This is a genomic window from Victivallis lenta (assembly GCF_009695545.1).
Taxonomy (GTDB): domain Bacteria; phylum Verrucomicrobiota; class Lentisphaeria; order Victivallales; family Victivallaceae; genus Victivallis; species Victivallis lenta.
Window position 1 is genome coordinate 57,672 of sequence record NZ_VUNS01000013.1, and the last position, 57,671, is coordinate 115,342.

General features: G+C 63.4%; 43 protein-coding genes (2 of these 43 cut by a window edge). 18 read left to right on the forward strand and 25 right to left on the reverse strand.

Annotated features, from left to right (window positions below):
• The 5 genes from FYJ85_RS12560 to FYJ85_RS12580 all read left to right on the forward strand — a co-directional run.
• Positions 1-306, forward strand: partial view of a class II glutamine amidotransferase gene (locus FYJ85_RS12560; RefSeq protein ID WP_154418958.1) — the end only. The gene continues 1,464 nt to the left of window position 1, outside the view; the window shows 306 of its 1,770 coding nt (coding positions 1,465-1,770); its start codon lies beyond the left edge, outside the window; it ends in the stop codon at positions 304-306.
• A gap of 41 nt (positions 307-347) precedes the next feature.
• Positions 348-1,448: a glutamine-hydrolyzing carbamoyl-phosphate synthase small subunit gene (carA, locus tag FYJ85_RS12565; RefSeq protein WP_106055340.1), complete on the forward strand. Its 1,101-nt coding sequence runs from the start codon at positions 348-350 to the stop codon at positions 1,446-1,448.
• Between the two features lie 3 nt (positions 1,449-1,451).
• Positions 1,452-3,062 carry a CTP synthase gene (locus tag FYJ85_RS12570; protein ID WP_154418960.1) on the forward strand — a complete coding sequence of 537 codons (1,611 nt, stop codon included), beginning with the start codon at positions 1,452-1,454 and terminating at the stop codon, positions 3,060-3,062.
• Between the two features lies 1 nt (position 3,063).
• The gene (gene carB, locus FYJ85_RS12575; RefSeq protein WP_154418962.1) at positions 3,064-6,315 is read left to right on the forward strand and encodes a carbamoyl-phosphate synthase large subunit; all 3,252 of its coding nucleotides are present in this window, start codon (positions 3,064-3,066) and stop codon (positions 6,313-6,315) included.
• 203 nt (positions 6,316-6,518) lie between these two features.
• Positions 6,519-7,529: a hypothetical protein gene (locus FYJ85_RS12580; protein WP_154418964.1), complete on the forward strand. Its 1,011-nt coding sequence runs from the start codon at positions 6,519-6,521 to the stop codon at positions 7,527-7,529.
• A gap of 23 nt (positions 7,530-7,552) precedes the next feature.
• Here FYJ85_RS12580 and FYJ85_RS12585 read toward each other — a convergent pair whose 3' ends face one another.
• The 8 genes from FYJ85_RS12585 to FYJ85_RS23150 are packed head-to-tail and all read right to left on the reverse strand — an operon-like array spanning position 7,553 to position 16,715.
• On the reverse strand, positions 7,553-7,939 hold the full coding sequence (locus FYJ85_RS12585; RefSeq protein WP_154418966.1) for a hypothetical protein: 387 nt from the start codon (positions 7,937-7,939) through the stop codon (positions 7,553-7,555).
• Positions 7,926-9,320, reverse strand: a complete 1,395-nt coding sequence (locus FYJ85_RS12590) for a class I SAM-dependent methyltransferase (RefSeq protein WP_154418968.1) — start codon at positions 9,318-9,320, stop codon at positions 7,926-7,928. Before FYJ85_RS12590 ends, FYJ85_RS12585 begins: the two co-directional genes overlap by 14 nt.
• Before the next feature lies 1 nt (position 9,321).
• Complete coding sequence (locus FYJ85_RS12595) at positions 9,322-12,375, reverse strand: alpha-mannosidase (RefSeq protein ID WP_154418970.1); 3,054 nt, start codon at positions 12,373-12,375, stop codon at positions 9,322-9,324.
• Positions 12,372-13,310: a ketopantoate reductase family protein gene (locus FYJ85_RS12600; protein ID WP_106055333.1), complete on the reverse strand. Its 939-nt coding sequence runs from the start codon at positions 13,308-13,310 to the stop codon at positions 12,372-12,374. Before FYJ85_RS12600 ends, FYJ85_RS12595 begins: the two co-directional genes overlap by 4 nt.
• 20 nt (positions 13,311-13,330) lie before the next feature.
• Positions 13,331-14,011, reverse strand: coding sequence for a YggS family pyridoxal phosphate-dependent enzyme (locus FYJ85_RS12605; RefSeq protein ID WP_154418972.1), 681 nt, complete (start codon positions 14,009-14,011; stop codon positions 13,331-13,333).
• Between the two features lie 7 nt (positions 14,012-14,018).
• Positions 14,019-14,954, reverse strand: a complete 936-nt coding sequence (epsC, locus tag FYJ85_RS12610) for a serine O-acetyltransferase EpsC (RefSeq protein ID WP_106055331.1) — start codon at positions 14,952-14,954, stop codon at positions 14,019-14,021.
• A 5-nt stretch (positions 14,955-14,959) separates the two neighbouring features.
• A complete protein-coding gene (locus FYJ85_RS12615; RefSeq protein ID WP_177995902.1) occupies positions 14,960-15,832 on the reverse strand; it encodes a YicC/YloC family endoribonuclease in 873 nt (290 codons plus the stop codon).
• Positions 15,825-16,715 carry a hypothetical protein gene (locus FYJ85_RS23150; protein ID WP_206213157.1) on the reverse strand — a complete coding sequence of 297 codons (891 nt, stop codon included), beginning with the start codon at positions 16,713-16,715 and terminating at the stop codon, positions 15,825-15,827. The genes FYJ85_RS12615 and FYJ85_RS23150 overlap by 8 nt, the downstream gene beginning before the upstream one ends.
• Positions 16,716-16,860: 145 nt before the next feature.
• Here FYJ85_RS23150 and nadD point away from each other — a divergent pair, with 145 nt between their 5' ends.
• From nadD to FYJ85_RS12630, 4 genes are all read left to right on the forward strand, one after another.
• Positions 16,861-17,874 (forward strand): nicotinate (nicotinamide) nucleotide adenylyltransferase, encoded by a 1,014-nt coding sequence (gene nadD / locus FYJ85_RS12620; protein ID WP_106055327.1) that lies wholly within the window; start codon positions 16,861-16,863, stop codon positions 17,872-17,874.
• Between the two features lie 83 nt (positions 17,875-17,957).
• Entirely contained in the window at positions 17,958-18,578 is a 621-nt protein-coding gene (locus FYJ85_RS23155) for a hypothetical protein (RefSeq protein WP_158704334.1), read from the forward strand.
• The gene (locus FYJ85_RS12625; protein WP_206213158.1) at positions 18,575-20,737 is read left to right on the forward strand and encodes a DUF2079 domain-containing protein; all 2,163 of its coding nucleotides are present in this window, start codon (positions 18,575-18,577) and stop codon (positions 20,735-20,737) included. The genes FYJ85_RS23155 and FYJ85_RS12625 overlap by 4 nt, the downstream gene beginning before the upstream one ends.
• 113 nt (positions 20,738-20,850) lie before the next feature.
• On the forward strand, positions 20,851-22,719 hold the full coding sequence (locus tag FYJ85_RS12630; protein WP_154418978.1) for a glycoside hydrolase family 127 protein: 1,869 nt from the start codon (positions 20,851-20,853) through the stop codon (positions 22,717-22,719).
• A 40-nt stretch (positions 22,720-22,759) separates the two neighbouring features.
• On the opposite strand, the gene FYJ85_RS12635 is transcribed toward FYJ85_RS12630, so the two are convergent.
• Positions 22,760-26,689: a glycoside hydrolase family 2 protein gene (locus FYJ85_RS12635; RefSeq protein ID WP_154418980.1), complete on the reverse strand. Its 3,930-nt coding sequence runs from the start codon at positions 26,687-26,689 to the stop codon at positions 22,760-22,762.
• Between the two features lie 178 nt (positions 26,690-26,867).
• On the opposite strand from FYJ85_RS12635, the gene FYJ85_RS12640 reads away from it, so the two are divergent.
• From FYJ85_RS12640 to FYJ85_RS12660, 5 genes are all read left to right on the forward strand, one after another.
• Positions 26,868-27,194, forward strand: a complete 327-nt coding sequence (locus FYJ85_RS12640) for a YbjQ family protein (RefSeq protein ID WP_154418982.1) — start codon at positions 26,868-26,870, stop codon at positions 27,192-27,194.
• Positions 27,195-27,197: 3 nt separating this feature from the next.
• Positions 27,198-27,680, forward strand: coding sequence for a YbjQ family protein (locus FYJ85_RS12645; RefSeq protein WP_154418984.1), 483 nt, complete (start codon positions 27,198-27,200; stop codon positions 27,678-27,680).
• Between the two features lie 325 nt (positions 27,681-28,005).
• Positions 28,006-29,115, forward strand: coding sequence for a substrate-binding domain-containing protein (locus FYJ85_RS12650; RefSeq protein ID WP_206213159.1), 1,110 nt, complete (start codon positions 28,006-28,008; stop codon positions 29,113-29,115).
• A 19-nt stretch (positions 29,116-29,134) separates the two neighbouring features.
• Positions 29,135-29,962, forward strand: a complete 828-nt coding sequence (locus FYJ85_RS12655) for a type II secretion system protein (protein ID WP_206213160.1) — start codon at positions 29,135-29,137, stop codon at positions 29,960-29,962.
• An 11-nt stretch (positions 29,963-29,973) separates the two neighbouring features.
• On the forward strand, positions 29,974-33,534 hold the full coding sequence (locus FYJ85_RS12660; RefSeq protein WP_154418986.1) for a beta-galactosidase: 3,561 nt from the start codon (positions 29,974-29,976) through the stop codon (positions 33,532-33,534).
• Between the two features lie 20 nt (positions 33,535-33,554).
• Here the strand turns inward: FYJ85_RS12660 and FYJ85_RS12665 are convergent, their stop codons facing one another.
• The 9 genes from FYJ85_RS12665 to FYJ85_RS12705 form a co-directional block, all read right to left on the reverse strand.
• On the reverse strand, positions 33,555-34,547 hold the full coding sequence (locus tag FYJ85_RS12665) for an ABC transporter permease (protein WP_154418987.1): 993 nt from the start codon (positions 34,545-34,547) through the stop codon (positions 33,555-33,557).
• A gap of 19 nt (positions 34,548-34,566) precedes the next feature.
• On the reverse strand, positions 34,567-36,078 hold the full coding sequence (locus FYJ85_RS12670; protein WP_106055318.1) for a sugar ABC transporter ATP-binding protein: 1,512 nt from the start codon (positions 36,076-36,078) through the stop codon (positions 34,567-34,569).
• Position 36,079: 1 nt separating this feature from the next.
• Entirely contained in the window at positions 36,080-37,060 is a 981-nt protein-coding gene (locus FYJ85_RS12675) for a substrate-binding domain-containing protein (RefSeq protein ID WP_106055317.1), read from the reverse strand.
• Positions 37,061-37,269: 209 nt separating this feature from the next.
• The gene (gene rfaP / locus FYJ85_RS12680) at positions 37,270-38,079 is read right to left on the reverse strand and encodes a lipopolysaccharide core heptose(I) kinase RfaP (RefSeq protein WP_106055316.1); all 810 of its coding nucleotides are present in this window, start codon (positions 38,077-38,079) and stop codon (positions 37,270-37,272) included.
• Positions 38,072-39,199 carry a glycosyltransferase family 4 protein gene (locus FYJ85_RS12685; RefSeq protein ID WP_106055315.1) on the reverse strand — a complete coding sequence of 376 codons (1,128 nt, stop codon included), beginning with the start codon at positions 39,197-39,199 and terminating at the stop codon, positions 38,072-38,074. Before FYJ85_RS12685 ends, rfaP begins: the two co-directional genes overlap by 8 nt.
• The gene (locus FYJ85_RS12690) at positions 39,196-39,984 is read right to left on the reverse strand and encodes a glycosyltransferase (RefSeq protein WP_154418988.1); all 789 of its coding nucleotides are present in this window, start codon (positions 39,982-39,984) and stop codon (positions 39,196-39,198) included. Before FYJ85_RS12690 ends, FYJ85_RS12685 begins: the two co-directional genes overlap by 4 nt.
• 118 nt (positions 39,985-40,102) lie before the next feature.
• Complete coding sequence (locus FYJ85_RS12695; protein ID WP_206213161.1) at positions 40,103-41,101, reverse strand: metallophosphoesterase family protein; 999 nt, start codon at positions 41,099-41,101, stop codon at positions 40,103-40,105.
• Between the two features lie 108 nt (positions 41,102-41,209).
• A complete protein-coding gene (locus tag FYJ85_RS12700; RefSeq protein ID WP_154418990.1) occupies positions 41,210-44,494 on the reverse strand; it encodes a hypothetical protein in 3,285 nt (1,094 codons plus the stop codon).
• A gap of 25 nt (positions 44,495-44,519) precedes the next feature.
• A complete protein-coding gene (locus FYJ85_RS12705) occupies positions 44,520-45,206 on the reverse strand; it encodes a prepilin-type N-terminal cleavage/methylation domain-containing protein (RefSeq protein ID WP_154418991.1) in 687 nt (228 codons plus the stop codon).
• A gap of 343 nt (positions 45,207-45,549) precedes the next feature.
• Between FYJ85_RS12705 and FYJ85_RS12710 the strand changes: the two genes are divergently transcribed.
• Positions 45,550-46,626, forward strand: a complete 1,077-nt coding sequence (locus FYJ85_RS12710; RefSeq protein ID WP_154418992.1) for a GntR family transcriptional regulator — start codon at positions 45,550-45,552, stop codon at positions 46,624-46,626.
• A 4-nt stretch (positions 46,627-46,630) separates the two neighbouring features.
• A complete protein-coding gene (locus FYJ85_RS12715; RefSeq protein ID WP_154418993.1) occupies positions 46,631-47,311 on the forward strand; it encodes a helix-turn-helix domain-containing protein in 681 nt (226 codons plus the stop codon).
• Positions 47,312-47,319: 8 nt separating this feature from the next.
• Here the strand turns inward: FYJ85_RS12715 and FYJ85_RS12720 are convergent, their stop codons facing one another.
• From FYJ85_RS12720 to FYJ85_RS12740, 5 genes are read right to left on the reverse strand one after another with little or no spacing between them, the layout of a single operon-like run.
• A complete protein-coding gene (locus FYJ85_RS12720) occupies positions 47,320-48,234 on the reverse strand; it encodes an N-acetylglucosamine-6-phosphate deacetylase (protein WP_106055307.1) in 915 nt (304 codons plus the stop codon).
• Entirely contained in the window at positions 48,227-48,979 is a 753-nt protein-coding gene (locus tag FYJ85_RS12725) for a glucosamine-6-phosphate deaminase (RefSeq protein ID WP_106055306.1), read from the reverse strand. Before FYJ85_RS12725 ends, FYJ85_RS12720 begins: the two co-directional genes overlap by 8 nt.
• A gap of 28 nt (positions 48,980-49,007) precedes the next feature.
• Entirely contained in the window at positions 49,008-49,910 is a 903-nt protein-coding gene (locus tag FYJ85_RS12730; protein ID WP_154418995.1) for a Gfo/Idh/MocA family protein, read from the reverse strand.
• A gap of 9 nt (positions 49,911-49,919) precedes the next feature.
• Entirely contained in the window at positions 49,920-50,990 is a 1,071-nt protein-coding gene (locus FYJ85_RS12735; protein WP_154418997.1) for a Gfo/Idh/MocA family protein, read from the reverse strand.
• Positions 50,991-51,016: 26 nt separating this feature from the next.
• Positions 51,017-51,994 carry a GntR family transcriptional regulator gene (locus FYJ85_RS12740; protein WP_154418999.1) on the reverse strand — a complete coding sequence of 326 codons (978 nt, stop codon included), beginning with the start codon at positions 51,992-51,994 and terminating at the stop codon, positions 51,017-51,019.
• A 228-nt stretch (positions 51,995-52,222) separates the two neighbouring features.
• On the opposite strand from FYJ85_RS12740, the gene FYJ85_RS12745 reads away from it, so the two are divergent.
• Both FYJ85_RS12745 and FYJ85_RS12750 read left to right on the forward strand, forming a co-directional pair.
• Complete coding sequence (locus tag FYJ85_RS12745) at positions 52,223-53,116, forward strand: LysR substrate-binding domain-containing protein (RefSeq protein ID WP_154419001.1); 894 nt, start codon at positions 52,223-52,225, stop codon at positions 53,114-53,116.
• Positions 53,113-54,246, forward strand: a complete 1,134-nt coding sequence (locus FYJ85_RS12750) for a M14 family zinc carboxypeptidase (protein WP_154419003.1) — start codon at positions 53,113-53,115, stop codon at positions 54,244-54,246. Before FYJ85_RS12745 ends, FYJ85_RS12750 begins: the two co-directional genes overlap by 4 nt.
• Positions 54,247-54,360: 114 nt before the next feature.
• Here the strand turns inward: FYJ85_RS12750 and FYJ85_RS12755 are convergent, their stop codons facing one another.
• Both FYJ85_RS12755 and FYJ85_RS12760 read right to left on the reverse strand, forming a co-directional pair.
• Positions 54,361-56,415, reverse strand: a complete 2,055-nt coding sequence (locus FYJ85_RS12755; RefSeq protein WP_154419005.1) for a PPC domain-containing protein — start codon at positions 56,413-56,415, stop codon at positions 54,361-54,363.
• 274 nt (positions 56,416-56,689) lie between these two features.
• Positions 56,690-57,671, reverse strand: the 3' portion of a protein-coding gene (locus FYJ85_RS12760; RefSeq protein ID WP_106055299.1) for an aminotransferase class V-fold PLP-dependent enzyme. 188 nt of this gene lie beyond the right edge of the window; the window shows 982 of its 1,170 coding nt (coding positions 189-1,170); the start codon falls outside the window, past its right edge; it ends in the stop codon at positions 56,690-56,692.

The following is a 57,671-nucleotide window of genomic DNA, read 5'->3' on the forward strand; positions in this document are numbered from 1 at the left end:
TGCTATGAAAACGCAAAACGCGAACTCGAGGGCCCGGCGGAGGCGATGACGAACTGCGTGCGCCCGGTCTACGACGAATTTTCCGATGCGGAGCTCTCGGCGGCGATCGCCCGGCGGCTGCGCCCGGATAACATGCGTGCCGAATTCGCGGTCGTCTTCCAGAGCTGCGCGGACCTCGCGGAGTGCTGCCCGGAGCATACCGGCGACTGGTATTTCACCGGGAATTATCCGACGCCCGGCGGCTTCCGGGTCGTGAACCGCGCGCTGGTGAACTATATGGAACACATCGACGCCCGGGCCTACTGAACGAAAAATTTGCATGGGACATATTTACAAGGAGCAGAAATATGTATAATTGGAAAAAGCGGCGGGAGCGCGCCGCCTTCCTCGCGCTCGCCAACGGCGCGGTCTTCCGCGGCTGGAGCTTCGGCGCCCCCGTCGACACAGCCGGAGAAGCGGTGTTCAACACCGGCATGAGCGGTTATCAGGAGATCCTGACCGACCCCTCCTACGCCGGGCAGTTCGTCACGCTGACCGCCCCCGAAATCGGAAATTACGGCTGTAATCCGCAGGATGTCGAATCCCGCGGATTGTTTCTGAACGGCCTCGTGATCCACGAGCTCAACGAGCCGTCGAACTGCCGCTCGGAGGAGTCGCTCTCCGGATACCTGAAACGGAACGGCAAGCCCGGCATCGCCGGAATCGACACCCGGAGCCTGACCGTCATGCTGCGCGACGAAGGCAGCCAGAAGGCGTATCTGCATACCGCGGACGAGCCGCTTTCGGAGGCCGAGGCGGTGGACCGCGCCCGCGCCTGGGCAGGACTCGACGGGCAGGATTACGCCGCGAAGGTCACGGCCGGGAAACCGTATGAGTGGAACCGCGAAGGAGATTTCCACGTCGCCGCCTTCGATTTCGGCATCAAATACAACATCCTGCGCGGCATGGCGGAGAACGGCATGCGCGTGACCGTGCTGCCGGCCGCCGCAACCGCGGCCGATGCGCTCGCCCTGAAGCCGGACGGTGTTTTCCTCTCGAACGGCCCGGCCGACCCCGCGGCGCTCCGTTACGCGATCGATGCAATCCGCACTCTCGCGGGCAAGGTCCCGCTCTTCGGCATCTGCCTCGGGCACCAGCTCTTCGGCCTCGCCTCCGGCGCGGAGTGCGGGCGGTTGAAATTCGGCCACCACGGCTGCAACCACCCGGTCCGGAACCTGCTGACCGGCAGGGTCGAAATCACCTCGCAGAACCATAACTTCGCGCTGAAGGCGGAGACGCTGCCCGCCGCGCTTGAAGTCACCCATATCAATTTGAACGACAACACAATCGAGGGAATCCGCCACAAGACGGAGCCCGCCGCGTCCGTCCAGTTCCATCCGGAAGCCGCGCCGGGGCCGCACGACGCGGGCTGTCTCTTCCGGCAATTCCGGCAACTCATGGAGCGCTGAATCATGACCAAACACATCTTCATCACCGGCGGGGTGGTTTCGAGCCTCGGGAAAGGAATCACGGGGGCCGCGCTCGCGATGCTGCTGGCCAAACGCGGCTACCGCATCGCCATGCAGAAGCTCGACCCCTACCTGAACGTCGACCCCGGCACCATGAGCCCGTACCAGCACGGCGAAGTCTTCGTGACCGACGACGGCGCCGAGACCGACCTCGACCTCGGCCACTACGAGCGCATCGCGGGCGTCCGCTGCTCGAAGGCCAGCAATTTCACGAGCGGGAAGATTTACAGCAACGTGATCGCCCGCGAACGCTCCGGCGGCTACCTCGGCGGCACGGTGCAGGTCATCCCGCACATCACCGACGAAATCAGGCGGGCGATGCAGTCGCTGCACCGTCCGCAGGTCGATATCGCGATCACCGAAATCGGCGGCACGGCGGGCGATATCGAGAGCCTGCCGTTCCTCGAAGCGGCGCGGCAGTTCAAACTCGCGGCCCGCCGGGACGACGTGATCTTCCTGCATCTGACGCTCGTGCCGTACATCCGGGCCGCGAAAGAGCTTAAAACCAAGCCGTCGCAGCACTCGGTCTCGACGCTGCGCAGCATCGGCATCGCGCCGGACATCCTGGTCTGCCGGACCGAAATTCCGATGGAGCCGGACCACTTCAAAAAACTCTCGATGTTCTGCAATGTCCCGGAGGATTCCGTGATTGAAGAGCTCGATGTTCGCAATTCGATCTACGAGGTTCCGCTCGAACTCGCCCGGCAGGAGCTCGATCTGAAGGTGCTCGAGCTGCTCCGGCTCGAGCCCGGCGAACTCGATCTGGCCGAATACCGCAGCTGGCTCGACGGCGTGCTGCACCCGGAGGACGAATGCACCGTCGCCGTGGTCGGCAAGTACATCAAGCATCAGGACGCCTACAAGAGCATCTACGAGGCGCTGCATCACGCCGGGATCAGGAACCGCGCGAAGGTGAAATTCCTGCTCGTCGAAGCCGAGGAACTCGAAACCGGCAGTGCGGACGAACTCCTGAAGGAAGCCGACGCCGTGCTCGTGCCGGGCGGCTTCGGCGAACGCGGCGTGCGCGGCAAGATCAAGGCGGTAGAATACGCCCGGACGCGCAACGTCCCGTTCCTCGGCATCTGCCTCGGCATGCAGTGCGCAGTCATCGAATTCGCGCGGAACGTGCTCGGCTGGAAGGACGCGAACAGCACCGAATTCGACGAAATGACCCTCCATCCGGTCATCGACCTGATGGAAGAACAGCGCAGCATCACCGACAAGGGCGGCACGATGCGGCTCGGCGCATATCCGTGCGTGCTTGTTCCGAAAAGCAGGAGCGCGAAGCTCTACAGCGCCTCCGAAATCAGCGAACGCCACCGCCACCGTTACGAGTTCAACCCGAAATTCAAATCCGAGCTCGAAGCGGCGGGACTGACCGTCGCCGGTACAAGCCCGAACGGGATGCTCGCCGAAATCGTGGAACTCGCCGGCAGTCATCCGTACTTTATCGGCTGCCAGTTCCACCCCGAATTCAAATCCCGGCCCCAGCAGCCCCACCCGCTCTTCGACGGGCTGGTCGCGGCGGCGCTGCAGAGAAAGAGAGGAAACTGATATGCCCAGACGCAACGACATCAGAAAAATCATGCTGATCGGCTCCGGCCCGATCGTGATCGGCCAGGGGTGCGAGTTCGACTATTCCGGCGTGCAGGCCTGCAAGGCGCTGAAGCGCGAAAACTTCGAAGTCGTGCTCGTGAACAGCAATCCGGCCACGATCATGACCGACCCGGAATTCGCGGACCGAACCTACATCGAACCGCTGACCGCCGACATCCTGCACGAAATCATCTGGCGCGAACGCCCCGACGCACTGCTGCCGACCCTCGGCGGACAGACCGCGCTGAACCTCGCCATGGAGCTCGACAAGCGCGGCATCCTCGAACGTTACCAGGTCGAACTCATCGGTGCGACCGCCGAAGCGATCAGCCGCGCCGAGGACCGCCAGCTCTTCAAGGAGAGCATGCTCGGCATCGGGCTCGACCTGCCGCGCTCCGGTTCGGCTCACTCGATGGCCGAAGCGCAGGCGGTCGCATCGACCATCGGCAGCTGGCCGCTCATCATCCGCCCCGGCTTCACGCTCGGCGGAACGGGCGGCGGCATCGCGCACGATGCGAAGGAGTTCGAGGAGATCGTCACGCGCGGACTCGACGCCAGCCTGAACTCCGAAGTCCTGATCGAAGAGTCGCTGCTCGGCTGGAAGGAGTTCGAGATGGAGGTCATGCGCGACAAGGCCGGCAATGCGGTCATCGTCTGTTCGATCGAAAATCTCGATCCGATGGGCGTCCACACCGGCGACTCGATCACCGTCGCGCCGATCCAGACGCTGACCGACCGCGAATACCAGGAAATGCGCGACGACTCGCTCGCTGTCATGGCCGCCATCGGCGTCGAGACCGGCGGCTCGAACGTGCAATGGGCCGTGAACCCCGAAACCGGACGGCGCATCATCATCGAAATGAATCCGCGCGTATCGCGGTCGAGCGCGCTCGCCTCGAAGGCGACCGGCTTTCCGATCGCAAAGATCGCGGCGCTGCTCGCGGTCGGCTACACGCTCGACGAACTCCGCAACGACATCACCGGCAGCACGCCGAGCTGCTTCGAACCGTCGCTCGACTACATCGTGACCAAAATCCCGCGCTTCACCTTCGAGAAATTCCCGATGGCCGATTCGACCCTCGGCACTCAGATGAAGTCGGTCGGCGAAGCGATGGCGATCGGCCGGAATCTGAAGCAGTCGCTCCAGAAGGCGCTGCGTTCGCTCGAAACCGGGAGGGCCGGCTTCGGCGCCGACGGAAAAGACGGCAGATACGAGTCGATGGACGACGAAACCATGCGCGCCGAACTCATCCGCCCGAACGCCGAACGCATCTTCGTTCTCCGCGCCGCCCTGAAGCGCGGCTGGAGCGAAGAGACGCTCCATGAGCTCACGAAAATCGACCACTATTTCCTGCGGCACCTCGCAGAGCTCGCGGCTTTCGAGGAGGAGATCCGCTCCGCCGGAACGCTCGCGGAGCTCGAAAGAGACCAGCCGCTCTTCCGGCAGGCCAAGGAGTTCGGTTACAGCGACCGCCAGATCGCGTACCTGCTCGGCGCGACGGAGTCCGGAGTGCGCGCCGCGCGCCGCCGCACCGGGCTCGAACCGGTCTACGGCACGGTCGACACCTGCGCGGGGGAGTTCGAAGCGATCACCCCGTACTACTACTCCACCTGGAGCGACGGCGGGGAACCGGTCCGCAGCCACGGCGGAAAGAAAACCATCATGGTGCTCGGCGGCGGTCCGAACCGGATCGGCCAGGGCATCGAATTCGACTACTGCTGCTGCCACGCCGCCTTCGCGCTGCGCAAGGCCGGATACGAGGTGGTCATGGTCAACAGCAACCCCGAGACCGTCTCGACCGACTACGATACGAGCGACAAGCTCTACTTCGAACCGCTGACGCTCGAAGACGTCATGCACATCTACGAGCGCGAAAGCTGCTCCGGCGTGATCGTCCAGTTCGGCGGCCAGACGCCGCTGAACCTCGCGCAGCAGCTGAAGGCGGCCGGAGCGAACGTGATCGGCACCGCCCCGGACGACATCGACGCAGCCGAAGACCGCGACTTCTTCAAGCAGCTCGCCGCCCGGATCGGCATCCGCCAGCCCGAAAGCGGCATCGCGCACAGCGTCGAAGAGGCGGTCGAGATCGCGGAGAAAATCGGCTATCCGCTCCTCGTGCGTCCGTCGTTCGTGCTCGGCGGCCGCGGCATGGTCATCGTCTACAAGGAGAAGTACCTGCGCAAGTTCGTCGAAGAGGCCGCCGCCGTCGCGGAGGGAAAACCGATCCTGATCGACCGCTTCCTCGAAGACGCGACAGAGCTCGATGTTGACTGCATCTCGGACGGCAAGACCACCGTGATCGGCGCGATCCTCGAACACGTCGAACCGGCCGGAATCCACTCCGGCGACTCCGCCAGCGTGATCCCGCCGATGACGCTCCCGGAAGCGCAGCAGGAGAAAGTCCGCGACTACGCCCGCGCCTTCGCCCGCGAGCTCCGCGTCTGCGGGCTCATGAACATGCAGCTCGCCGTGAAGGACGATGAAATCTACATCATCGAAGTCAATCCGCGCGCTTCGCGGACCGTTCCGTTCGTCAGCAAAGCGACCGGCGTGCCGCTGGCCGGGCTCGCGGCGCGCTGCATGGCGGGCGAGTCGCTCGAGGCGATGGGATTCACGAAGGAGGTGCATATTCCGTATACCGCGGTCAAGGAGGCGGTTTTCCCGTTCGTAAAATTTCCCGGCGTCGACATCGTGCTGTCGCCCGAGATGAAATCGACCGGGGAAGTCATGAGCCTCGACCGCGAGCGCGGGCTCGCCTACCTGAAGAGCCAGCTCGCCGCCGGCAACCGGCTCCCCGCCTCCGGCAACGTCTTCATCTCGCTGCGCGACGAGGACAAGCCGAAGGCGGTCAGGCTTGCCGAAAAGCTCGTGAAACTCGGCTACAACCTCTACGCCACGCTCGGAACTTCGACGCTGCTCTACAATGCCGGAATCAAGACGCGGGCGGTGTTCCGCATCTCGCGCGGCCGTCCGAACCTGCTCGACCTGATCAGGGAAAAGGAGATCCAGTGGATCATAAACTCGACCGAATCGGGCGCGGAAGCGATGGTCGACGAGATCCGGATGCGCTCCCAGTCGGTCGTCTCCGGAATCCCGATCACCACCACGATCGCCGGGCTGACCGCCGCGATTGAAGGGCTGACGGACAAAGCCGATTTCGGCCGCTTCGAGGTGTGCAGCCTTCAGGAGTATCACCGCCACATCCGCTGACCGGGAAAATGGCGGGCGCCGGCGGACAGGACAGCACACCGGCCGCCGGCACCCGTTTCCTTCCCGCCGGACAAACATGCAAAATATTTTGGATTTTTTGAATATTTCATATTTAATAATATAATATTTTCCGATCAATCCTCGTTAATACGGTAAAGAAATCGCAGAACGGACAGATCAACCGAAGCAAAAGGGGATGGAATATGAAAATGATCGGAACATGGTGTGCGGCACTGCTGGCGGGATTCCTGGCAGTCGGAACGGCGGCGGAAACGGTGGAGATCCGCGACAATTCGGGCAACATCGTCGGCCGTGCGGACCTGGACGGCTACTATTCATCCGACGAACTGAACCGGAAACTGGACGAGGCCCGGAAGGATATGCAGCGGCTGCTGGAGGAACAGCGGCGGAAGGCCGCCGATGAAACGGCCCGGCAGGTGCGGCAGGCGATCGAAAACGAGCGGGCGAATCAGGCGCGGATGCGTCTCGAAATCGAGCGGGAAATCGAGCGCCTGAAAACCAGCTACAGTCCGATCGGAACAATCACGTTTTATTATGACGCCGCCGGCTATCTGACCGGCAGTGCGGCCGAAACCGACGGCGCCGTCGTCCGCCGCAACGCCGCCGGGACGGTCATCGGCACGGAACTCATCGAAGGAGGCAAAACACTCTATTACGACGGCAGCGGCAACCTGACCGGAGCGCGGGTCGTCAGCGGCGGCACCGCGCTCGTATACAATGCGGCCGGGGAAGTTTACTCCCGCGAAGTGACGACAGGTGAGCTGACCACCTACTACAACGCCGCAGGCCGGGTCACCGGAACCAGCCGAAAGGCCGGAAATTCCACCGTATTCCGGAATACGGCCGGCTATATGACCGGCACGATCACGGAAGCGCCCGGCCGCACCACCTGGTACGACGACATGGGAATCGTCACCGGCACGGCCCGCACCGAAGCGCTCTGCCGGAAGTTTTATGAAGGGAAACTCGTCGCCGTGGACAATCCGGCCGAACTGCACGAGAGAAGAAAGCAGGAAGCCGCAATGAACGTACAAACCGCGCAGGCCCGGCGCAATGAGGCCGGCAGAAAGACGGTCCGCCACTACGACGTCAACGGCAGGCTGATCGCCACGACCGAAAGCGGCGGCGGAACCATCCGGCGTTACGGCGCGGCGGGAAAACACATGGGAACCACCGCAGCGGGCAGCCGTTAATATTCCGCGGCAAGAACAGCAGATCAGTCGAAAACCGATCTGTGAACCGCCAGCTGCAGCAGGAACGTCCCGGCGGCGAAGACAAAGGTCCAGACTCCGTAGACCGTAAGCTCGGGAATCCGGTGACGGTTCGACGCCAGCACGCAAAGCGCCGCCAGCACCGCGGCAGCCGCCGGCAGACTGACCGCATACTCGAGCAGAAGATACGCGGGCCGGAACGGGACGACCCCTTCCCGGCAGAGCCAGGTCAGCAGCACCGGCAGCGCAAACTGCGCAAGCAGCGCCCAGGCAAGGAGAAACCCCTTTCGGTCTTTCGTCTCGCTCATCAGACACCAGGCTTCGAGCAGGATGCAGACGCCTGCAATCAGGCTCAGGCTCGAACTGATCGCGATGGCGTCAAAGAGCCCCATCCGTCCCCCGTTTCCGGAATACGAAGAGCTCCCGCTTCGTCCCCGGAATCAGCGTCCGGCGGCGCAGCTCGAAATACGGTTCGAACGCCGCGAGAAACCCGTCCGCATGGTAGTTCGGAAAGATGTCCTCGCGGGTCGAAAGCAGCCGCCGGACCTGTGAATCCTCTTTCGGCACGAACTCGATCAGCAGCGTGCGGCCGAGCCCGGCCAGCGTCCCGGCGATCATCGGCAGCGGAACGTTGTGGGTGATCGCCAGATGGTGAACGAGCGCCAGCGCCATGACCAGATCGAAATCGCAGCGGGAGAAAAAGCTGTCGCGTTCGCGGTTGTCCCAGCCGATCGCCGGAGACGGATTCGCAAGGTCGATCCGCAGCGGCAGCACGTCCGCAATCTTCCCGCGCTTCAAAAACCGGTAGTGACGATCCACCGCGACCGGGTCGATGTCGGCGGCGACCACAAGATTCCCGTCCCGCGACGCGAGACGGCTGAAGACGCCGGTGTTCGCGCCGAGGTCCAGCACCCGCCGGGGACGGAGCTCCTCCGCCGTCTGCGCCACAAGCTCCTTCTTGGCCGCAAACGCGGCGTCGCCGTAATTCGTGTCGCTGTAATAGTCGCCCCACTCGGTTTTGCTCTCCGGCAGTTTCAGACTCCGGACCAGCGAGCGGAGGCTCTCCGCAAAGGCGATCTTGCTGCCGACGGACACCCGGACGCGCTTCGTCTTCTCCGCCGCGGCGCGGCCGTCCTGGTGGCGGCGCTGCATCTTCGCATGCAGATGGATATGGAACAAAAGCCCCGGCGAAAAACGGCTTTTCCACGGCAGCAGCTTCGAAGCCAGCTCGAGCGGAATCCCGTCGAGATACTCCGCCATGACCGCATTGAATCCGGCATCCCGCTTCGCCATCAGCGCCAGCGGAGCAAGGAAGTGCGAACAGAACTGTCCGTAGGCGCTCCACGGCCGGTCGTCCGCCGTTTCGAACGACAGCAAATCGATGAAGACCGGACGGCCGCGGCGGAACTGAACGTTGTAGGCGGACGCATCCTTCAGCATCATATTATGTTCGAGCGCGATCCTCTGAATCTCAAGCGTCAGAAGCGCGGCGTCCTTCAACTGCCCGAACGACCACTCGTACGGATAGGAGACGAATTCGATCTTCTCCGCCTTCAGCGTTTTGAACGAACCGGGTTCGACAAGCTCATCGGCCTCCCTGAACGGAACCAGCAGCCCGTCGCGGCAGAGCCGCTCCCGGAGCCCGGAGGAGCAGAAGCGTTCATAATTCTCCCGGTAAACCGGGTTCACGCTGCGGAGGATCGACCCGTCCGCCGCAACGAACACGGTTCCGGACGGATCGCGGAACGATCCGGCATTCCTCGTTTCGCCCATCTCACCGCACCAGGAACGTCCGGATTTCAAACGGGCGCAGCGTCAGCTCGACCGAGCCGTCGACGATCGGGAGCTCTCCCTCCTCGGTCCATTCGAGCAGATTCGTCTCGACCAGTTTCGTTCCCCGCGCGAAGTCGAGCACAGCCGTCGAGCGCCGCCCGTCGGTTTCGACCACGCGGATGACCAAAGCATCGGACTTCTCCGCCTTCTTGACCACCTCGAGAGAGACCCCCTCGCCCCCGGCCACGCGGCACGGCAGCGCGAAGGTCCCCTTCCCCGGCAGCACGGCCGGAGCACGGTTCAGGCAGGCAGCCTCCTGCATGACCTCGGAGCCGCAGAGGCCGCCCGCGTGCGGCAGGAAACTGTAAGTGAAGAAGTGCGTCCCCTGATCCGCCTCGGAATCCGGATAGGTCGGCGAACGCAGCAGATTCAGGTCGAGTGTCCCGGCGTCAAGCCGGTAGCCGTATTTAGAATCGTTCAGCAGCGCTGCGCCGCCGCATGCGTCGGAGATATCGACGTAACGGTGCGCCGCGACCTCGAACCGCGCGAAGTCCCACGACGTGTTGCGCGCGGTCGTCCGCCGGACGAAGCCGTACTGGATGTCGCAATAAGCCTCCTCCGCCCGCACCGTGGTCGGAAAGGCGACCCGCAGCATCCGGTGCCGCTCCTTCCAGTCAACCTCGGTGTTGAAGTCGAGCCGCTTCGAGTTCTCGGTGAGCACGACCTGCTGCCGGATCGCCGACCGGCCGACCGTCAGCTCGAAGGTCAGCGCCTGCCGGACCGGGCCGGATTCGCTTCTGAACGCCTTCACCCCTTTCGCATAAGCGGGCGGCGTATCGACGTACGTGAAATCGACGTCCCACGCATCCCACTTGTTCGGCTGGTCGACGTAGAGCGCGAGCAGATTCGCAGCCGCGCCGGCCACGACGTCGCGCCCGATCGTCTTGTCGAAAGCGGCGACGAGCCGCGCATCGGCGTCGAACTCATAACGGACGAGGTCGTTCTCCAGCACAAGCGAATCGTCTGCCTCCGGGGGGAACGCCTCGACCGCTTCGCCGCGGTACAGCGTCGTCACGCTCTGCGGCGGAAATTCACCGAGCACCCAGACTCCGTTCTCTCCGGCCTGGGTCAGCAGCTCGCGCCCGGCGCCGTCGGTGATGCGGTGCGAGGCCCACTCCTCCGGCAGCGCGACAGCCCCGGTGTAGTCGTACGAAAGCGTGTTGACCACGGTCAGCGCATCGCCGTCCGGCGCGGTCAGCTTCGCGGCCGCGGAACGGACCAGGTTTTCGCACTCCGCGAGAATCATGGCGTGCTCGGCCTCGGTCACCTCATAAACCTTCCGGATCGAGGAGCCCGGAATGATGTCATGGAACTGATTGATCAGAAGCACCTTCCAAAGCCGGTCAAGCGTTTCGGCCGGATAATCGGCCGCCGGCAGCACCGAACAGATGAACTCGGTCTGCGCGAGCATCTGCTCGCATTTGCGGTTGTTGCGCTTGGTTCGCGCCTGCGTCGTCAACGTGCCGCGATGAAGCTCCAGATAGAGCTCGCCCGCCCACTCCGGCAGCTCGCCGGCATGTTCGGCCAGCCGGGCGAAAAACGCATCGGCCCGGTCGAAGCGGACCCGCGGACACCCTTCGAGGTCCGCCGTGCGCAAACCGTGCTCGATATGCTCCGGGCGCGGGCCGCCGCCGCCGTCCCCGACGCCGAACAGAGTGATGAATTCCGGCAGGAAATAGTTCTCGTTGAAGTTGTTCACGGCATAGTTCAACTGCTCCGGCTTCAATGCCGAATTGTAATTGTCCTCGGGCGGGAAATGGGTCAGCACCTCGGTTCCGTCGATGCCGCGCCAGTGGAAGGTATGGTACGGGAACTTGTTGAACTGGCTCCACGAAATTTTCTGGGTCAGGAACCAGTCGCACCCGGCCTTGCGGATGATCTGCGGCATGGCGGCCGAATAGCCGAACACGTCCGGCAGCCAGAGGTTGCGCACGTCCATGCCGAACTCGTCCATATAGAAGTTCTTGCCGGCCAGGAACTGGCGCACCATCGACTCGCCGGAGATGATGTTGCAGTCGGCTTCGACCCACATGCCGCCCTGCAGCTCCCAGCGGCCGGACTTGACCGCCTCTCTGATCTTCGCGTAGAGCTCCGGATAATGCTCCTTCACAAACGCGTAAAGCTGCGGCTGCGACGCGCCGAACACATAGTCCGGGTAGCGCTCGAGGTTGTAAAGCTGGCTCGAGAAGGTGCGCGCACATTTGCGGATCGTTTCGCGCACCGGCCAGAGCCAGCCCGTATCGATATGGGCGTGGCCGACCGCCGCGGTCGAGAGCGCCGAATCGGTCGCCCGCATCGCAAGCTGCGGAGCGACGCAGCTCCGGGCGGCGGCCGCGTTGGCCGGATCATCGGCATAAGCCGAAACCGCCTCGTTGAGCGCCATGTTCAGCTGTACGGCGCGATAACTCTTCTCCGGCAGCGTGCGCAGCAGAGAAAGCAGCACTTCGAAGTCGTTTGCAAGATTCCACGCCTCGACGTTGAAGCGGCCCATCTTCAGGTGGCGGATGTCGCCGACCTCGCAGCGCCAGTCGGTTCCGGGCGTGATCTCGTCGCCGAGCAGGCCGTTGCCGCCCACCTCCGCGTAGAAATCGACCGTTTCGCCGCCCCGCGCCTTCGGCGTGAATTCCAGCAGGTTCTTGCGGTAGTTCGCGGCAAAGACGCTCGTATTCGTCAGTCCGCAGAACGGAACGCCGCCGTCGTCGAAAATCAGAATCTCGCCGCCGAGCTCGAGCTTGAACCAGACCGGTTCGCCGGCCCACGCCTCCGGAACCTTCCCGGTGATGTGGAACCAGGCGCTCTCCCAGAGACCGCCCCAGCAGTCGCCCTCGGCGGCCGGGACATAGCTCCCCTCCAGCCGCTTCGCCCACGGCACCGGATCGACCGAATGGAACACCTCGGCCTGGAGATCGACGGTTTCATAGAAAAACTCATTTTTGAGCCGCTCCAGAAACCCTTCCGCGCGCTCACGATAAATCTGAAACTCTTTCTCGTTCATCTTTCCTTCCCGTTCCGCCCGATGCGGTTGACCGATTTCAAAAGTGCATAACAACTTTCCATATGCGGAACCGGAACACCGTGCTCCGCCGCCAGCCGGACCGCGTTGCCGAGGATCGCCTCGACCTCAAGTTCGCGCCCGGCCTCGTAATCCTGCAGCATGCTGGTTTTATACGCCGGGAAGTTCCGGGTATATTCGATCTGCGCTTCGGCGTTCGCCTCCGTCAGCGCCACGCCGCACGCGTTCGCGACTGCGATGACCTCCCGCATCAGCGCCCGGCAGAGCCCTTCGAGCTCGTCGCGCTGCGTCATCTGCTTCGTCGTCGCGCCGCCGGCCAGCACCGAAACCGGGTTGAACGGCAGATTCCAGAGCAGCTTGTTCCAGCGGACGAAACCGATGTCCTCGCAAAGCTCGCATCTGACCTTCGCCGCCTCGAACAGCGCGGCAAGACGCCGCGCCTCCGCGCTGATTCCGGCCGGATAGTCTCCCATCTTCAGCTCGCCGCTGCCCAGGTGCAGCACCCGGCCCGGTGCCGGACGCGAAACACCGATGTAGGCGACCGTGCTCAGCAGCCGGTTGTCGGGGAATGATTCCGCAACCTTCCGTTCGATATCGATCCCGTTCTGGATCAACACGATCGTGCTCTTTGACGAACGCACGGCGGGACTCAACAGCCCGACCGCATCCGCCCCCGGCAGCACCTTCGCCGCCAGAATGATGTAATCCGCCTCGCCCTCGAACTCCGACGCATGCTTCAGCACCGCCGCCGGCGTGAACTGAAAATCGCCGGCGATGCTTTCCACCGCGTAGCCCGCGCGCGAAACAGCCTCGTAATCGCTGCGCGCCACAACCGTCACCTCGGCGCCGGCCTGCGCCAGCCGCCCCGAAAAATAGACGCCGACCCCGCCGGCGCCGATCACCAGAATCCTGCACATATCCGTACTCCGTCGTTATCCTAACGCGTTCCGAAAATCAGTGTGCCGACCCGCACGATCGTCGAACCGTGGCGCGCCGCGATTTCATAGTCGCCGCTCATCCCCATCGACAGCTCCGGCAGCTCCCGGCCGAGCTTCGCTTCAAGCTCGTCGCGGGTCAGCCGCAGCAGCTCGAAGATCGCCGCGATCTTCACCGGTTCGGCGTCGAAGGGCGCCATGGTCATGAATCCGCGGAAATCGAGATTCGCGCACGCCGCCGCGCGCCGGGCGAACGGCTCGAGCTCCGCGACCGGCACGCCGGCCTTGCTCGCCTCGCCGGAGACATTCACTTCGAGCAGGACGGCCGGGCGCTTCCGCTCCTCTCCGGCGATCCGGTCGAGCCGCTCGAGCAGCGCAGCCGAATCGACCGAGTGGATGACCTTCGCCAGCTGCACCGCCTTCCGGGCTTTGTTCGACTGCAGGCGGCCGATGAAATGCCATTCGATGTCCTCCGGCAGCCGGGCGGCCTTCTCCGCCAGCTCCGTCACCCGGCTTTCGCCGAAGGCGCGGACGCCCGCGTCGTACAGCTCCCGGATCGGCTCGACCGGAAACGTCTTGCTGACCGCGAGAAGCCGGATCTCCGCCGGATCGCGGTGCGCCTCGCGCGCCGCCGCATCAATCGCGGCGCGCACTTCCATGTAATTTGCAATTACCGGACTCATCGCGCCGCTACGCCCTGTCGTTTGCGAATTTCAGTCTGTTTTCGGGCGGGCGCGACGTGATCTTGGTTCCGGGCGGCAGGCTTTCGGTCAGCCAGACGTTGCCGCCGATCACGGAGTTGTCGCCGATCGTGATGTCGCCGAGCACCGACGCGCCGGAATAGATCGTCACGTTGTTGCCGATGGTCGGATGGCGCTTGTTGCCCTTGATCAGCATGCCGCAGGCGTCCTTCGGGAAATTCCCGGCGCCGAGCGTCACTCCCTGGTAGATCCGCACGTTGTCGCCGATCACGGCCGTCTCGCCGATCACCACGCCGGTGCCGTGGTCGATGAAGACCCCGCGCCCGAGATGTGCGCCGGGATGGATGTCGATCCCGGTCTGGCTGTGAGCGTGCTCGGTCATCATGCGCGGAATGAACGGCACCCCCTGATGATAAAGCACATGCGCCATGCGCTGAATCGTAATGGCCTTGATGCCCGGATAGCTCAGGATGATCTCGTCGTACGAAGTCGCCGCCGGATCGCCCGCATAAGCCGCCTCGACGTCGAGCTTGACCGTTTCGCGGATCTGCGGCAGCGCGTCGAGCAGGGCGAACACCGCCTCGTTCGTGCCGCACTCCTCGCAGGAGCGCACCTTGCGCGAGTAGCGGATCGCCCGGCACATCTGGTCGAACAGCTCGGAATAAATCTCCTTCAGCAGCTCCGCCACATCATGCGCGATCATCTCCTTATGCCCCTGCCGCCGGCCGTCGAAGCCGGGGAAGATCACTTCGAGAAGCTTCTCGGTGATCTCCACGATCTCGGCGCGGCGCGGCAGGTTGACGCCGTCCAGATGGTTCACGCCGAAGCCGTCCCTGTAGGTTTCGCCGATCCGGTCGACGATCTCCGCGAGACGGACCGACGCCGCCCCCTCGAGGTCGCTGAAATCATATTTCAAAGGCTGCATGGTATTCACTCCACATTCTGTATCTGTTCGCGCAGCTTCTCGAGCTCGCTTTTGAAGGCGACCACGAGCGGCGACACCGCAGGGACCCCGGCTTTGTTGCCGAGCGTCGTGATCTCCCGGAACATCTCCTGCATCAGGAAGTCGAGGCTGCGGCCGACCGGCTTCGACTCCGCCAGGAACCGGCGGAACTGGCCGAAGTGGCTGTGAAGCCGCGTGATCTCTTCGGTCACGTCGGCTTTGTCGGCGTAGAACAGCACCTCCTTCAGCAGCCGCTCATCATCGCCGGGGACCGGAATCTTCTCCTCCTCAAGCCTGGCCAGCAGCCTCGCCTTGATCCCGGCATTCATCTCCGCCGCCAGCGGTTCGATTTCGGCCAGCAGGGATTCGAGCAGCCGCTCGCGCGATTCGAGGTCGTTCTTCAGCGCCGCGCCCTCGTGTTCGCGCATCTCGCGGTAGCCGTCGAGCGCGGCGCGAAGCGCCTGCTCGTATGCGGCGGCCATGCCGGGCGACTGCGCATCGGGCCGCGCCGCCGCGACGACCCCCGGAATCATCATCAATTGTTCGACCTGCACCGCATGATCGAGCCCGGCCTCGCGGCGCGCCCGGCACGCCGCCTCGATGAGGGCGGCCAGAAATCCGGCATCGACCACATTCCCCGCCGTCGCGGCGGAAGCGGAACTGCCGATCTTCAGCTGGATCGAACCGCGGCTCACCTCCTCCGCCACCAGCCTGCGGGCCAGCGGCTCGAACTCCGAAAACTCGGACGGCGCCGATACGCGCAGCTCGAACTGCTTGCGGTTCACGCTCGAGATCTCCGCCGTAACGCGGATTCCGTCAAATTCGGCCTCTCCTTTGCCGAAGCCGGTCATACTAAGCATTGCCGCCGTCCTCCACGCCGCCGTCCTCCGCGCCGCCGCTCTTCTCAAGCGGCTTTTCCGTCGGAACGACCGGCTCCGGCGGCGGCGTTTTCCGCGCCTCCTCCTCTTCCGGCAATTCGATCGGAGTCTGCGCATTTTCCGGCGTCTTCAGGATACTGACGGTGGCGGCGTCCAGCTCTTCGGTTTTCATCTTGCCGGCGAAGTTGATCGTCCACCCGGTCAGGTCGCCTTTTCCGGTACCGCAGAACACAACGCACCTGCCGGGCTCGTCAAGCTCCCAGGCCAGCGAGAGCTGCGGGCGCGAAGAAAGCGTCTCCCGCGCTTTTTCGATCTCCTCCGGGTCGAGCGTGCCGGACGGATTCAGCACCAGCGGAAAATTCGTCTCGATCACCGACGGGAAGTCGAAACGGACCCGGTTGAACTCCGCCACGCTGAGGTCCTCGTACAGATAGTTCCGGGCATAGTCGCGCGCCAGCTGCATCGCACTTACAATCGGCAGCCCGAACTTTTCGAAATTCTTCCGGACCAGACGGTTCGGATACCAGTACTCCATGCTGCCCGAAGAGGTTCCGAAAACAAGATAGTCCTTGTCTTCTCCCGGGATGCGCCAGGTCACGCAGATCTGCAGCACCTCGCTCATTCCCTCTCCCGGCTGGCTGCCGCCGGGCAGGACCGGCCCGACCAGCAGAACCGGGCGGTTGAATTTGACGAAATAGAGCTGCTCGGCCGAAAGCTCCGTCGCATGCTCGAGCAGATAGGCGCGGGCGCGCTGCACGGCACGGTCCTGATAATAGGCGTCGGAACGGCAGCCGGCGGTCAGCCCGAGCAGCGCGGCAGCCAGCATCATCCCCGGCAGAATCGTCCATCTCTTCAGTATCGGCATAAAAACATATCTCCTGTATCGATCGTGTATAAACCAAACTATACTCTGTTTTTCGCATTTCGTCAATCCGATTTGTCCGATATGGCATTGAAATTCCGCAAAAACGAATTAATGTAATAATAAACGGAGGTTCTTTCAGATTTTTATGGTCCCGACAGCATTTTACGGCGGCAGCTTCGATCCGCCCCATCTCGGCCATCTCGGCATAGCGAAACAGGCGCTCGCTTCGGGAAAGACCGCGAGGGTGCTTTTCGTTCCGGCCTTCGACCCGCCGCACAAGTCCGGCGGCAAACGCGCGCCGTTCGCCGACCGGCTCGCCATGACCAGGCTGCTGGCGGAGGGACAGCCCGGAATCGAAGTCTCCGACATCGAAGGGCGCCTCGGGCTGCACCCATCCTACACCTTCGCCGTTCTGTCGGCGCTGGAAAAGGAACGCCCGGGGGAGCGGCTCCAGCTGCTGATCGGCGGCGACAGCCTGCTCTCTCTGCACGAGTGGGCGCACGCCTCGGAACTGGCGGAGAGGTATGAAATTCTGACTTATCCGCGGCGCGGCGAACTCCCCGTCGCGGCGGAGCTCGCGCGCTTCTGGCCGCCGCAAACCGTGAAAAAGCTGCTGGGGGGCGTTCTGCAGGGAGATTTTTTCGAAATATCTTCCACGAAGATCAGAAACGATGTGGCAAAAATGCACCGGATGCGCCATATTAATAGCGGGACGACCCGGCGTGTGGAGGAGTACATCCGGAGAAATCATTTATACGGACAGGAGAAACCAATGACGAACGAAAAGAAACTGACGCCGGCCGAACTGGCCGACTTCTGTGTAAAGTGCGTGGAAGAGAAGCTTGCCGAAAACACGGTGAAAATCCATGTCGGCCCCTCTTCCTCGGTGGCGGATTACTTTGTGATTTCCACCGCGAATTCGGAGCCGCAGCTGCGCGCGCTGACCGGGTTCCTCGAACGCGAAGCCCGCGAAAAGCTCGCGCTGCGCCCGCTGTCGGAATCCGGCGAGAGCGAAAGCGGCTGGATTCTGATCGATTTCGGCACGGTCATCGTGCATATCATGACCCCCGAGGTCCGCGACCGCTACAACCTCGAAGGCCTGTGGGGCGAAAAGCCCAGCGAAGAAGCGGTCAGAACGCTTGCGGAGCATCATCCGTAAACGGAACGGAAACGGTAAAACCGCCGGCGCCGGCGCGGCGGCCGAGTGAAAATTGCCTCGAAGTTCAAAAGAGGAGGCGACATATGGCTGAATTCAAAAACAACGGGGAAAGTTGGAACGAGTTCCAATGGGAAAAAGAGATCCGGCGCGACGAGCGGCGGATCAGCTGTTATTTCCGCGAACTTCCGGGCTGCCTCGATCTTCCCGGCGAAGAGGAGATGATTTTCAGCACGCTTCTGTCTTCGCCGGACCTCGTGCCGACCGGCGGCAACCCCGACTCGCTGCGGTTCTGGCAGCGGCCGGATGAGGACGATGAAGAGTACGAGGACTCCGACGATCCGCCCCGGCGCCGTCCCGGCGCCGAGATCGTCGAGGAGATCGACCGGCTTGCGACCGAATGGAACGTCTGCTGCGCTTCGTCGCTGCGTTCGAACCTCGATCTGCACGGGCTCGGCATCGTCTGCGCCTACGGCAAGCTGCTGGCCAGAACCGCGGATTTCGTCGATACGGAGGCGGATACGGCCCGCGGGCTCAAGATCAGTCTCGGCAAACGGGCGCTGGCGGACCTGAACGAGCTGGTCGGCGCGCTCGAGCAGCTCAGCACGCTCCAGCGTTCGCTGGCGACCGATCTCGCATTGGCCGTCGAACTGCTCGGCCACGTGCGCGAACGGCTGATCGATCTCGTGGAGCAGCTCAGGAAATGAACAGCAGCCGGCGCTCCGCGTCGACCGCCCTCGGCGCCGTCGCGCTTCTCGCCGTGGCGGGAGCGGCCACGGCGCGGGTCTGCTTCGATGTCGTCGCGACGGACATGGTCTATTTCCTCGTGCGCGCTTCGGAGACGCCCCGGCTGGTTCCGCTGGCCGGATTTGTCGCGCTTTTCGAACTTCTGCTGCTGCGGGTCAAACCGCGGCGGCTGCTTGAGGTGTTCGCGCCGTTCGTGCTCGTGCTGCCGTTCCTCCCCTTCCCGCCGTCGGTCAATCTGCTGGCCGCTTATGCCGCCGCCGCGGGGCTGACCGTCTACCGCGCGGCGCTCGTCGGCGCATTCGACGGCAAAAGCGCGCGGCAGTTCACCGGCCGGCTGCCGCTCCTGTCCGGGCTGCTGACCGTCCTCATGTGCGCGCTCGGCGTCCTCGCCTCGAAGCTCGCCTACGACCGGCTCTTCCTGACCATGTCCGACTGGGGCATCTACACGGCAATGGCCTGGAACACGTTTCACGGCGAAATCCTGCGCGGGACCTGGCCGGTTCCGGATTTCTCGGCCGGACACTTCATGCCGGGCTTTTTCTTCCCGATGTCGGTCGTCTTCGGGCTGCTGCCGTCGGTATTCACGGCGTTCGGCTGCGGAGCGCTTGCGCTCTGGGGCAGCGCCGTGCTCGTCTGGCTCTTCGCCCGGAAACGCGGCTTTTCCCGGCCGTACGCGGCGGCGTTCGGTCTCATCTGGCTGCTCTACCCGTCGGTTTCGAACCTGAATTATACGCTGTTCTACGGCGTCAACGCAATCGTCAGCTTCATCCCGGTCTTCTTCGGTTTCTACCTGCTCTACGAGGCGAAGCGCTATAAGCTCGCCTTCCTGGTCTTTCTCTTTTCGCTCACGCTCAAGGAGACGGTCGGAATCTTCTGGCTCGGCTGGGGAATCGTCAGCTTTTTCGAGGGGCGGCGGCGCGACGGCGTTCTCTACGGCGCGATCGGAGCGCTCTATTTCCTGCTGGCGGTCAAAGTGCTGATTCCGTATTTCGCCGGTGCCGACTATATCTTCTACGGCCAGTTCGAGCAGCTCGGCGGCGGCATGACCGATATTCTTCTGTCCCCCTTCACCCGGCCCGGAGAATTCTGGGGACAGGTGCTGCGAATCAAAAACCTTCAGCTGCTCGTCCTGCTGCTTCTGCCGGTATTTCCGGGCGCGCTGAACCGGCCGTGGCTGCTCGGCGCAAGCGCGCTGCTGCTCGGCTTCAATTTCGTGCGCGGCAGCGAGGAGATCGTGAATCTCGTCCTGCAGTACCAGGTCGAAACCATCGCGATGTTCACCGTCGCGCTCGTGCTCGGCGTCCGGCAGGCCAAAGCCTCCGGCCGGCTGCCGCGGCTGCTGGCCTGGCGCCTCGAAGGGGCGAAAAAGCAGAATACCCGGCTGGCCATGACCGCCGGGACGCTCGGCTGCGCCTTCTTCTCGCACGTATTCTTCGCCGAAACTTTTTACGGCAAGAACAATGTCGGCAAAATCGACGGATTCACGAATGCGCAGGAGGAGGTCTCGGAACTGAAGAAAATCATTCCGCCCGGCGTGAAAATCAGCGCGGGCCAGCAGCTTGCGCCGCAGTTTCTGTTCCGCAACACGCTCTACGGCGAACAGCGCCCGGAGGGGGAGTTCGTGCTCTACCACATCGGCGACGACCCGATCAGCGTCAGTCTGGAGCAGCACCGGAAGAATCTGGAAGACCCTGCCCTGGCCCCGGTCTGGAGCCGCCGTCTCGACGACGGCCGCACGCTGCTGCTGTTCCGGCGCGGCGCGGACCTGCCCCGGCTCAGGCCGTACGGGACGGTTCGTCCTGCCCGGTCCGTCCTGCCGCCCCGGCCGGCAGCCACGGAAGATGGAATCCGCTGCTTCACGGCGACCTTCCTGCCGGGAGAAAACGGCGGTGTGCTGGTCCGGCTCAAGCTGCTGCGGAAACTTGATGCATTTCCGCGCATCTATGCGCAGGCGCTCTTTCCGGACGGGCGTGTATTCCGGAAATCCTTCTTCTTCGCCGACGCCGCCGTCGCGCCGGAGCAGCTTCCGGTCGGGGCAACCGATGAATTCACCATTCCGGTCTCCCCGGAAGAGCTGGCGAATTCCGAATTCGGAATCGGCGTACGGCTGCTGCCGTGACTCCGGATTCGGAAAAAGTCGGAATCGTCTCTCTTTTTCCGTAAATTCTCTCCCTCCCATTTCAAGCTGTTCCGCGGTATAATATCAGCAGAACAAACCAAGGAGGTTCTGCCATGAAACCGTTTTCACCGATCGATCCCGCCGCCGTGAAACTGAACGATCCGGTCTTTGCCGGACGGGTCGAAGCGTGCCGAACATCCACGATACCGTCCTCGGTGGCCAAATGCCGCGAAACCGGGCGGATCGATGTGTTCCGCCTCGCCTGGAAAGAGGGTATGCCGAACCGGCCGCATATCTTCTGGGACTCCGACTTCGCAAAGGTCCTCGAGGGAATGGCGCTCATGCTCGCGCTGAATCCGGACGATCAGGCGCTGGCCGGCGAACTTGACGGCTACGTCGATCTCGTGATCTCCGCTCAGCAGCCGGACGGCTACCTCAACACGCACTTCACGGTGGTCGATCCCGAAAACCGCTGGAAAAATATTTACGACTGCCATGAACTCTACTGCGCCGGGCATCTGATGGAAGCGGCGGTCGCCCACTTCCGCGCCACCGGCAGCCGGAAATTCCTCGACGCGCTCTGCCGCTACGCCGATTACATCGCAACCGTGTTCGGCAGCGAGCCCGGCAAAATTCACGGCTACCCGGGCCACGAGGAGATCGAGCTCGCGCTCTGCAAGCTGGCCGATGCGACCGGCGAAGCGAAATATCTCAAGCTTGCCCGCTACTTCATCGACGAACGCGGCAAACAGCCGAATTTCTTCGAGCTCGAAGGACAACAGCGGCACGCGTCGCTGAACGTCGACTCGCTGGCAAACCGCCAGGCCCACATTCCGGTCCGCGAACAGACCGATGCGGTCGGCCACTCGGTGCGCGCGCTCTATCTCTACACCGGCATGGCCGACGTCGCCATGCGGACCGGCGACCCAAGCCTGCTCGATGCCTGCCGCACGCTTTTCGACAGCGTCGCCGGGAAGCGCATGTACCTGATCGGCGGCTGCGGCTCGACCCCGGTCGGCGAGGCGTTCACGAACGACTACGACCTCCCGAACGACACCGCCTACGCAGAGAGCTGCGCCGCGATGGCCCTTGTGCAGTTCGCGCGCCGGATGGCCGACGCGACCGGCGAAGTCCGTTACGCGGACGTGATGGAACAGGCGCTCTACAACGGCGCTCTCTCCGGCATCTCGCTCGGAGGCGACCGCTTCTTCTATGCGAATCTGCTGACCGTGGACGACGCGACCTTCACCTTCGGGCACATTCACACCGAACGCCAGCCGTGGTTCGACTGCTCCTGCTGTCCGACGAGCTTCTGCCGTTTCCTGCCGCAGCTCGGCAGCCTGGCCTGGTCGCGCCGGCCCGGGGAACTGCGCTGCAACATCCCGGCCGCCGGCAGCGTGACATCCGGCGGAGCGGCCGTCAAGGTTTCCGGCCGTTATCCGTATGACGGCGAAATCGGTTTCGAAATCATTTCGGGCGGAAACTTCGTCCTGAGCGTCCGCATTCCGTCCTGGTGCCGGAGCTGGAGCGCCGCCCTCAACGGGAAACCGCTCGAAACCGGCGCGAAGGAGGGATATCTGACTGTTTCGCGCGACTGGAAGGCGGGCGACCGGCTCGAACTCCGGCTTGAACTCACCGTCGACGTGGTCCGGGCCAATCCGAAGGTAACCGCCGATGCGGGAAAGATCGCCCTGATGCGCGGCCCGGTCGTCTACGCGCTCGAGAGCGTCGACAACGGTCCGGGCGTCAGCACACTGATCGTCCCGGCGGAACAGGCGTTCCGCCTCGGCGAAGCGGAGGGGCTCGCCGGAGTCCCGGCGATTCTCGGCGAAGCGCTGCGCGAATCAGACGAGTCGGAAGGACGGCTCTACTTCCGCAACCGGACGCCGTCGCGCACCCGGACCGGTTTCATCGCCGTGCCGTACGCGCTCTGGCAGAACCGCGGCAAATCCGAGCTGGCCACCTGGCTGCGCAGCAACTGATCCGCGACCGGGCCCGCGTCTTCCCTCCGCGGCCCGCCGGTCAGTATGCGGTCAGCGTCAGCGGAGAGAGTTCAAACTCCGTCCCGGCATCGCCGTAGAGGTCCACGGCGAACATCGAAACCGCTCCGGTCCGGCCGCCCCAGGCCTTGGCTTCGGGGCTGCTGGAGTGGGGCCATTCGAGCTTCGAAAGCTCCACATCGAACTCGCTCCAGCCATCCTTCTCCGCGACCGGCTCCAGCCATCGGCAGACGCCGTTGTCGCCGCTGGAGGATTGGTACAGCAGCTTGACCCGGAGCGGCTTCGTGCTTCTGAGCGCAAAGCGGAGGCGGTTCCACACGGTTCCGTCGATCTCCCGGCCGCGCAGCGCCGGGGCGATCCAGCCGTGGCCGCGGGTCAGGATAAAGCGGTTATTCGCCGTCTGCCGGACGCCGAAACTCTTTTCGAAGTCGTCGTCCCGGTGATCCCAGCGGTCGCCGGCGATCTCTTCCGCCCAGTCGCGGAACCGGACGCCGGCGGCGGCCAGCAGGATCGGCACGCCGGTGTTGTCCGAAACGAACTCGACCGCTTTCACCCGGCGGAACGGCTCCGGATTGTCGAGAATCGACGCATAGAAACCGAAGCTCGCCTGCACGAGCGGATGCTTTCCCTGAAACGCCACAGCCGCACCGGCCCGGTCGAACGGCGCGTACCAGTCGCCGATATCGCGCCCCTCCACGACCGGCAGCGCGGCCGTGCCGCCGTCGGCATAATGCAGAATCACCCGGTACAACTCTTTTCCGCGCGCCGGATACCAGGCGGTGTGGAAGAGAACCAGCGACCGGAGAGCCTCCGGGCGGTGGAATATGATCTCAGCCTTTTCGGGGAAAGCGGGCGTTTTGACCCCGCGCAGAATCAGGGCCCGGCCGTCGGCGGGAATGCGGTACGGGACCGCGTGAAATTTCAGGTCGCCGCGCGGTCCCTGCCGGAAATCCGGCAGTCCGGCACCGGTCCAGCCGCGCACGCCGGACGGGTCGTCGGTGAAGCTCCGGTTCGCGATCTTCTCGAACGGAAGGACGAAGCAGTCGGCCGCCGGAATCCGGGCGAAGTGCTCCAGCAGCGGATTCGCTTCGCCCTGCGCCATCGGCCGCATATTCCGCCTCTTTGTCCCCGTGTCGTTCACAAGATTTGCGAACAGCGCCGCGGCGGCCGGATCGCCGTCCAGCCGCTCGAGCAGTTCGACCTGCGAAACGGTCACGCTCCCCTCCCCGATCCCGAAACCGGCGATCAGCATGCCGGGGCCGTCCGGATTGTACGGGAAACCGGTTCCGAGCAGATTGACCGAAAGCGGATAAAGCAGCGCGCGGCCGACGATGCCGCCGTCTCCATTCAGCCCGGCCTGAAAATGCCGGGTGCTCAGACCCGCAAATACCGGATGGTCCGGATCGGCAAGCTCCATGATCGTCGATGCCGATTCTGCCCGCTTCTCCGGCTGCTTCACCGAATAGCCGGGCAGAATCCAGTTCAGATTCGCGCCGGGCGGCAGATTCAGCAGCAGCAGCTTGCCGCCCTTCTTCACGAATCCGGCCAGCTGCCCGCCGGCGGCGGCCAGCGCCGCGGCGGATTCCGGATCGGCCGCCGAAACGACCAGCGCTTCAAAGTCTCCGGTCTGAGAAAGCGTCCTGAGTTCGGGCAGTTTCAGCGCCCGGAGCCGCCCGCTGCCGTTGTCCCACTTGGCCATGCGGCGTTCGGGGCGGATTTCCGGGCGGGGACCGCCGCGGAAGAACGGGAATGAGCGCTCCACTTTGCAGTCGCCGGCGGTCAGCGTCGCCCGGAGCTCACAGAATCCCGGAAATCCGGCTTCGAGCTCCATCGGAAAAACGCTGCGCTCGACCCCTTCCGGCAGCGCAAGCTCGCGCACGACCGGTTCGCCGGTATCGACGGCCTGTTCCCCGTAACGGAAAACCTGCAGTTCGAGCCGGGCTTTCCGCGCCTTCATCGAGTCGTTGACGACGATGAGGCCGAACCTGAGTTTACCGCCGGATACGTTCGGCTCCCAGTTCTCCACGCCGACATAATACGGCCGGATCAGCTCCGAATAGGCGGGGTAGATGATGTCGCGCCGCCCGGTCCAGAGGTGATAACCCTGAAAACGGATGTCGGCGCGGAACCGGTCGAACGCGTCCCCGACGATCGCGTTTACGAACGCCGCCGCGCCGGGCGGCTCCGTCGCCGCCGGGAGATAGCGCTGCTGCGCGAGAAAGGCGCGCAGCCCGTACCAGCGGATATCCGCGATGCGCTTCCGGCGATTCAGCTCCTTCAGATACTCTTCCACGCCCATTTTTCGGTTGAGCGGAACAAGCTGTTCCGGCTTGTTGTGGCCGACGTGAACCGACTCGAACACGGCTGCCGGCTTTGCGAAAGCCTCCCCGCCGTATAACTCCTCAAGTCCCCGGAAGTAGCGGTCGAAATCCTGCTCCGCGAAATTCGGCGCCATCTGGCTCGTCACATTATAGAGGTGCGAATCGTAGAGGTCGGTCGCCACCGGAACGCCCGGGATGCCGAACGAGTGCAGCCCGCTGCCGGTATTGAACGGCCGCATCGGATCGAGCGGTTTCAAAGCCCGGTAAAGTTCGTTCAGTTCGTCGGCAGTCGAATCGGTCCACACCTCGTTCGAGAGCGTCCAGATCACGGCGGACGGATGGTTGTAGTCGCGGAAAATCCGTTCGCGCCACTCGTAAAGCGTGGTGTCCATGAACTCCTTCCGCTGCTCCGGGGTCGGAAAGACCAGATCGCTGAACACCCGGTGGAACATCGGGAATTCGTCGATGACCAGCAGCCCCTCCTCGTCCGCGATCGCAAGCAGCCGGTGCGAATCCGAACCGCCCATGTGATAGCGGATCGCATTGACCCCGGCTCTCTTCTGGCGGCGCAGATCGGCGCGGAGCTTTGCGTCGGAACCCGGTTCCGTGCGTTCCCACCCGCCGGAGGTCAGGATATTGCCGGCATACAACCGAATCCGTTCTCCGTTCAGGCAGAATTTGCCGCCGACCGCCCGGAAGTCGCGGAAGCCGAACCGCCCGGAGCTCTTCGCCGCGACCTTTCCGGCCCGGTCGAGGATTTCAACGTCAAAGCGGTAAAGCTGCGGATCGGCGGGACTCCATAACTTCGGGTCGCGCAGCGGGAAACGGACCTGAATCCGGTTCTCTCCCGGCTTCAGCGCGAAGCTGCCGAGTTCGGCCGCCTGCGCGTTTCCGGCCGCATCGACGGCCGTCGCCCGGAAGACATACTCGCCCGGAGCGAGATGGTTGCGCAATTCCAGGACCGCGTCGAGCGCGCTCTCCTTCACAAGCGGCGTAAGCAGCATCCTCCGGACGTTCAGCGCAGATGTGATTTTCAGTGTGACATTGCCGGTGATGCCGCCTGAATTCGAAGAGGCCGAGAACATTTTTCCGTAGACATGGCGGGGCGGATGTTCGCCGAAGTCGTTCGCGACCCACATCCGGAGCGTATTGGAGCCGGGCTTCACCAGCGGCGTCACATCGACCTCGAATCCGGTAAAGCTCCCTTTATGGGAGGCGGCGCGCCGGCCGTTCACGAAGAGCTCGGTTTCGAAGGCAACCGAGCCGAAATCGAGGTAAACCCTCCGGTTTCCGAGCTCCGCCGGAATGTCGAAGGAGGTGTCGAACCAGCCGCTCACATAGACCGGCTTCCCGGTGAACTGGTAGTTCGCGCTCCGGCGGGAGGCGTCCGGATAGGTGTCCGGAAACGCCTCGTGCCAGTTGTAATGCGGAACTTTGATCGTCTTCCAGGCCGTCGTCGGAGTCTCCGGCAGATGGAGTTTCGCCGCCAGCCCCGGCGCGGAGGCCGGACGCTTCGCGCTCTTCACCGGCGGCAGAACCCGCCAATTTCCGTTCAGCGACCGGAACTCCGTCCCGCCCCCGATCAGTGCCGCCCCGAAGAGCAGCATCGCCAGCGCCCAAGTACGTCTCATCGGCTTTCCTTCCTGATAACCTTACATTACCTGACCACTTATAATTATAGCAGATTCGGCGTTCAAAAGCAACCCCCGGCCGAAAAAACCGGTGAAATTTCCCGGTTTTCATTTGGCATTCCCCCGCTCCCACGTTATACTTAACAACATGGAACCGGTACAACGCAGGGAGAATATCATGATTGTCGTCAACACCGAAACGATTCCCGGCATGAAGATCGTCGAGCTGAAGGGGCTCGTACAAGGCAACACCGTGCGGGCCAAGCATGTCGGGCGCGACATCGCGGCCTCTTTCAAGAACTTCGTCGGCGGCGAACTCAAGGGTTATACCGAGCTCCTGACCGAATCGCGCAGCGAAGCCGTGGCCCGCATGCTCGCGCAGGCCGAAGAGCTCGGCGCCAATGCGGTGGTCAATGTCCGCTTTGCGACGAGCAGCATCACGGCCGGAGCCGCCGAGCTCTACGCGTACGGCACGGCGGTCGTCGCGGTGCCGTCGGAGGGCTGAACGATGAGCGGCATTTTCCTGACGGGCGCCGTCTTCGCGGTCTGTTTCGGAACCGGTTTCTTCTGCTTCCGCCTGACCGAGACGAAACGCGAGGAGTACCTGAAGAAGATGGAAGCGGAGCTGGCGGACATCGCGGTGACCGACCTCAAAAACGTCCCGGAGCCGGCCGCCGCCGGCGGGGCGCAGCTCGTCACCGGCTGCGTCGCGGTGGCGAACAACTATTTTCTCGGCGTCTGCGCCTCGATCCGGAATCTGTTCGGCGGAGAAATGCACGGCTATACCCGGCTCTGCACCGATGCGCGCCGGATGGCGCTCGTCCGCCTGAAACTCGAAGTCCGGGCGCTCGGCAGCCGCTGCATCTGCTGCCTGCGGTATGAAACCACGGTCATCCAGATGGAGCAGCAGGGGAACAAGCGCAGCGCCGCCGGCGTCGAACTCATGGCTTACGGCACCGCGCTGCTTCCGCCGGAAGGAAAAAACGCCTGATCCAGAGCGCCTCATTCTGCAGCGGCCTCCCGTCCGTCCCCGCAGAATTCCAGTTACGCGCTTTTCCGCCCGTCCGCATCCCCCCGCGCACTCCTCCGCGCCACGTCCGCCGTCGCGGTCTGCCGAACCCTCCCCGGCATGGTTTCATCCGGAGTTCCGGGGTTTCTTCCGTCACTTCCGCCGAATTCCGACCGAATCCCGCATGGATTGTTCAAAATCCGGTTCAAATTTCCGTTTAGCGGCGAAATAACCGGAACCGCCCCTTGCGCCCGCATGAAATAAGGACCATAATATAAACAGAAATCGGAACAATGGAATGAATTTCATGAACTATCACAGCAAAACCAACCGGCTCACCGAAATCTTTATCTGCGACCTCGCCGCCGAACGCTTCGGGGCGGAAGCATACCTGCCGTCGGAACAGCGCCTGGCCGAACAGTATCAGGCCAGCCGCAACACGATCCGCCGGATGCTCGATACCCTGATCTCCGACGGTACGCTGCTCCGCGACGAAAACCGCCGGGTCCGGGTCAATCCGGCTCAGCCTCAAAAAAACGCGGCGTCCGACCGGCAGCAGTTGAATTTCGCCTGGGCGTACGCGGCCTACCCCGACCCGATGGTCTCCGAAGTCAGCTCCGGCATTCAGGACTATATGAGGGAAAAACAACTGAACCTCCAACTGATTGCAAGCCACGAAAGCCATGAGACGGTCCTGAATGCGCTCGGGCACGCGCCGCAGCTCGGTTTCGACGGTGTCCTCGTGCTGAATTACCGCCAGGAACGCTATGACAGCACCATCGACCGGCTGCTGGATTCCGGAATCCCGGTGGTGACGGTCGGACCGGCCGGAAAATCACGCGCCGGCTCGCTCAGCGGAGACGACTTCGGCGGTGTGTTCGCCGCCATTTCCCGCCTGATCGAAAAATACGACCGGCCGGTCTGGTTCGTTTCGGCGCCGGCGGTTCCCGCCGACCTCGAAAACGACGAGCGCTTTCTCGCCTACACCCTGGCCATGCGGAACGCCGGATTCGGCGACCGGGTGGAAGAGTACAACTGCATGGTGCTCTGCGGCGACGCGCCGAAATACTGGCCGCTGCCCCAGAAGCTGTTCCGGGCGCCGTACCAGTTTTCGCCGTTCCTGGCCCGGATGCAGTTTCCGGCCTCCGTGTTCTGCTGTGACGACTACGTCGCCAACCGCCTCTATCTTGCCGCGCACGAAGCCGGCCTGAAGGTCGGGCAGGATCTCGCCGTCATCGGATTCGGCGACCTGCCGTTTGCGAAACGCCTCGATCCGCCGCTGGCCACGGTCCGGGTCGATTCCCGTTCCCTCGGTTATCAGGCGGCGCGGCTGCTGCACCGGTCGGTCGCCGACAGGCTCGGCACTTCCGTCCGCCTGAAAATCCCCGCGGAATTCATCGAACGCAAATCCATGTAAACCGGAAGGAATTTCCATCATGCCAAAACGCTTCCCCCTGATTGAACTTCTTGTCGCCATCGCGATCATCGCCCTGCTTTCTTTTCCCGGCGAAAAGAAAACAGGCAAAGAAAAGCCGGGCAACGGCATGTGCGTCACTCCGTTCCCGGTCATGCCGCTGGCGGGCTTCGCCCCCCGGAAGAAACGCCGTTTTACCCTGATAGAACTTCTTGTCGTTATCGCAATCATCGCGATTCTGGCATCCATGCTGCTGCCCGCGCTCAACAAAGCGCGGGAGCGCGGACGCAGTGTGCAATGCCTGAACCACCTCAGGCAGATCGGAACCGCACATCAGGGTTATTTCTCCGACAATGCGGACTATGTCGGCTACGCCGCCCAGGGGCCCGGCTGGAGCGACGTCCGTTCCTGGCGGCACGCCCTCCTGCCCTATCTTGAGAAAGCCTCCCTGGCTGACCATACCGATACCGCCGACGTGAAATATCCCCGCATCCTGCAATGTCCCTCCGTGCCGGTGGAGGAGTTCGCACGATTGGACTGGCCGCAGGTCGGCGGCATCCAGAGCGCCTACGGCGCGAATACCTCCGGCTACGACGAATCCAATCTGGGAGTGTTCGGTTTTCTGAACGGCAAGACGCCGATCAAGCAGCAGATGGCGCGCGAGCCCTCCCAGCTCATGACGATCACCGAAGGGTACTGGTACCTGAACTACTGGGAACACTATGACGATGCGCCGCGCCATGACGGCGCCCGCAACCTGCTCTACCTGGACGGTCACGCGGGAGCACTCCGGGGGCAACTGCCGCGCAATCTCTCCTCCGACGACAAAAAACTCTGGTACCATAAATAGAAAGAGCCGCCATGCAGTTTCTTCGACCGATTCTTCTTCTGTGCGCCGGATTTCTCCTGTTCCCTGCCGCCGGAAACGATGTGTTCAACGGCTCCTTCGAACGCTCCGGCCGGCCCGACGGCTGGGAATGGAGCACGTTCGGCGGCGGCGACGCGGCTTGCGCAGTCATACGTTCCGGGGGCAACCGCCACCTGCGGATCGCCTACCGGTCGCTGCAGCAGCCCAACCGTTACGGCCAACTGCTGCAGAACGTGCCGCTGACTCCGGGGCGCATCTATCGCCTGAGCTGGAAAATGTGGGGAAAGCCCGCCCGGAACATCTGCTGGACGCTCGGGAAACACTGGAAACTGCGCCCGGCCCTCCCGTCCGTCACGCCGGAGGCGGCCCGCCACACCCTCCGCTTCCGGGCCGAACCGGATGAGTTCGACGGCAAACTCTATCCGGTCCGGCTGATCTGCGAAAACCTGACGCCGGAACTGAATCTCGACGACATTGAAATCACGGAAGAGGAGCTCCCGGCCGAAAGTGCCGTCACATTCGTTCCGCCCGAAAAAGCGCTTTCCGGCAAGGTGTTCCGGCTCCCTCGCCTCGACGGATTTCCGCGCGACGGCGGTTTCCCCGGCGGCGTCACCGTCTGGACGCCGGCCGATGATGCGGATTTTTCCGCCTCCTTCGCACTCGGCTGGAATCAAGACGGCCTGCTGCTGTTCTTCCGTGTCCGCGACGACGTCCTCCGCCCGGTCCCCGGCAGCGCCATGTACCTGGGGGACAGCGTCCAGCTCCGGATCGACCAGGATGGTGAACTCGCACCGCAGGCCAGACCCTCCGACCTCGAACTCGGTTTTCAAATCGATGCGGCGGGGAAATTAGCGACCTGGAACTGGAATACGAATATGCCGATTCCCGAAACGCTCGTCGAATCCGTCGTGACTTCCGGAGAAAACGGATTCTCTGCGGCAGTCCTGCTGAAAGACGCGCTGTTTGACCGGATCGACTTCCGCCGCCCGAAACCGTTCAGCTTCAATCTGATCTTCAACGACCGCGACGGCGGAGACGACCGCCGGGTCATCTCTTTCGCCCGCGGCATCCACGACTCGAAATCCTCGGCGGACAATGTGCTGCTCTTTCCGGAAGGGGGCGCTGAAACCGCCCGGGTCTGCGCCCGATATGACGACCTCAGGGAACATCTGGCGGGAATCTTCTATACGGCCGGCGCAACCGGAGATACGGCGGACTTCGTCCTGCGGCTGACGCCGGAGCACGGTTCCCCCCGCACGATTCCGCTGTGCCGCGCCACGCGGGTTCCGCCCGGCACAGCCGGCCGCCTCCCCTTCCGGCGCTCCGTCTCCGAACTGCCGGAAGGGCGCTGGACCGCAGAATTTCTATGGAACGGCCGGCCGGCCGGGAAACTCGCCTTCGAGCGCCGGGCTCTGCTTGTCCGCCAGCGCAAGATCTGGGAGGAGTTCCGCAGCCGTCTCTCCCGAATTGACGCTGCCTACCGCCGGCAATTCCCGGAACGGCTCCCGGCCGCGGCGGCGCTTTCGCTCCGGGTCCTGAACTCCGATATCCCGCGGCTGCTCAGTCAGATGGAAGCGGCGGAATCACCCGCCGAACGCCGCTTCTACGACCGGCGCGGCGAAATGACCGCCCCGGAAGTCGTCGAAGCGCTGGACGAACTCGAGCGGGAGCTTGCGGAATACCGCGCCGGACGCACGCCGCCGGAATACTGGTTCTTCCGGTCCGGCCCGGTCCTGCTGCGCGGCGGTTTCCCGTATGCGGAACTGGAGAGCTCGCGCGGACGGCGGCAGCTCCGGCCGGTGCTCTTCGCCGGATACGGCCACTTCACCGATGTGATCCGCGACCTGCCGGAATTCAGCGGCATCGGCGCCAACCTCATCCAGATCGAGATCGGCCCCTCGAGCATCTTTCCGAAGGAAGGGAAAAACGGTGAATTCTCCGAACCGGATTTCTCCGACCTCGAAAACCGCATTCTGCCCGCCCTCCGGAGCGCGGCGGAGCACAATGTGAAGGTCTGCCTGCTGCTCTCGCCGCACTACCACCCGGCCTGGCTGCTCGACAAATATCCGGACATGCGCGCCGATTCGGATTTTCTGAAGTACGAGATCACCCACCCGAAGGCGGAGGAGATGCTCGACGCCTACCTTGCGGCACTGATCCCGAAGCTCAAGGCGTCGCCGTGGAGCGCAGCCCTCCACAGCCTCGTCCTCTCGAACGAACCGGTCTATATCGGCTGTACGCCATACAACCCGCAATCGCTCAAGGATTTCCGCCATTACCTGAAGCAGAAATACGGAACACCTTCCGGCTTCAACGCGACAGCACAGCGCGATTATCCGGATTTCGACGCGATGACCGGACAAATCGAAACCGATCCGGCGCTCAGGAGCGAATTCGAACGGTTCCGGCGCGACACCTTCGCGGCCTGGCACCGCCGGCTGGCCGAACGCGTCCGCCGCATCTGGCCGGAGATTCCGCTGCATGCGAAAATGATGATCTTCTCGAGCCTGTACGTGCCGCAGGCCACCGACGCCGGAATGTTCGCTGCGTTCAGCGACTACAACGGCAACGACAACTACCGGATGTACGATTTCGACAACGCCGGACTGGCGCCTCACCATATCAGCAGCGAACTCGGCAGCGAACTGCAGCTGTCGGCGCGAAAGCTGTCAATCTGCAATTCGGAGAACCACATCATCGCCGACGGCGAAACCCGCCCGGTGCCGAACGGCCACATCTATACGGCTATGTTCGAACAGTACGCCACCGGCACCTCGGCCCTGATCACCTGGGTCTGGACCGACATCGATTACCTGAAATCGCTGAGCAGCTCCCCGATGTTCTGCGGGAACATCCGCAACCGCCCCGGCAACATCATCGCCCACGGACGCGCCATGCTCGACGCGAACCGGGTCGCCCGCGAACTCGTCCGCTTTTCCCGCTATGAACCCGAAACGGCGATTCTGCATGCGCCGAGCTCTCTGCTGCATGCGCCGGAACGCTGCAAGAATTCACTCGACGCACTCTACGCCGCAACGCTGCCGACCGGACACCGGGTCAGATTTCTTTCGGAGGAACAGCTCGGCAGACGGGAGTTCGGCGCAGTCCGCCTGCTTCTGCTGCCGGAATCCGAATACCTCGACCGCAAAGCGTTGGCCGGATTGAATGAATTCGTCCGCCGCGGCGGGCGCGTGATGGTCTGCGGCAAAGCGCCGCGTTACGACGAATTCGGCAATCCGCTGCCGGAACCGCCTGATTTTCCGAAACTTCCCCTCTCCCGCCTCGGCGCCGAACTCGACGCGACAACGCCGCTGCCGTTCCGGCTCGCCGTCCACGACGGCGCAGGCGGCGAAGGGCTCTACCTCCGCTGCGTCCCCGACGGAGACGCCTATCTGATCAATCTGGTCAATTACGGAAAAAACGCACGCAAGCTGAACTTCTCCGGCCCCGGAACTTTCCGCGACCTGCTGCGGGAAGAGACGTTCGAACCGGAATTCGAACTGCCGCCGCAAAAACCGCTGCTGCTGCGCTTTCTCCCCGCCGGAAAACCGTGACGCCTCCGCTTCGCGCAAACCTATTTGGCCGGGTCGATGCGGAGCGTTTCGAAGCGGTCCTGCGCCAGCGCGGCGAGTACGAGGAGCCCGACCGTCATCAATTGCCAGTAAGACGAAATGTCGAGCAGCGTCATCCCGTTGCGGAGCAGCGCGACGAAGAGCACGCCGATCAATGTGCCGACCATCGTGCCGCGGCCGCCGGTCGGCGAAGCTCCGCCGATCAGGACCGCAGCGATCACGTCGAGTTCGAGCCCGACGCCGGCGGAGGACGGATTCGCCGCTCCGACCCGGCTCATGCGGACCAGAGCCGCCACGCCGACCAGGATTCCGCAGATCGTATAAACGCCGACCTTGAGCCGGGTCACGTCGATTCCGGCATGGAGCGCGGTCAGCGGGCTTGACCCGAGCGCCCGCACATAACGCCCGAACGTCGTGTACTGCAACAGGAAACCACCGACGACCAGCACGCCGAAAAACAACACCACAGCGGCCGGAACGCCGAAAACCGTACCGGCGTCGAGCCAGAAGTAATCCGAAACGACCGCCGGGCGCCCGTCGTTGACCAGCAGCGACGCGCTACGGAACACCACCATCGTCCCGAGCGTGGCAAGAAACGGCATAAGCTTCAGCCGGGCAATGAGTTCTCCATTCAGAAACCCGGCGGCTCCCCCGGTCAGGACACCGAGCACGGTGCCGGCCGCGATCGCCCAGCCGTTGAGCGGAACGTAGATGCCGTTTTCGATCGCGACGAGCCCGGCCCCCGAAAAGACCAGCATCGAAACCGCCGACACGATCGCGCACAGCGAGAGCATCGCCCCGACCGAAAGGTCGATCCCGGCGATGATGACGACGAAAGTCATGCCGACCGCCGCGATCCCGGTCACCGAAGCGCCGCGCAGGATGTTCAGCAGATTCCGGACGGAAAGAAAATGCTCCGGAGCAAGCACGCTCCAGAGAGCGAAAATCAGGACCAGTGTGCAGAAAGGAAACAGTTGCCGGCTGTATCGACTCATTTTTTCAACTCCCCCGACCTTACAGGTCGTCTACGGCGGCGAGGTGCATAACCTCCTCCGGCGTACTTTCTTTCGTATTCAGATTCCCCGCCATCCGGCCGTTGCGCATGACGAGGATGCGGTCGGTCACCCCGAACAATTCATTCAGATTCGACGAGATGAGCAGAATCGTCCGTCCCCGCTTCGCGAATTTCAGCATCATCTCATAAATCTGCCGCCGGACTTCAACGCCGACGCCGCGGGTCGGTTCGTCCAGAATCAGCAGTTCCGCCCCGGAGATCATCCAGCGGGCGATCTGGATCTTCCGTCGCGTCCCCGCGTCGAGCTCGGCTCCCCGTGTCCGCGCGGAGGGCCAGCCGAATCCGAAACGGCGGCCGAACCGTTCACCGATGCGCCGCTCCCGCCACGGCGGAGCGAAAAAACGCATGCCGAAACGGACGTAGCCCGCCAGCAGCAGATTCGCCGCCCCCGACAGGCACGGGATGATCCCGTACCAGGTGCGGTCGTCCGGTACAAAGGCGATTTTTCTCTTCAGCGCTTCGCGCGGCGAGCGGATATCGACCTTCTCTCCGTCGATCAGAATCGATCCGGACCTGAGATTGCCGACACCCGAAACCAGCTCCGCCGTCTCGCTTCGCCCGGAACCGACCAGCCCGGCCAGCCCGACGATCTCGCCGCGGCGCAGCGTAAAGCCGACCCGGCTCACACGGCCGGAGCGGTCCGAAAGCTCCCGCGCCTCGAAAAACACGCGGCCGGGACGGGCGTCCGAAGCCGGGTAGAGCTCCTCAAGCTCGCGGCCGACCATAAGTTTGACCACCCGGTCGGCCGTCACGGCGGAACGCGCGCCCGAAAACACCTGCGCCCCGTCACGCAGCACGGTCACTTCGTCGGCGATGTCGAGCACGACATCCAGCCGATGCGAAATATAGACGACCGCCATCCCGGTATTGCGCAGTTCGCGGATGATCGCAAACAGCTCCTGCATCTCGCGGAGGGAAAGCGAAGCGGTCGGCTCGTCCAGAATCAGAATCTGCGCCTTGCGGTTCAGCGCTTTCAGGATCTCGACCTGCTGGCGTTTCGCCGGAGTCAGGTCCGCCACGACCGTGTCCGGCTTGAGCATGAAGCCGTGACAGTCGATCATATCATCGGCTTCGCGGTTCATCGCCCCGGTATCGAGCACCTGGACGAACCGGCCGCCGATCAGCCGTTCGACGCCGAGAAAAATATTTTCCGCCACGGTCAGGTCCGGCGCAAGATCCGACTCCTGGTGGACCATCGCAACTCCTGCCCGGACCGCTGCGGCCGGAGACGAAAAAGAGATTCGCGCTCCGCGCAGCAGAATTTCGCCGGAATCGGGCGGATAAATTCCGGCCAGAATTTTGGTCAGCGCCGACTTCCCGGCGCCGTTTTCGCCGCACAGGGCATGGATCGTGCCGGGACGAACGGCAAACGACACGTCGCGCAGCGCTTCGACCGCGCCGAAGCGCTTCGAAATATGCTTCATTTCAAAACTGTACACGATATCCGCCATTTCACAACCCCAATGCCGCCGGTTCGGACCTGATCATCTCATCGAGATTCGAACGGTTGACCACGAAAACCGGAATCGGCGTAACTGTCTCCCCATCCTTGCCTTCCAACATCTCCAGCGCGCGCAATACGCCCCGGCGCCCGATCTCGAACGGATTCTGCGCGATGATCGCCTCGACATTGCCGCGGCGCACGCCGTCGAGCAGCAGCGCCGAAGAGTCGAAGGCGATCAGCCGGACCTTGCCGGCCAGACCTTCGTTCAGCAGGGCCCGGTAAGCACCCTCCGACGTATCGAGATTGACGGTGAAAATCGCGTCGATGCCGGGATGCCGGATCAGGAGGTCGGTCACCAGCGGGCGCACATTGCGCAGCGAACTCTCCCCGAACGGCGACTCGACGATCTCAATCGCGGGATAGAGATTCCGGATCGTTTCGATAAAGCCGCGGGCACGCTCCTCGGTCGATTCGGAGTTCCGGAGGTGGTTGACGACGAGAATCCGGCCGTGACCGCCGATCGCGCGCGCCGCCAGCCGGGCGCCGAGTTCGCCGGCGGCGGAGTTGTCGGTGCCGACGAGCGGCAGGCCGTTCATTTTCCCGAGCGGGGAATCGATGATGACGCACGGAGTGCTCTTCATCGCTCTCAGAACCGGGCGAATGAGCGCTTTCGAATCGTTCGGAGCGATGACGAGTGCGGCCGAATTCCGGGTCAGCGCATCCTCGATGCAGGTGATCTGGCGCATATGGTCGCTCTCAAGCTCGGGACCGGTCCAGACCATCCGGTACGGAGTCCCGGCGGCTCCGGCCAGGGCGCCGAGCCGGACCTGATTCCACCACGGATTTTCGACGCCCTTCGGAATGACGGTGATGATTTTCCGCGGTACGGTTTCGGAGTGCCGGAGAGTTGCAAATTTACGGACGAGCCCCGCTGAAAACAGCGCGGCCGACAAAAGCAGAATTCCGATTGCCACCCAGGTGCGTGCCATAAAGAGTCCCTTTCCCCGGCATACAGTAGCGCCGCAGCAGCAAAATAGCAACCCCGGAACAGAGGATTTTCCAACAAGTCCGTTCACATGCTCGCCAAAACGACGCCCGGCGCCAGCCGGTCCGGGAGCAGAGCCAAAGCGCCCGGCTGCCGGAGGCAGAGGCGAAACAGCCTGACCACCCAATCAGAGGACCCGGCCGCTTCGCTCCCCTATTTCGCTCCCTGCCGGCGCAGCTCCTTGTTGTAGAGCTTCGTCGCGGCGGACTCGACCGCGCGCCAGAAGCCCGCGTCCTCGCGCAGCGTATCGCGCAGCGTTTTCCCGGAATAGATCTTCATGAAGCGGAACCGGTCGTTCCGCGTAAGTCCGATATCCATGGCGGAGAAGCAGATGCCGGCCGTGTCCTTCACCCGGTAGCGGTACGGCACCCGCTTCCGGATCTCCGCCCGGTGCAGGTCGATCACGTACAGGCGCGGCAGCTCGTCCGCGCACGTCGCATTGTCCAGCAGGAAATGGCACAAATAACAGTCGCGGTGGTTCAGCCCCGCATCGTGCATCCCCTTGACCATCATGGCGAGCCGCCGGTTCAGCGCATGGCGCAGCCGCGGCGCGGGCCGGTTCTCCGGCCAGTTGCGGCAGAAGTCCTCCAGACTCGTCATATCCTTCAGCTCGGCCGTAATCAGAAACGACTCGATCCGGGCCGGATTCCTCCCCCGGCACCCGTAGGCGCGCGAAGTCATCGTATCCACGCCGACCCTGTGCAGCAGCGCAAGCGCGTTGTACTCGTTCTGCGCCCCGAGCACCGGACGCTTGCCCATCAGCCAGTTCTTAATGATTTCACGCCAGCCGACACCGTGATGAATCTTCGCAAAATATCCGTTCCCGCCAAACTCGAAACGGAACGTCCGGCGGCTCTTGACCTTGCGGAACACCTCGCCCTCGAGCTCGGAAACCGCCTCGAACGGATCACGCCCCTTCCACGCCGCCGCAAACTCCGGCGCCAGATCGATATGGTCAGCCATTTGCCGCCTCCTCCAGACAGTCGACGGCCGCATCGGCCCGCCGGTAAAAATCAGCCGACGCCCCGTAAGCCTCCGCCGCGCTCCGCATCGTCTCCAGACGCCCGGGAGAGGTCAGGATCTCCTCGAGCAGCCGCTCGAACGCACCTTCGTCAAACGGTTCCGGCAGAACCGCGCCGCCCGACTCCGTCACATAATTCGCAAATCCGCAGTTTTCCGTGCAGAGCACCGGCGTCCCGGCCGCCAGCGCTTCGACCAGCACCGTGCCGGTCGCCTCGTTCCGGGCCGGATGCACGACCAGATCGGCCGCCAGCAGCAGCTCGGCCACATCGTCGCGGCCGCCGCCGAAAGTCACGCGGCCCGTCAACTTCAGATCGGCCGCCAGCGCCGCGAACCGGCCGCTCGACTCGCGCCCGGCAATGAAGAGTTTCGTCTTTTCCGCCGCGGCCCCGCGCAGGGAAGCGAGCGCCCGGAGCGTCCGGTCCACTCCCTTCGTGCGGAAGCCGGAACCGACTTCGAGCAGCAGCGTCTCATCCGGCATGACGCCGAGCTCCGCGCGCTTGCGTTCGCGGACCTCGCCGGCGTTTCCGGGGCGGCGGCGGTCGGCCGGAATCCCGGGAGGCAGCAGCGTAAAACGTTCATCCGGAGTTCCGTACACCTCCATAAAATCCCGCTTCTGGTTCGGCGTCAGATACAGAATGCGCGTTTTTGACTCCGGCAGAAAAACCGCCCGCTCATAGGCGAGAAACGTTCGATAACGCGGCAGCAGCGCCAGCACCAGCACAGGGTGGCGCGCGGCGCTTTTCGCAAAGCAGTTGTCCGCCGCGAAATAGAAGTCGAGCCCCGGCATGCGGTTGAACCCGAAAATCAGGTCGAATTTCTCCGCCGCCGCAAACCGCCGGACGGCCGCGGCAAACGAGCGCGCGCGGGCGTGATTCGAAAATCCCCGGCCGCGCAGCAGTTTGAGCGTCACGCCGGGGGGAGGCGCGTCGGGGCTCTCCCACCTCATCGTGCAGACGGTGACCGCATGACCGCGCTTCACGGCCGTCTCGGCGATGCGCAGCATATCGCGCTGAAGCCCGCCGTGCGGAAAATAACGGAAGATCGGGAACAGCAGCTTCATGGCACGATTCGATCCAGCTCGTCGTCGGCGAGGATCTCCCGGCAGTGCAGCGATTCGAGCTCGCGCTCAATCCGCTGACGCGCCGCCGGCTTCGAAGTCTTGCGATCGTTCGGGGACGGATTCAGGATCATGGTCGCATGATTCAGGTGCCGGACGAATTTCATGAGCTCCGGCGACTCGATGAAGCGCATGTCGTACCCGGCCTTCACCAGGGCGAGGTGCAGGGACTTGCCTGCCGTGTCGCCGTCGAAGAACCCCAGCCCGACCTCCCGGACAAGATCGGTCCGGTACATCGCGCAGTGGCTGCGCAGGTAGAGAACTTCCTTCCGGCTCTTCCGGCCGAAAAGCCGGCGGAAAAACGTCTCGAACGCTTTGCCGGCGCGCTTCCAGCGTGATACGAGCTCAAGCTTCCAGCTTCCGATCCCGGCGATCTTCGGCGACGCGATGATCCGGTTGATCAGGAAATCGAGCCAGAGGTCGTTGATGACGATCGTGTCGGTGTGAATGACCATGAAATACGGCGTATCGACCTCGGCAAGCGCAAGATCGAGCGCGCGGGCATGCATCTCCGGACCGGTTTCGCCCGGGACCGGCGGCCGCTCGATCAGCCTGATCCATTCGACGGAACGCAGGTATTCGGTCGACGCATCCTGCGAATCGTTGTCGACGACGATCACCCGGACCCGTTCGAGGTTCGTATGCCGGCGCAAAGAGCGCAGGCAGAGCTTCGTCAGGTCGACGGTCCTGTAATTCGGTATGATAATGGTTACTTCCGGCTTCTGCATTCTGCCCGCCCGTATTCCTGAATGTACTGTCAATCCATATTTCCTGAATAATATACCCTTTTTTATCGATTTGACAAGCAACCGCCGGAAAAATCCGCAAAAGACAGGAATTTCAGCTTCACGCCGGCGACAGTGCGGAACTGGAAACGGCTGCCGCCGCGCGAACCTTCCGGCGATTCGCGGCAAACGGCTCCAGCCGGAGCCGGACGCTGGAGCAGTCCGCCGTGATTTCCCGGCCGTCGGGGTCAACCCGGGGAGCGCCGAACATCTCCGGCGTGACGCCGAACATCATGCTGCCGCTCATTCCGGCGATCTCGATGAGGCCGTCGCTCTGCAGCGTGATCACCGCGTGGACCGGTTCGTCGTAAATGACCGTATTACCGGCCAGCCGCGCTTCCCGGTAAACCGCCTCCGGAAAGAGCCGGTGCGATTCGGCGCACCAGAAATGCGTCGTCGAATTGAGGTCGAGAAACGGCACCCCGTCGACGAAGCGCAGATAATCCACATGGTGATGCCCGTTGATGCAGAGCACGACGCGGCCGGGCGTCCGCTGCGACTCCCGCACGATCTTCAAAACCTCGCCGCGGTTCTTCACGCCGTGGACCGCCCGCTCGAAACTCTGGTGGCTGAAGAGGATGCACGGGTACGGCGACCCGAGAACCGTTTCACGCAGATAGGCGATCTGTTCCGGCGGCAGATACGGCAGCCGGCCGCCGTACGAATAGTAATTCTTCAGCTCGTAATGGATGTACCGGCCGTCGAGACAATAGTAGTTCGGGTCCAGCACGATCATGCGGAAATTGTTGCAGTCGAAATGATAATATCCGCACGGCGGAATGTTGTAAATCCGCTTGACGGCTTCGACCGGGCACTCGTCGCACTCGTGGTTGCCGAGCATGTGATAGGCCGGAATTCCGGAACGGTCGTAACGGTGGACGAAATCGACATATTTCTCCGGCGTATGGCAGAAATCCCCGAGGTGGATCATGAAATCGACCTTCTCCTCCCCGGCCCGTTCGAGAATCCGGTCCAGCCGCTTTTCCGGCGAGGAGTAGAAAACGCCGGGATGATGATGAAGATCCGCAAATGCGGTGAATTTTACACGCTGGATGCTCAAAATAACAAAACTCCCTCTATTGAAACGGATAAATGCGTCCGTTCCGCCGGACGCATTTTCCCGCATGATGCCGATTGCGGCGACTATTCGCCGGTGCCTTTCCCGTCGCTATCGGATTTCATTCTGTTCTTTCCGGGTGATCAGGCAGGCCATGACGCCGCCGGGGCGCGAAGCGGTATCCGCAGTGAACCGGAGCCGCCCGTCCGTGTACGCCGACGGGATTTCACCATTCGGCGTGCCGTCGAGCTTCAATGCTTCGACCCTGCCGCCGGAAGGCAGCGCCAGGGCGACTTCGACCCTTCCTTTTTCAAGCAGCAGCGGCGGTTTTCCCCAGCTTTCCAGGCGGGAGAGCCGCCCGTCCGAGAATTTCTGCTTCGTCGCGCCGAGGTTGGTCAGGTGAATCAGCAGAATGCGTCCGCTCTCCGCCAGCGGACGGTTGTCGAGCGACAGCAATGCGACGGTCTGGTAAACCGTTCCGTTCCGCAGTTCGGCAAAAGTTCCGGAAGCTTCGCGGCGGAAGGTGAACACTTCGCTTTTCGGCGTGACGACCGACAGCGTTTTCGCCGGCGCATCGAGCGTGATCTCCCCGGTGGCGGAGGTGATCCGGCCGGTCTCCTTCAGCCGTTCGAGAGCGCTCCGGGCCGCGGCCGGGAGCGCGGACTGCCGGCCGAGGTTCCCCGTCTCCAGCTTCCGGACGCCGGGAAAAGAGGCGGCGGCATTCAGCGTGCCGATCCGGGCATACAGCCCGAGCAGCGAAAATTCGTCCGGATAATCGGCCGCCTCCCCGAAGTTCTTCACGCCCCGTACCAGTTCCGGCGACCATTCGAAGGCGAAGGCCGGAGCGGCCGCCTTCACGTCGCCGCGCATGAAAAGCATATGGATGATCCGCTCGGCAAGCTGGCCCTGCGGGTCGTTCACGAGATCGAACCCCATCGGCTGCTCCGTCTTTTCCATGTACCGCCGGTCGTGCGACCACGCGAAGCGGTAAAGCCCGTCCCAGTCCTGAAGCCCGGCATAGCCGCCGGCCAGCGGCGCGGCCTCGACACGCCAGACATTCGGGTTGCAGAAATTGAATTCCGTGACGATATACGGCTTCCCGAAAACGCGCACCGGCATCATATTGCGCGGCAGGTGCGCCTTCCGGCCGATCGAGGAGCCCTGCGCATAGAGATGGGGCAGCCGCCACGGATTCGCCGCAAAACGCGGATGATCCCAATACTGGTGGTTGTCGACCAGGTCGAGTCCGCCGCGCATACCGGCGAGCGTGGTTTTGTTCAGGAAGTTCAGGTCGGTCACAAGCGCTGCCATCTTCAGCTCGTCCTTCAGATACCGGCTCTGCTCGGCGATGCATTTTTCCTGAAGAGAGTTCAGGAATTCCAGAAAAAGCCCGCCGCGCGAGGCCCGGTTCTCCGGGGTGTCGAGCTGATTCCGCTTCAGGTATTCGGCATACTTCGCCTCGTAGACCGGAATCAATTGCGGCCACTCGTCCCAGCATTGGGCGAGAACCGCTTCATTCATCAGGTTCACGCAGTAAAGCGCCGGGTCTTCGGCGAGTGTCATGCCGGTGTACGGATTCCGGGCGGTCAGCAGCCGCCGCGCAAACTCCTTCCAGTTCGCCATGGCGGTGGGACTGACCGGGGCGAGCGCCTTCATGGCGAACCGGGTGCGTTCGGGACACTCCGCAATGCCGTCGCCCGGAACCAGCCAGCGGCTCGCGTAAACATCGAGCGTCAGGTAGATGCCGCGCTTTTTCAGCTCTGCGAACAGATAGAAGAAGCGGTCGAGTTTTTCCGGATCGAAGGTCACGGAATCGGGAGCGCCCGGTTCCAGCAGCTCATTTTCATAATGGTGGAACCGCACGGTGTTGTAGCCCATCCGGACCGCCTTTTCAACGAATTCATCCGCCGTCTTTTTCGACAGGAAATTCGAGCTGCCGACGAGGTTCGGGCCGAAGAAGCGAACCCGCTCCCCGGGGCGGTCGCGGAACTCGAAATGCCCCTGCCCCGAGGCGGTGACCGGGCCGTATTTACCGGCCGGCGCATCGAGCGCGGCGGAGAAGTCGAGCGGAGAGCCCGGCTCGACCCGGTTGTCGAATTCGAGCGGAATCCACTGTTTCCCGGCAACGTAATAGACCGGCGTCTCCAGCTGCCGCAAATCGAGCGCCCGGCTGCCGAAGGTCGCGGCGGCGATCATCCAGAGCGGCGAAACTCCGTTCCGGGACGGCGGAGCGGCTTCGAACCGCAGAGCAGCCGGAGAACCGGGAAGTTCGAATTGCGACAGATAGAGCCCCACGAACGATTCGGCGTTTTCACCGGTCCAGGCGACGGCTGCATTCGACAGCGGCGCCGGCTGCCACCAGTTCCCGCAATCCTGACCCGAAAGCACCGGAAATTCGCGTTTCGTGCCGTCGGCATACACCGCGATGATCTTTCCGACCGGCAGCCGGGGCTGCGGTGTCCAGGCCGACGCATGCAGCAGATACAGGACGCCGCCCCCGTTCACCGGCACATCGGCCGACGCGGGAAACCTCCCGTCTCCGGCGGAGAGCACGAGGCAGGCTTTTCCGCCGTCTTCCGCGGGATCGGCGATATCGAACGGGGCGCCGAGCACTGTAAGCCGGCCCGGTTTCATCATCCGCAGGTCGTTCGACGGCCCCTGGTCGGTCCATCCGCCCCGGCCGTCCCCGGCCTCGTCGTCGCGGAACCCCATATTGAAAACGCCCGAAAGGTTTACCGGCGCGGCACGCAGCGGTTCAACGGTGACCGACAGCTCCAGCTCGGCCGCGCGGAACGGGGAACGGATTCCGGGCGGAAACAGCCGGAACTGGATCTCCCCGCTGCCGAACTTGCGGTCGTCCTGAATCAGCAACCCGAAGTCGCCGGAGAACGTCACGAGCCGCCCGCCGAGCACGAGCGAAAGCGACTTCGCCCGGGCGGCACGGAACAGCTGCGACTCCCGGAACTCCTCCGGGACCTCCACCTTTTTCCCGTCGACCGCGACGCTCCCGGCGCGTCCGGCCGGAGTCGTCAGCATCAGCATCAGCGCCTCCCCCTCGACCGGCCCGGAAGCCTCGAGGCGGCTGCGGCAGCGGAACCGCTCCGCCCCCTCCGCCACCGCCGCGGTTTCGACCCGGAACCGGGCGGACGTCCACTCTCCGGCGGTACGGAATTCCCCGGCGGCACGCCGTGGATATCCGGCATCCGGCCGGAATTTCGCCGGCTCCATCCGTTCGGAACGCCAGCCGGGCTTGAACAGGACCCAGCGCATCAGAGCGTCGGAGAACCGGAGGTTCCCGCACGCATCGAACTCCACTCCGGCCGGCAGCAGCGCGGCAGGCGCCGCCGCCGCGGCCAGCAGCACCAGCATGCCGGCGATCAGTTTCTTATGCATCATCCAGATTTCCTTCCGTTCGATCCGCTCACATGCCGGCATAAAGAAAAGAGCTGCAATACTTTTCGCGCAGAACGCCGTCACCGGCGGAACCGGCGTGGCCGTCCGCCCAGCCGACCACGACATAACTGCCGTGAGATGCGGAGAACAATCCTGCCGAATTCCAGGCGTTCGAGAGCGCGTAGAGCAAAGAGAGCATCCTGGTGAGCTCGTTCCTCTGCCGCGTATCCGCGAGGAAAATGAAGTCGGCGGGGTTCGTGATCCGCGCGATCGTCAGCGTGGTGTTTTTCCCGTCGATGCGGTATCCCGGCGAAGCCGCGCCTCGGACATCGGCGCCGTCGATTCTCCGGGCGGCGACGTAATTGCAGCCGAACGTCCGGCCGGCGCCTCCGTACGGCTTATCCGATTTTGAGTCGTCGGGGTCCTGCCCGACCTCCGGGCAGCGCAGACTCCGCAAATCGCCCGCCCTGATGTAACCGCCGTCGATCAGGGAATGGTCCCACTGGTGCGTAGACTCGTTGTTGACCCAGATCGAGCCGTTGAAATCGTCACAGTACATCTGCACATACAGCATCGACTGCTTCAGGTTGTTCAGACACGCGGTGCCTCTGGCACGGCTGCGGGCCTGGTTCAGCGCCGGCAGCAGCATGGCGGCGAGAATCGCGATGATCGCAATTACGACCAGCAATTCGATCAGGGTAAAGCGTCTTTTCATTGTCGTTCATCCTTCCATAAAATTTTGATCCGGGCGGCGGGAACAGGCCGGAATTTTCGTCCGTCACGTTTATTATAGGAAAAAAATCCCCCGCCGTCAAGATGAAAACCGGAAAAAACGCCTTGAATCAAAATAAGCCGCTTTAAGCCACAAAAAATATTCATCTTTCATTGAAAACCGGTTTAAAGCGAATGAGCGTCGCGCGGCGCATCCAACTTAAAGCGGCTTATTTCAGTTTAAGCCGGATAACAGCCGATCCGGCTTGACATCAGGGGCGGAATCCGGTATAATAAAAGCGGGAACAGGCTCGGAAAAGCTCCGAAAAACAGGAAAGTGCCGATCGATGATGAATCTCGAAATCAACACGGCTGTGCCGCACGGAGAACTCGCGCGTTCGCTCGCGGACAAGCTGCGCTTCTACATCGCCGACACGCCGGTGCCGGTCGGCGGCCGGCTGCCGTCGAACCGCGAAATCGCGCGAGCCGCGAATGTGAGCCAGGTCACCGCCCGCATGGCGGTGCTCGCCCTGGCCCGCGAAGGGCTGCTCGAATCCCGGAGCGGCTGCGGAACCTATGTCGTGCGCGCCCCGTCGCAGCTGCCGCTCGCGCGCGGCGGAAAACCGAAGAAGATCGGCATCGTCCTGTCGCCGTGGGACTCCGAATCCGAGGTCGTCTGGAACAACCGCGACGTGCTCGCCGAAGTCGTCGGCAATGTCAGCGCCGCCGGAAAACTCACCATCTTCACCTACGAGCAGTGGCTCGAATATGCCGCAGGGGACCCGAACGACATGATCCGCGAAAACGAACTCGATACGCTGGTCTGGTTCTATGTCGGCTACCGCGAAATCGCATTCGTCGCGCGGCTCGAGCAGCAGGAGTTCCGCCAATTGCTGATCCATCGCCGTCCGTTCGGGCTGCACTCACCGGTGATCCGCGGCGACAACGCGGCGGGGATCAACCGGATCTTCGACAGCCTCTCCGCCGGAGAACGCGAACGCCTGCTGATCCTCTCCGGCGACCCGACCCAGTCGGTATACAGCACCCACTATGCGGCGATCGCCGAACGGATGGGGCGGGAACCCACCGGGGACGAACTGCTGATCCTGCCGCTGGCTCCGTTCCCGCGCTGGACGGCGCTGGTCCTGCGCGAGGAGCTGACCCGGCTCCGGCCGCGGGCGGTCATCGACCTGGCCGGTTACATCAATCCGCTCTCGGCGCTGGGAGAAACGTTCCACCGGTCGATCGGCAGCCCGCGGCTGTTCAGCTTCACGCTGCCGACGGCGTGGCAGGCGGAACATAAGCTGCACTACACCTTTCTCCAGCCGGAGTGGGGGGCCGCCGCGAAAACGCTGCGGGAGTTCTTTCTGGCGAGGGAGATTCCGGAGACCACCGTGTGGCCGCTGAAGCTGCGGGAGTTCTGAATCCATGAAAGCCGTTCGGGACGCTCTGGAACTCCTGCTCGCCGTCGCCCGCCGCCGGGACGGTTCCGCCGCCCCTTCCGCGCTGGCGGAAGAGCTCGGGCTCAACGTCTCGACCGCGCGGCGGCTGCTGCAGGACCTCGCCGATACGGGCTTTATCGAACAGGCGTCCCGGCGCGGCGGCTACCGGCCGGGCCCGTCCGCAGCCTATCTGTTCGCCGGGAGCCGCTACCGGCCGGAACTTCACGCGGCTTTCGCCGCTCCCCTCGCCGCCTTCGCCGGAAAATTCGGGACGGATGCCTCACTCTCGGTACGGCTCGGCCCCGGACGGACCGTCCTCCTCGCCTTCGACGGGACGGGCCGCGAGACGACGGCGGAATATCCGCCGCGCATCGACGACCTCTACAGCTCGGCGGCGGGGCGGCTGCTCTTCGCCCTGGCCCCCGAAACCCGCCGGGTCCACCTGGTCTGGGAGCTGGGAATTCCGGGCGGAACGGTCTGGCCCGAGATCGGCGGCGACCGGAGCCGGATCGCCGAGGCGCTTGCCCCGATCCGCCGCGCACGTTTCCTTCGCTACGGCGGGAACTGCGCCGCCGCCGTCGACGAGGAGACCGTGCTTCTGTGCGGAACCGATTCCGCCGAAGCCGAAGCCGCGCTGCGCGAACTCTCCCGCCTCCCCGGCGCGTGACTCCGGGCCTATGCCGGCCCGATCAGCTTCAGCGCATTGTCGCGCCCGGCCATGCGGAGCTCCGCCTCACTGAAAATGCCGAGGGATTCGAGGCGGCGCATGCACTCCGCCAGCATGACCGCCGACCCGGCGAGATAGCCGGTCGCCGGATTGTAAAGCCGTCCGCCCGGTTCGAGAATCGCATCGCTGCCGAACACGCGGCACGGCCCCGGCGGCAGCCCCGCCCCCGGCGATGCGTCGCTCGTGACGATGATCTTCGCGGCGCCCTTGACTTTGCAGATCACCCGGATCAGTTCCGGCGGCAGATGGTGACCGTCGGTGATGATCATGGCCGAAAGCCTCTCCTCGGCCAGTCCGGCCCAGATCGGATTCCGGTGGCGCGGAACCATGCCCGGCACGCCGTTGCCGAGGTGGGTCAGCGCCTGCGCCCCGGCATCGGCGGCGGCGGCGATTTCACCGGAATCCGCCAGGTGGTGCCCGACCGACACGGCCACTCCGCGCGAACGCAGAAGGCGAACCGCGCCGGCCGCGTTCTCCGCATCGGCCCCGAGCGTGACGAGCCTCACGAAACCCGGCTCCAGATCGAGCAGCGCTTCGACTTTTTCGGGATCCGGCGGCACGACCCAGTCCGGGTTGTGCGCCCCGGCCGCGCCGGGATCGGCGGAAATGAACGGTCCTTCGAGATGAACGCCCGGCACTTCCCGCTCCAGCCCGTGCCGGACGACCGCCCGCCGGATCACGCCGAGGTTGCGGCGGTAGAGGCCGAACGGGCTCGTGATCAGCGTCGGCAGAAAACACCCGGTGCCGCTTTCGAGCACCCGCTCCGCCGCGCGCAGAAAGTCGTCCCCGGTCAGCTCCGGACTCGAAAAATCGATGCCGGAACAGCCGTTGACCTGAAGATCGATCCAGCCCGGATTACGCATGCGTCCTCTCCAGCAGCGAAGCGGAACCGCGGTCGAGGAAGGTCGTCACATCCGCGTGCGTGCGCAGGATCGACGCGGGACAGAGGTTCGTGACCTCTCCTTCGAGCGCCCCCTTCACCGCTTCGGCCTTGCGCCGGTCCGGCACCGTATTGATGATCGCCGCACTCTTCAGAATCCGGCGGACGCCCATCGAAATCGCCCGCTTCGGCACATCGTCGAGCGACGGAAACCACCCCTCCCCGAGCTGCTGGCGGCGGCACTTTTCATCGAGCGTGATGATGAGGTACGGCTTCTCCGTTTCGAAATCGGCCGGAGGGTCGTTGAAGGCGATATGCCCGTTTTCGCCGATGCCGATGAAAGCGACGTCAACCGGGTGTTCCGCCAGAATCTTCCCGAGGCGTTCGCACTCCCGTTCCGGATCGGCGGCGCTGCCGTCGACCGGGTAAAACGCCGCCGGAGGAACCGGCAGCTTCGAAACGAACCGCTCCCACAGGTATCTGCGGAAGCCGGCCGGATGATCGACCGGCAGCCCGATATATTCGTCGAGATGAAAGATCGAGACGGCGTTCCAGTTGATGCCGGGCTCCGCAAGCAGACTCGAGAGCATTTCGAACTGGCTTGCACCGGTCGCCAGAATGATGGCGGCCGCCCCTTTCCGGGCGATGGCCGCGCGCAGTTTCTCCGCTCCGGCCGCGGCCGCGGCCGCGCCGAGGGAACGTTTGTCGTCAAAGATGCGGACTTTCATCGGGATTTCCTTTCCTTCTTTTCAAATTTCACAGTTCCGAAAGCGTTACCGTTTTTCCGCCGGAAGCGCGGCTGCGGCTCGCCGCCTCGAGAAACGCGATGATCTCGAGGCTCTCGGCCGGATCGACGGGCGAGACGCCGCTCCGGAAGAATTCCAGAATCGCCGCCGCCATCGGGAACATATACGGAATATCGGCGTTCTGCACCGAAACGCGGTGCCCCTCCCCGGTGACCAGCAGGACGCCGAAGTTGCCGCTGCCGACGCTGTTGCCGATGATCTGCCCGATCCGGCCGTCCTTCCAACGGCCGGTCACAAGCTCGATTCCGCTGCCGGAAATGCTCCGCACCTCCTCGCAGCCGCGCCCGAGATAGCGGTAGACGATCTCGGCCGTGTGGATGCCGTACCAGAAGTAGTCGCGGTAATCCGGCAGGAATGCAAGCGGGCCGAAGCCCTCGGCGGCGAACACCGCGGCGCCCGCCGGCAGCACGTCGCCGACTCCGGCGGCGAACCGCATGCTCGACGCGGTCATGAGCGGAATCCCCTTCTCCCGCGCCAGCTCGAAGATCGCTTTCGCGTCGGCGTAGGAGCAGGCCAGCGGCTTGTCGACAAAAACCGGTTTTCCGAACTCCGCCAGCTGCCTGAACTGTTCCAGGTGCTGCGCGCCGTCCACGCTTTCGAGAAAATAGGCGTCGAGCCCGGCGAGTTCTTCGATCGAACCGGCGATTCCGACGCCGTACTTCCCGCGCAGTTCCGACGTGAACTGCCCGACCCGGCTGCGGCTCAGCGAAAACAAGGCGCTGCCGCCCGGAAACGCTTTCGCAATCCGCGCCCCCGGCAGGTGGAACCGGTGTTCCGGCAGATTGAAGCAATCCGCGAATCCGGTCACATGCGACGTATCGAGCCCGACCATGCCGATCTTCATCTCACTCATACTTTTACCTCATTCGTTAACCGGCAGCGGATTCTGCCGGTGCGCCTCTTCCATGACGAAAATCTGGCGGCGCACCTGTTCAAGCGTGATCTCCCGCCCGGCCCCGTTCCGCAGAACCCCGTACAGATTGCGGTAGACGCCGCGGCTCAGCGATACAAAGCCGTTCGCATTCGACGACGCCTCGGCGAAACGCCAGCTTTCCTCCTGCCAGTCGAGCGTTTCGCTGCAGTACTGCCGGTCGAAACTCCACGGTTTCCAGAGCGTATGCTTCGGCGCGGACTTCGGATCGAAATACTTCCAGCGGAGTTCGGCGGGGCCGCCGGAAAGCCCGCCGCAGGTGCCCTGAATGTTGTACTGCTCCCCCTGCGGGTAGGCCAGAAAGCTACTGACCTGGACTTCGATGGTCGGACGCCCCTTCCCGTACAGCGTCAAAGCGCAGAAGTTGTCGGCGTCGCCGCCGAAATCGAAGTGATATGCGGCCATCCGGCAGAATACCTCGGGATATGCGTCGCCGAACAGCACCACGGCCTGATCGACCGGGTGCGGGCCGGTGTTCAGCAGATTCCCGGCGCATTCGCGCTGAAGGGTCTGCCAGTCCCAGCGGCGCGCAAAACCGCTCCAGTTGCTGCGGATGCAGATGATCTCCCCGAGCACGCCGGAGGCGATCACCTCGCGGATTTTGCGGAAATACGGATAGAAGCGGGAGTTCTGAAACGGGAAGAACAGCACTCCATGCTCCTCCGCTGCCGCCGTGATCCGGTCGAATTCCGCCAGCGTGGTCGCCGACGGCTTTTCGGAAAGCACATGGTATCCTGCCTTCAGCCCGGCCAGCGACGCCTCGACGTGAAACCGGCTCGGCGTCGCATTCACGAAAAGCTCGAAACCGCCGGCCGCCAGCATCTCCGCATACGAGCGGTAGGTCCGGCAGCCGAACCGTTCCTGCGCATCCTTCCGCCGCTCCGGCAGCTCGTCCGCCGCCGCCACGATCCGAAAATCCGGATCATCCTTCAGATACTCGGCATGGATGCCGTATCCGCTGCGCCCGAGCCCGCCGATTCCCACCCGAATTGGTTCGCCCATCTTTCCTTCCCCCTTGCTGTAAAACACTAAGTATCCCCGTCGCGCCGCTCCGGCGCGATCAGAACGCCCTCTTCCCCGTCGTCGCCGCCCTCGAGCATGCGCCCGAGCTTCGCCGCCGCCTCGCGGAACAGCCGGGAGGGCTCCTGCAGAAAGCTCGTCACTTCAACCCCCCAGACATCCCTGCCGTAGTCGTTGTCGAAGTCGCTGTAAAGCAGCTCCCGCTTCCAGCAGGCCGCGCGCTCGGCGGCGAACCGCATGACCGCGCCGGTATGGGCGCGGGCATCCGCCACCAGAATCCGCATTTCGCCCGGCGCAACCGGGATTCTCTCGTGCAGCAGCGCCAGCTTCGCCTCAAACTCCGTCGGCATATGCAGCAGCTCATAGAATCTTCCCTGCTCGCGGCAGGCGTCGACAAAACCGTCGAATCGGTAATCGAGCGCGAGGGAGTTGAGGGACGAACGCAGAAAAAACACCTTTGCCGCCGGATAAAGCGCCAGCCGCTCCTTCGTGATCGCATGATAAGCGCCGCGGTGATCGGTCGAAACATATGCGGTTCCGGGATGAACGCGGTTGACCAGCACCTGAGGCAGCTGCCCGCCCACCGCGTCGATGACCGGCAGCAGCTCCGCCTCCGGCCGCATCCAGAGCAGCCCGTCGAAGTCGAACAGCCGTTTCCATGCCGATTTCACCTTCAGCTCCGACACCGGAATCACCGTCAGGTCGAAGGGCGTCCCCATATCCTCCTCCGGATTGATGCCGCCGATGACCGCCACCCGGCGCCGCCCGACGCCGGAGCCGTTCACATACGTCCCGGAGCCATGCCGCCCGATCAGCACTCCGTCGCTCATCAGCTCGCGGATCGCCCGGTCCAGCGTCGCCCGCGCCACTCCGAACTCCCGCATCAGCTCAAGGCGCGGAGGCAGCGCCGAATCCGGCACATAGATTCCCTCCCTCACCCGCCGCGTCAATTCCCGCGCAATCTCCCGAAACGGCTGTTGGCGCATCCTGCTTTTCCTTTCTAAAACTATGTCACTTTGTTATATTATAATTGACCTAGTTTAATTTTGCAACACACAAACCCGAAAAATTGCAAAAAAACCGGGTTCGCCGGACAGTCCGGCCGGCTGCACGGCGTTATAATTCCGGGTTATGGCCGGGATGAGAAAAAATCATTTTCTTTTTGCCGGAAGCAGGATATATTGTATAAAAAGCAGAAACGGCGAGGTTTCCCCGTGAATTTCATACAGCTCGCATATTTCCGGAAGGTCATGGAGTGCGGCAGCGTAACGCAGGCCGCCCGGCAGCTCTGCATCACCCAGCCGGCGGTCAGCAAGCAGCTGCGGCAGCTGGAGGACGAACTCGGCTGCCGGCTGTTCGACCGGAGCGGCGGCCGCCTGGTTCCGACGCCGGCCGGAGAATTTCTCCGCGAACGGGCCGGCGCTCTGCTGGCCGGATTCGAAAATCTGCAGGCGGAAATGAGCTCGTTCCGGCATCGCATCTCCGGCAGGCTCTGCATCGGCTGCGGGCCGTACACGTCCGGAAACGTGGTGCCGGACCTGCTGACCGAGCTTATCCGGCGGCATCCCGGCATCGAGCCGTCCGTCCGGGAAAAAGACTCCTTTCTTGCCGACCTGAAGAACGGTTCGCTCGACATCATGTTCGGAATTCAGGGATATGACGGGGAGGAGCTGCTTTACGTTCCGATGTACCGGAACCGCCTGGTGCTGATCTGTTCCGTGCTCTCCCCGCTGGCGAAGGCGCCGGAAATCACGCCGGAGCTGCTGGCGAAGGAGCCGTTTCTCGCGCACTCCTACGACTCCATCCGCAGCACGGTGTTCCGGAACATGCCGTATCTGCAGAAAAACCGCTTTTATGTGGAATCCCGTTATACGACCACGCTGATTGCGTATGTGCAGCGGAATCTCGGGTTCTCGATCATACCGGATTACTATCTGGGGAGTCTGCCGCCCGGCGTCGCGGCTCCCGCTTTCGAAACCGGCTGCAGCGTCGAAACCGGCTTTCTGACCAATCCGGACCGGATGTTTTCACCCCCGCTTCAGGCCATGATCGGCCTGGTTCGGGAAAAATACGGGTGTCATATGGAAAACGACAGGGAGAAATCATGATCACAAACCGGATTCCGGGCGGAAACATCGAAGTCGTTTCCGTGAACGGGCGCAATGTCGAGCTGGATGTGGAACTGCGGGACACCGCGGGAGACTGGTTTTACTGGTGCTTCCAGGCAGTGCTTCCGGAAGCGGGGAACTGGCATTTCCGCTTCGTCCGCGACAACAAAGTCGGCACGCACGGCCCGGCGGTCAGCCTCGACGGAGGAAAAAGCTGGCGCTGGCTTTACCCGGAGTACCGGGAGAACAGCCGCGAATTCGACTATGCGTGTCCCGCCGCCGGGCAGACGGTCCTCTTCTGCATGGGCATGCAGTATCTCGAACGTGATTTCAGGGCGTTCCTCCGGGAGTTCGAGGAGAATCCGGCTCTGCATGCCGGAACGCTCTGCAGAAGCCGGAAGGGGCGCGAGGTGGAGCTTGTCACGATCCGCGAGGGGGAGCCGGAGCACGCCGTTCTGCTGACCTCCCGCCACCACGCGGGGGAGATGATGGCGACCCACGCGCTCGAGGGAATTCTGCGTTTCGCCCTGGCGGATACGGAGTCCGGGCGCGGTTTCCGGCGGCATGTCGCCCTCCATGCGGTCCCGTTCGCCGACAAGGACGGCGTCGAGGACGGCGACCAGGGCAAGAACCGCATGCCGCATGACCACGCGCGCGATTATCAGGAGCCGGGACTCTATCCGGAGACGGTCGCGCTGCGCGGGCTGATCGGCCGGATCAGGCCGGAATTCGTGCTCGACCTGCACTGCCCCTGGATCCGCGGCGGCGATACAAACGAAGTCTCCTACATGGTCGGCACCGGCCATGCCGGAATGGATGCGGAACTGGACCGCTTCGCGGATCTGCTGGAGGAGGAGCGCATCCCCGAAGCGCCGTATTTCAAGAAGAACAACCTCCCGTTCGGCACCTCCTGGAACACAGCCGAAAATTATGCGGGGGGAATGACGATCAAACATTACGCCGCCACGCTGCCGTTCGTGCGGAACGCCCAGACCATCGAGATTCCGTTTGCGAATTTCGGCGACGTCACGGTCGACCGGCATGCAATGCTCCTCTACGGGGAATCCATCGCCCGGGCGCTGTTCCGGTATCTGCACGGAGAGCTGCAGACGGCCTCCGCCTTGTCCTGAACGCTTTTCCCGGGCGGCCGCCCGGAACTGCGGTGGAAATCCGAGACGCATACTTCGTCCCGGTTTCGTGACGGACTCGCTTCGGCCGAAACCGAAACGAGTTCAGAAAGGGGATCAGGCAAGCGCCGGCATGCCGCGCATCCAGCCTTCCGGGGCCGCAGCTTCGAGGGCGGATGCGCCGAAATCCAGATCCGGCGCCGCCGTCAGAACCGATTCCGGGATGCCCGGCAGCGGCTCGTATGCAAGCGATGCGGGCGCCGCCGCGAGATCGGTCAGAATCTCGTAGTCGGTGTTCTTCTTCCCTTTCCCCTTGTCGCCCGACTGGACCTGAAGATAGTAGGTTCCGCGGTCGAGTTCGAGGTCTGCGACCGCTTTCCCGGCCTGTATTTTCCTGACGACCTTCATTTTCCCGCCGATTTCCCGGTAGATGGTCAGCGTCGCCCCGCCCTTTTCGGCAGCCAGCGCGAAATCGTGGAATCCGCTCCGGTCCAGCGAAAAGCGATAATAATCGCTCGCGTCGCCGAAGCCGACCCAGCCCCGGGCGACGCCGCCGGACGGCAATTCGTCCGCGGAACTGAAATCATTATTGGTCACATCGCCCTTCGTGAAGGTGCTCCCGATGATTTCGACATCGTAATCAGTGCCGCCCTTCTTCGTCCTGCCCGACGCTTCGACCGCGACATAGTAGGTCCCGGCATCGAGGAGAAGCTCCCTGATGACGCCGTCCCTGCCGGCTTTGCCGGAGGCGGTCTTGAGCTTCTTGAGCTTGCCGTTTTTCAGAGTGCAGAGCGTGAGCTTCGCATCGCCGTCGAGATCGTCGAGTTCGAAACGGTAGATCCCGGGCGTGTCGAGCGTGACCTCCCGGTAGTCGACGAGGTCGCCGTAACCGATCCAGCCGTTGTCGATCAGCGTCCGGTCCACCCGGCCGCTGCCGCCGTCGACGGCGATTTCCGGCGCGTTCCGCCAGTCGTCGTCGGAGGTGTCGCCCTTCGTGAACGCGGTTCCCGAAACATCGACATCATATTCGGTGCCGCCCTTCTTCGTCCTGCCCGATGCCTCGACCGACAGATAATAGGTGCCGCCCTCCAGGAGCTGATTTGCGATAACGCCGTCCCTGCCGGCTTTGCCGGAGGCGGTCTTGAGCTTTTTCAGCCTGCCGTTTTTCAGGGTGTAGAGCGTGAGCTTCGCATCGCCGTCGAGATCGTCGAGCGTGAAGCGATAGACCCCCGCATCGGTGATGTCGAGCTTGCGGCAGTCGATCAGGTCGTCGTAGCCGACCCAGTCGTTTTCGATGAGATCGGCGTCGATGCTGCCGGCGGCGTCCGGCGCGACGGTGATCGCCGGCGCATTCAGCCACGTGTCGTCGGCGTTGTTGCCGGAGCCGCTGTGGACGACGCCTTCGATCTCAACCTCGTATCCGGTGCCGGGAGCGCCGGAGGCGCCGGGCTCGACCGACAGCACATACTCCCCCGCGCCGATGTCGAGATTGCGCAGTACGCCGTCCTGCCTCCGGCCGCCGGTGACGGAGGCGACCTCGACGATTCCGCCCCCCGTCACCCGGTAAAGCGTGAGTTTCGCGCTGCCGCGCAGGTCGTCGAGCTTGATGGTGTAGGTGCCGTCCTTTTCAAAGGTGACGCGGCGGAAATCGATTTCGTCGCCGCCGCCGATAAAGCCGTCCTCGACGAGGTCCATATCGACCTTCTGCCGGGAACCCGGCACGACCAGGCGCGGAGCCGTCGTCCAGTCGTCGTCTTCGCCGCCGGGGTTCTGCCCGCCGCCGCTCCGGGTGACGCCGACCGTGTAGCTTGCGCCCTGCTGATGCGAAATCCCTTCCGGGCGGACGGCGATGTAGTAGGTCCGCCCCGCATAAAGCCGGACCGGGTCGAGGATGATGTTCTCCCCCCGCTTGCCGTCCTCATCTTCGAGTTCCCGCAGTCTGCCGTTTTCCTCGGCGTAAACGGTCAGCTCCGCCGGGTTGGTCAGGTTGTAGAAGTGAAACGAATAAAGTCCGCTTTCGGCAACCGTGATCTGCCGGAAATCGACATTGTCGCCGTTGCCGACATACTCGCCCGGCATCAGTTCCGTAACCGCCGTACTGCCGACATTGTCGAGCTTGAGCCTGTAATGATCCGGCAGATCCCGCCAGTTGCTGTCGTCGTAAGAAGCCATGATTTCGCCTCCCGTATTTTTCATAATTCCGTGTTTGCTCGGGACAGGAGTAAAATAACACGATTTAAGAATTTGTCAAATCATGCGGTCATTCCGTTCCCGAACCTGTATCCGGAACGAAGACGGGCCATGCTTTTTGAAAAGACAGAAAGCTGTATCCGCCGGAGAACTCTCCCGCCGCCCTGCCGGAACGGCGTCCGGCAGGGCGGAAGAAGGTTCGGGGGAAAATGAAACGCCGCCCTCGCATTTCACACTTCAGCAGGCGGATTCGGAGTCAGCCGGCGATTTCGTCGGCGAGGCGCTCGACCAGTTCTTCGTCGAAGTACTGCATGACGACGACGTGCGAGAACTCTCCGGAACAGGCCATGCAGCAGCGGTGCACGACCTCCTCGCGCGGACGGCGGAAATAGACCGTGTTCGACCACGGGTTCGCATGCGCTTCGACGCCGCGCGCGGCGAGGGCGGCAAGGAGCTTCGCCGTCATGGCGAGAACATGGTTCGCCTCGGCCCGGAACCCCGCCGGCCCGGTGGTCATGATCCGCCAGTAAAGTTTCAGCACGTCGAATCCGCTCCGCGAGCAGCTGATGGTCGGCATGACGATACCGCCGAGGTACGGCACGGTCAGCTTGGTCAGATGCTGCAGAATCTCTTTCCGGCAGAGGAACACGCCGGCCGGCTCATTCAGCGCGAAGAACTTGTGCCCGGAAACCGCGAGGGAGTCGAATCCCATCGCCGCCTGGTCGACGAGTTCGCGGGCAGCCGGGTCGTCAAGCCACGGCAGGTAACCGCCGAACAGCGCGACGTCGAGGTGGCGGTAGCAGGCCGGCGGCTTGACCTCCTTCAGCACGCGGTCGATGGCGCGCTGGTCGTCGATCGCGCCTTTGAAGGTGCCGCCGACAGCGATCGCGACGAGCGCCGGGCGTGTCGGGTCCAGCTGACGGCGGAAGTCTTCGATGTCCATCTGACCGGTCGGATGGACGCCGATGATGCGCGTTTCGATGCGCAGGATGTCCCCGAGCTTCTGCACGGAATAGTGCGCTTCGGCCGAAACGTAAAGAATCGGCGGCAGTTCGGATTTCGCCTCGAGCGTCTTGCGCCCGAAGTAGATCCCGTGCAGGTTGCCGTCCGTCCCGCCGTTGGTGACGACGCCCCAGTGGCCGCCGCGGAAACCGAAAGTTCCGGCGACGAAGTCGACGACTTCGCGCTCGAACTCATCGACGTGCAGCATATCCCACGCCTCTTTGTAGGGGCTGCCG

Coding starts and splice junctions, on each gene's coding strand:
- carA (WP_106055340.1), top strand. CDS start 348: ATGTATAATTGGAAAAAGCGGCGGGAGCGCGCCGCCTTCCTCGCGCTC.
- FYJ85_RS12570 (WP_154418960.1), top strand. CDS start 1,452: ATGACCAAACACATCTTCATCACCGGCGGGGTGGTTTCGAGCCTCGGG.
- carB (WP_154418962.1), top strand. CDS start 3,064: ATGCCCAGACGCAACGACATCAGAAAAATCATGCTGATCGGCTCCGGC.
- FYJ85_RS12580 (WP_154418964.1), top strand. CDS start 6,519: ATGAAAATGATCGGAACATGGTGTGCGGCACTGCTGGCGGGATTCCTG.
- FYJ85_RS12585 (WP_154418966.1), bottom strand. CDS start 7,939: ATGGGGCTCTTTGACGCCATCGCGATCAGTTCGAGCCTGAGCCTGATT.
- FYJ85_RS12590 (WP_154418968.1), bottom strand. CDS start 9,320: ATGGGCGAAACGAGGAATGCCGGATCGTTCCGCGATCCGTCCGGAACC.
- FYJ85_RS12595 (WP_154418970.1), bottom strand. CDS start 12,375: ATGAACGAGAAAGAGTTTCAGATTTATCGTGAGCGCGCGGAAGGGTTT.
- FYJ85_RS12600 (WP_106055333.1), bottom strand. CDS start 13,310: ATGTGCAGGATTCTGGTGATCGGCGCCGGCGGGGTCGGCGTCTATTTT.
- FYJ85_RS12605 (WP_154418972.1), bottom strand. CDS start 14,011: ATGAGTCCGGTAATTGCAAATTACATGGAAGTGCGCGCCGCGATTGAT.
- epsC (WP_106055331.1), bottom strand. CDS start 14,954: ATGCAGCCTTTGAAATATGATTTCAGCGACCTCGAGGGGGCGGCGTCG.
- FYJ85_RS12615 (WP_177995902.1), bottom strand. CDS start 15,832: ATGCTTAGTATGACCGGCTTCGGCAAAGGAGAGGCCGAATTTGACGGA.
- FYJ85_RS23150 (WP_206213157.1), bottom strand. CDS start 16,715: ATGCCGATACTGAAGAGATGGACGATTCTGCCGGGGATGATGCTGGCT.
- nadD (WP_106055327.1), top strand. CDS start 16,861: ATGGTCCCGACAGCATTTTACGGCGGCAGCTTCGATCCGCCCCATCTC.
- FYJ85_RS23155 (WP_158704334.1), top strand. CDS start 17,958: ATGGCTGAATTCAAAAACAACGGGGAAAGTTGGAACGAGTTCCAATGG.
- FYJ85_RS12625 (WP_206213158.1), top strand. CDS start 18,575: ATGAACAGCAGCCGGCGCTCCGCGTCGACCGCCCTCGGCGCCGTCGCG.
- FYJ85_RS12630 (WP_154418978.1), top strand. CDS start 20,851: ATGAAACCGTTTTCACCGATCGATCCCGCCGCCGTGAAACTGAACGAT.
- FYJ85_RS12635 (WP_154418980.1), bottom strand. CDS start 26,689: ATGAGACGTACTTGGGCGCTGGCGATGCTGCTCTTCGGGGCGGCACTG.
- FYJ85_RS12640 (WP_154418982.1), top strand. CDS start 26,868: ATGATTGTCGTCAACACCGAAACGATTCCCGGCATGAAGATCGTCGAG.
- FYJ85_RS12645 (WP_154418984.1), top strand. CDS start 27,198: ATGAGCGGCATTTTCCTGACGGGCGCCGTCTTCGCGGTCTGTTTCGGA.
- FYJ85_RS12650 (WP_206213159.1), top strand. CDS start 28,006: ATGAACTATCACAGCAAAACCAACCGGCTCACCGAAATCTTTATCTGC.
- FYJ85_RS12655 (WP_206213160.1), top strand. CDS start 29,135: ATGCCAAAACGCTTCCCCCTGATTGAACTTCTTGTCGCCATCGCGATC.
- FYJ85_RS12660 (WP_154418986.1), top strand. CDS start 29,974: ATGCAGTTTCTTCGACCGATTCTTCTTCTGTGCGCCGGATTTCTCCTG.
- FYJ85_RS12665 (WP_154418987.1), bottom strand. CDS start 34,547: ATGAGTCGATACAGCCGGCAACTGTTTCCTTTCTGCACACTGGTCCTG.
- FYJ85_RS12670 (WP_106055318.1), bottom strand. CDS start 36,078: ATGGCGGATATCGTGTACAGTTTTGAAATGAAGCATATTTCGAAGCGC.
- FYJ85_RS12675 (WP_106055317.1), bottom strand. CDS start 37,060: ATGGCACGCACCTGGGTGGCAATCGGAATTCTGCTTTTGTCGGCCGCG.
- rfaP (WP_106055316.1), bottom strand. CDS start 38,079: ATGGCTGACCATATCGATCTGGCGCCGGAGTTTGCGGCGGCGTGGAAG.
- FYJ85_RS12685 (WP_106055315.1), bottom strand. CDS start 39,199: ATGAAGCTGCTGTTCCCGATCTTCCGTTATTTTCCGCACGGCGGGCTT.
- FYJ85_RS12690 (WP_154418988.1), bottom strand. CDS start 39,984: ATGCAGAAGCCGGAAGTAACCATTATCATACCGAATTACAGGACCGTC.
- FYJ85_RS12700 (WP_154418990.1), bottom strand. CDS start 44,494: ATGATGCATAAGAAACTGATCGCCGGCATGCTGGTGCTGCTGGCCGCG.
- FYJ85_RS12705 (WP_154418991.1), bottom strand. CDS start 45,206: ATGAAAAGACGCTTTACCCTGATCGAATTGCTGGTCGTAATTGCGATC.
- FYJ85_RS12710 (WP_154418992.1), top strand. CDS start 45,550: ATGATGAATCTCGAAATCAACACGGCTGTGCCGCACGGAGAACTCGCG.
- FYJ85_RS12715 (WP_154418993.1), top strand. CDS start 46,631: ATGAAAGCCGTTCGGGACGCTCTGGAACTCCTGCTCGCCGTCGCCCGC.
- FYJ85_RS12720 (WP_106055307.1), bottom strand. CDS start 48,234: ATGCGTAATCCGGGCTGGATCGATCTTCAGGTCAACGGCTGTTCCGGC.
- FYJ85_RS12725 (WP_106055306.1), bottom strand. CDS start 48,979: ATGAAAGTCCGCATCTTTGACGACAAACGTTCCCTCGGCGCGGCCGCG.
- FYJ85_RS12730 (WP_154418995.1), bottom strand. CDS start 49,910: ATGAGTGAGATGAAGATCGGCATGGTCGGGCTCGATACGTCGCATGTG.
- FYJ85_RS12735 (WP_154418997.1), bottom strand. CDS start 50,990: ATGGGCGAACCAATTCGGGTGGGAATCGGCGGGCTCGGGCGCAGCGGA.
- FYJ85_RS12740 (WP_154418999.1), bottom strand. CDS start 51,994: ATGCGCCAACAGCCGTTTCGGGAGATTGCGCGGGAATTGACGCGGCGG.
- FYJ85_RS12750 (WP_154419003.1), top strand. CDS start 53,113: ATGATCACAAACCGGATTCCGGGCGGAAACATCGAAGTCGTTTCCGTG.
- FYJ85_RS12755 (WP_154419005.1), bottom strand. CDS start 56,415: ATGGCTTCTTACGACGACAGCAACTGGCGGGATCTGCCGGATCATTAC.